Source organism: Pseudoalteromonas sp. SR41-1 (assembly GCF_014164015.1).
Lineage (GTDB): Bacteria > Pseudomonadota > Gammaproteobacteria > Enterobacterales > Alteromonadaceae > Pseudoalteromonas > Pseudoalteromonas distincta.
In genome coordinates this window covers 1-57,671 of record NZ_JACJEK010000005.1, presented here as the reverse complement: position 1 = coordinate 57,671, position 57,671 = coordinate 1, and the positions used below count along the sequence as shown (strand labels likewise).

The window sequence follows — 57,671 nt, the reverse complement described above, 5'->3', positions numbered from 1 at the left end:
GAATTTGGTATGGTCGGCGTAAATGAAGGTGTTATATCAAACCCAGTAGCGCCATTTGGTGGTGTTAAGCAATCTGGTTTAGGCCGAGAAGGCGGTCATCAAGGGCTTGATGAGTACTTAGAAGAAAAGTACGTGTGTATTAAAATATAACGCCCGTTAAGTTTATGAGCGCGAATTTACTTCGCGCTTTTTTATGACGTTAATATGGCAGATATATGAACTTTATCTTTTACTGTTGCTACACAAAGCACTAAATGCTACCTTTGGAGCCATATTTTTTGTTAATAAAACAACATAAAAAAACTAATAAAAGGTAAAAGGATTTCTATAAGTAGAAATAACCCCGTGTGTAAATGCCACCGTAAGGTGGCATTTTTTTGTTTGAATAGTTATAGACTGTCGTAACACCCAGCATAAACATTTAAACAATTTATCGAATTAAATCACTCTACAACGTTGTTAAAAATTATTATTTAGAACAACCAGATACAAAAATTTTGTCTGGTTTTAGCGCAATTTTCTTATCGTTAAATGTTAAATAGACCCATTTAAATAAAGGTATTACTTTATAGGTGTGTAACCGGGTAAGTTATCAAAATCTATCTCATCTAACTGCTCAGGATCTGCATACTCGTTGATATAATTTTTATAAACCTCTGACTCAATAAAAATAGCAAAAATATCACCATCAAGATGGTTTTTAGCAACCATTGACCCTAAAATAAATAAACACTCACTGACCGGTTTTGCTTTTTTGTAGGGCCTATCTACTGCAGATAGCGCTTCAAAAATATCCGTAATAGCCATTAACCTTGCAGGCACCGACATTTGCTCTTTGGTTAAACCTCTTGGGTAACCAGTACCATCAAGTTTTTCATGATGACCTAAAGCATATTCAGTAACATTGCTTAAGTGTTTAGGGAACGGCAGGGCATCTAAAATATTTTTAGTTACATCCATATGGCGCTTCATTACTTCACGTTCGGCTTCGGTTAGCGTGCCTCTTCGTATTGTTAAGTTTTCAACTTCATCAGCTGAGAGCAATGGTGTATTAATATCATTAATAACGAGTTGGTATTTGTTTGCAATGCGTTCAATGTGCTCAAGTTCTGCATCACCTAAAAACTCGCCCCCTACATTAACACGCTGTAATAATGCACGGTCTAATGCCAACTGTTTAAGCTCGGTATCAAGTAGGCGTTCAAATTGTTGAACTTCGATAGGTTTTTGCAGCTTCATCGCACAGATGATCTTTTGCTGATACGCTATTTTTAAATCTCGGCTAATTATTTCAAATTTAGCATCTACATATTTTATTCGATCAAAAATAGTTTCTAGTTTTGTCGACTTTTCCATGATGTGATCGGGGGTCGCTATTTTCCCACAGTCATGTAACCAGCCAGCTATATCAAGCTCATGTCGGTCAGCTTCAGTCATCGAAAATGAAGCCAAAGGACCTTTATTTATATCATTAACGGCATCAGCTAGCATTAACGTGAGTGCTGGCACTCGTTTACAATGGCCACCGGTATGAGGAGACTTTTCATCTATTGCCATCGCAATTGTTTCAGCAAAGGTCGAAAAGAGATCTTCCATTCCCTTAATTAGTGTTGAGTTAGTTAGCGAAATAGCGCCTAAAGAGGCAAAAGATCGAATTAGAGTGACGAGCTCTTCACTAAAAGGAATGTTTTTATTTTGCGCATCTTTTACATTTATAAGCTGGATTACGCCAATAATGTCATCTTCATGATCTTTTAAAGGAATTGTTAGCATGGACTCAGAGCGATAACCCGTGCGTGCATCCATTTTGCGTGCAGCGCTCATATCAAAAGGCAAGGCATCATACACGTCAGGAATGTTAATCACTTCCCCTGTATTAACAGAATGCGCAACAATAGCAGTGTCATTTGGTTTGCCATCAATAAAAAGATCTATATTAGGAAAATCAACAGGACCACCTAACGTGCCACCTAAATAAAGATTTAATGACTTGTTTATTACCGTTTCAAACTTGAGTTGTTTGTTTGGGGTAATAGAGTAAATGCTGCCAGCATCAGAATGTGCTATCGACATTACAACTTGCAGTATTTCATCAAGTAACTTAGACGAGTTTTTTTCGGTTGTTAGTCTAATGCTAATATCGATAAAGTGCTGAAGATTTGTTTTGTCTTTAATGTGCTGTCGCATATGTTTACTACTTTTGAGTATGTTTGAAGGCACCATTCCAATCCTTAGCTAGTGTTTGCAAATCAGTGCCCTTAATACGTTCAATAAAAATGGCATAAATGTTGGGGCTAAATACGGTTGTACTGCGTAGTTCTTTAAATAAGCTAAGTGCTTGTGGCCAGTTTTTATTATAAAAAAGCGTCATGGCCTGCTGCGACTTTTTAACTTCATTTAACTGCTCTTCATCGAGCTTATCTGTAAAGTTTATAGGTTCAAACAACTGTACAGCGGCTGTTTTACCAACAACTTGCACTTTATCTATTAAACGAAATGAAATATGAGGGCATTTTTTCATCGTCTCTTCTGTAACAAGAATAGCTACGCCATAAAATTTGGTCAAGCTTTCTACTCGAGCACCTAAATTAACAGTATCACCAAGAACTGTATAGGCTTTACGATAAACCGAACCCATATCACCTACATTCATGTCGCCAGTACTTAAACCGATACCTATTTTTATTGCAGGCTGGTTGTTTTCTGCAAATAACTGATTTATTTTCGTTAACCCGTTGATCATAGACATCGCGGCTTCAACACCATGGCGAGCGTGGTTTTCATCTTTCAGTGGGGCATTCCAAAATGCCATCACCATATCGCCTACGTACTTATCAATAGTTCCGTGATGATCAAATATGATTTTGGTAATAGCTGTAAGATATTCGTTTAAATATTCACTTAACTGATGAGGCGACATACTTTCTGATAGTGAAGTGAAACTACGAATGTCGGCAAACAACACCGTCATATTTTTTCGCTCACTTTTTTGAGATAAACTTTTACCTTGAAGTATCATTTGGTTTATTCGCTCAGGAGGAACATATTGGTCAAACATAGATTTTATTTTTCGGCTGTGTTTCATTTCAGCGATAGAGCCTACAATGATGTAATAACCGGCTAATATAATGATAAGTAAAAGAGGCATTAATAAAGGTAAACTAATTTTTTGTACTGACCATAAATAAACGTTTAAAAATATAACGACACTTGTGACTGTAAGAGACAAAACAATAATAAAACGTGCGCTCTTAGCGTGGCTAAAAAACGACAGTACGCAACCCGTCAATGCAATGATGAGTAAGCTTGCTCCCTGTGACCAATTAGGTTTAGATGGCAGTAGCTCTGGGTGCATTAACCCTTCAAATATATTGGCATGAACCTCCACACCCGGGTATTGCAAACCAACAGGTGTTGATCTTAAATCAGCAAGCCCTACGGCGGAAGTACCAATAAAGGCTACTGTGCCTTCTAATTCATCTAAACCAATTTTTTTGGTCAAAATATCGGTAGCCGAATAATAGGGGAAGCTATGCGCACGCCCTTTGTAAGGAATTAATATTTGCCCATACTCATCAGTTTGAATCCACTTATCTTGAAACTTTATACCTTCGAATAAGGTTATACCATCTAACCTATTGGAACGGGTTTCTATGTTTTCAGCAAGGGTATAAAGTCGAGCAACTTCAAGTGCTAAAGAAGGATAAAGCTTATCGCCAACTCGATTTATAAGAGCTGCTTTACGTATAAAGCCATCTTCGTCGATATGTGCATTAATAAAGCCGGTGCCCGTTGCAGCATTTTGTAACTGTGGAATATTTACAATAGCACCAGGAAACTGGTTTATTTGTGAATTAGTGTGCTCTTCGCTTGCCCATACAACACTGTTTTTAGCTGGCAAGTTTTGATTAGTCAGTTGTTCATCAATTAGTAAAAAACCAAGAACAGTATCATTTTTAGATAATGCGCTTGCTAGTTTTGTGTCTGCATCGACTTGTTTAGTAATTTCAGCAAAGGGGATGGTGTACTTTTTTGATAAATCAGGAATTTCAGACATAATTTTTGTAACAGGGTTTTCTTCCTGTTCAGAAAAAAATATATCGAATGCAATAACAATAACACCTGCATCACTAAGCTTTGTAACAAGGTCTGCTAATTTTGAGCGACTCCAAGGAAAGCGTCCTTGTTCTTGCATGCTCTTTTCATCGATATCAATTATTACAACGGTTTCATCGATGCGTCTAGGCGTCTCTGAAAGCGTCAGTAATAATCGAGAGTCGTATATTATACCTTCTACACGGTTAACTAACTTTGCAAGCGACCCAGTTGAAAATAACTCTATTGATGCAATTATTAACGTAATAACAGCGCCAATAAAAAAGTGCTTTGAGGTAATGGGTTTTAAGAAGCTAATGAGTAACGCTCCTTGATAGACTAAAAATCAAAAACTCGTCCTTCTCGGCCGCATTCTATTTTTACCTGTTGAGCGTACTGCGTGTGTAAATATTTTTCTATAGCCAACAACTGTTCATCGGTTCTTGATGGATCGTGGCTAATAATAATCACATTTTTAATACTCGCTTTTATAGCAAGCTCAGCAACCTGATCTATGGTGCTATGACCCCAACCATGCTTAAGAGGCAAGTCTGCATCTATAAATTGAGCATCGTGAATTAGTAAATCAGCGCCTTCAATAAAATTACTCCATTCGCAAATACTTGTGTTTAGCTTGTCTGGTGGGTTTAGCTCATTGTCGGTAACGTAAGCTATCTTTTTTTCATCTGCTTTAATGCAATAAGCAGTACCGCCACCAGGGTGATTCAGTGGAGCAGTCGAAACCAAAAAACCGTTAAGTGTAAATTGCTTTTGAGACGATAAATCAGTATTAAGCGTAATATTGGCAGGTAAATCCTGATAACACACAGGAAAGTACGAACCACTCATTTGCTTTAATATGGCATCTTGGCTTTTTTTATCATCAACGTTGCCAGCTACAATGGTTATATTGCGGTTGGGCTGGTAGATAGGTTTAAAAAAAGGAAACCCTTGAATATGATCCCAATGATTGTGCGTTAGCAAAATATTGATAGGACTTTGTGTTTCTAGTAAACGTGTACCAAGTTCTACAATACCGGTACCAGAGTCTAAAATAAGATCTTTACCGTTGTTTTGTTCAATGTACACACATGAGGTATTTCCCCCAAAAATGTGTGTATTACTTCCAGCTGAAGGCATCGAGCCTCTAACACCAAAAAATTCAACTTTCATAATTTAAGGCTAAGCTCCATCTGCTTCAAAATTGAATTTAGAAATACTAACATTGTTAGAGTTAGTGTCATTACAAGTGCTACTTACAACAACTTGGGTATCATTTTGCAGAATGATTGAAGTAAACACATGCGTACTGACACATTGGCTTGCTTCATAAAATCCTACACCACTGGCTCCAAACGTATTATCTAAAGTACCGTCAGTTAAAATGCGCGCTAACATTCCTTTATTGTTAGCCTTGCCTGCTAAAATAAGTTGATTGCTGCTATCTAGCGCTGCACCACTTAGCTCAGTGTTACCGGTTGAGGCCAAAGTATATTCGCCGACACCGTTTACGGCAAAGCTAGTATCAAGCGTACCCGTAACAAGCAACCTAATAACATTGGCTTTATTTGGCGAATCAATAAGGTTTGCTATTAAATATAACTTACCCGTTGTGTCAGTTAAAATCTGCACTATTTTATTGTCGGTATCTGTAGTTTCCTCACCTACATATTTAAAGATTTCAGTACCGTTTGAGCTCAACTTCAATGCGATTAGCTTTGAAGTGCCACTTAATACTGACTTACCACCAATGAAAATATCTGCATTGTCGGTATGTACGCGGTTATAGTACTCAAAAGCTGAGCCTATGATACTTCCGCCAGTGCCAAAGTTAGGCTCAAGGGTACCTTCTGGCGTCAACATTATAACGATTGGGCTAGGAGTGCCACTTATTACGATTGACCCAACAGTAATAATGTTACCGCTATTATCAAGTGCAATACCTGTCAGGTTTACCAATTCTGCGCCACTGACAGAAGTTGTATATACACCATCTGTTGCAAATGAAGTGTCTAAATTACCAGACTGATCAACTTTAGCTACAAAGCCCGCTTCACCATTTTCACTATTTTTAGAGCCTGTAATAACTAAATTGCCTTCGCTTTGCTCGGTTAAAGCAACACGCGACTTACTCAAATCTATGGCGATTTCTTTATGGCCACTTTCGCTAAAGCTAGTATCGATATCACCCGCACTCGTAAAACGTGTTAATACTAACTTAGTAACTGAGTCCGATTTAGCCGTTGATGCAAGAATGTACTTACCAACATTAGGGCCATTGCTAAGTTGTAAAACGTTCATTGATTCATCGTTAGTCGCATCTACTAAATTATTAAAGGTAGAGTAACCACTGGTTTCAAAGTTACTAAATAATGTGGCTTGACTATCTATTGCTGCAATAAACGGTTTTGTACTTGAATCATCATTAACACCAGCTACCCAAATAGTGTCATTAGGGTCGATAGCTAAAGTGTTGGCAAATTGCTTACCACTTATACCATCAATTATATTAATGCCGGAGGTGCCATAGGCACTATCTAAAGTACCTTGATTATTAATCCGTGCTGAAAATAATTTTTCTGAGGCTGATACGCCAGTCGTCCCCGACAAACTAATGCCATTGTTACTAGGCTCGTGTTTAATACCTGTAATTTTAGCGCCGCCATTGCCATTTCCACCATTACCATCAATATCATAAATTGCTATACCAGCATTACCAAAGGTGGTGATCAGCTCCCCATCTTTATTAATAGCTAATACTACCGCTTCTTTTTCACCGCTGGTTCTTGTTACATATCCACCTGCGAAGGCAGTAAATTCAGAATCAATAACTCCGCCTACAGCAAAAAGTTCGTCGTCTTTATTATTATCTGATATATCAATTATTAGTGCTGCGCCACCATTAAAGTTATTGTCATTATCGCCATCAGATTTTAAATAACGAATTAGAGAGTCTTTTGTTCCCTCTGCACTGGTAACAGTCCCTACAACTAAGTAGTCGGATTTATCAAAGTTCTTAATTGCAAAGCCTTCATCATCTCGATTAGCGCCGCTAACATCGACAATAGCTGGAGTAGAATTCTCAAAATCTAGATCTGATTTTTTGTAATGTATCCATAGGCTATCGTTTTGAGTCCCATCAAAGTGTTTACCTACAGCCAGTATTTTATCGTCATCAATTTCAAGGTCATTAATAACGGTAGTACTATTAAGCGTTGTACACTGAATACCTGCGCCACTTTCACCGTCGTCATCATCATCGTCATCATCCGAACCAGTGCTAAACGTTCCAGCGAGATCCATTTTAAGTATACAAGCTTCATTATGGGTGCCATCAAAACTCGAATAGGCAATGAAAAGATCTGTACCGTCAGAAATAATAGCTGTGGCTTCCTCATCTTGATCTAAATCGAGTATTTTAGTGCCGGTGTTATTAAAGGCAGTATTTATATCACCATTATTTGAGTAAGAGACAATAAGAAGGTCTTTATCAGCATTGTTGGTAAAACCAACAAAATATAGGTTGCCATTAAGCTCAATACTGTCTTTAAACTCACCACCAGAAAAAATGTTCGAAAGATCAAGCTCTCCTGTAATTGGGCGGCCAAATGTCACATCTTCAGTTGGAATAAGAAGTTCAACTTCATCAGTAATATTAACGGTTATGTTAACGTTTGAACTTTCATTAGGTGTGCCATCATCAGTTATAGTCACATTTAAGATATATTGATTAGTTGTTTCAAAATCAAATGGGCTTTCACCTACGGTTGATAAAACACCAGAGCTACTATTAATTTCAAATGAAGCAGTGTCACCGCCAGTTAAACTATAAGTTAAGGTCTGGTTCTCAATATCTGACGCGCTAACAGTCCCAATGATGTCGCCATCTGTAGCATTTTCACTAATACTAAAACTTTGAACCGATGCTACAGGTGCATCGTTAACCTCAGTTATGGTAATAGCGACTGTGGCTGTATTGGTTCCACCATTATTATCACTTACAGTATAAGTTACCGTGGCGAGTCCATTGGTATTCGCAGCTGGGGTATATTGAATTTGATCGCCAACTACTGAGGCTGAGCCAATATCAGCTGAGGCTGAAGAGATCACCAAGCTGTCTCCATCAGAGTCAGTATCATTTGCTAATACGTTTATCAGTATTGGTGCTGCATCTTCAGCCATAGTTGCAGTATCGTTATTAGCAACAGGTGCATCATTCACGGCAGTTATCGTAACGGCGACTGTGGCTGTATTGGTTCCACCATTATTATCACTTACAGTATAAGTTACCGTGGCGAGTCCATTGGTATTCGCAGCTGGGGTATATTGAATTTGATTGCCAACTACTGAGGCTGAGCCAATATCAGCTGAGACTGCGCTTATGGTAAGGCTGTCGCCATCTTCATCTGAGTCATTGGCTAATACGTTTATCAGTATTGGCGCTGCATTTTCAGCCATAGTAGCGGTATCGTTATTGGCAACAGGTACATCATTCACGGCAGTTATCGTAATAGCGACCGTGGCAGTATTTGTTCCACCATTATTATCACTAACGGTATAACTAACTGTTGCTAAGCCGTTGTTGTCTGCTGCCGGTGTGTATTGAATTTGATTGCCAACTACTGAGACTGAGCCAATATCAGCCGATGCTGCGCTTATGACAAGGCTGTCGCCGTCTTCATCTGAGTCATTGGCTAATACGTTTATCAGTATTGGTGCTGCATCTTCAGCCATAGTAGCAGTATCGTTGTTGGCAACAGGTGTATCGTTCACTGCCGTTATAGTAATAGTGACCGTGGTATTATCTGTTCCACCATTATTATCACTAACAGTATAAGTTATCGTGGCGAGTCCATTAGTATTCGCAGCTGGGGTGTATTGAATTTGATTGCCAACGACCAAGGCTGAGCCAATATCAGCTGATGCTGCGCTTATGGCAAGGCTGTCGCCATCTTCATCTGAGTCATTGGCTAATGCGTTTATCAGTATTGGCGCTGCATCTTCATCCATCGTTGCTGTGTCAGTATTTGCTATTGGAGCATCGTTTACAGGTGTAATAGTGATAGTTAACGTTGTTGTACTGGCACCACCGCTGCTATCGCTTACAGTATAAGTAACTGTTGCTACGCCGTTGTCGTCGGCTGCCGGTGTATATTGAATTTGATTGCCAACCACTGATACAGAGCCAATATCAGCTGATGCTGCGCTTATGGCAAGGCTGTCGCCATCCACGTCTGAGTCATTTGCTAATACATTTATTAGTATTGGCGCTGCATCTTCATCTATTGTAGCTGAGTCTGTGTTTGCTATTGGAGCATCGTTTACGGGAGTAATAGTAATTGTTAAGTTAGTAGTTGCAGTACCGCCGTTCCCATCATTTATTGTGTAGTTAATAATTGCTGTTCCATTTGTATTAGCAGTAGGCGTATATTGGATTTTATTATCAACAACAGATGCAGAACCTATATCTGCAGTAGCAGCTGTTATCACAAGAGTATCGCCATCAATGTCGGAGTCGTTAGCTAATACGTTAACTAATAACGCAGGAGCATCTTCGTTCATCGTTACTGAATCAGCATTTGCAGTAGGGGCATCATTAACAGGTGTAATGGTAATCGTCACACTTGCTGTTCTGTCGTTTATACCTTCATTACCAGTGCTATAACCATCAGTAATGGTGTAAGTTAGTACTATCTCACCTGAAAAATTTGCTGGTGGAGTAAACTGTATTTTTCCGGCGACAATAGTCGCTTCACCAGCAGTATTTTCTATATTAGAAATAGTAATTGTATCGCCATCTGCATCAGTGTCGTTAGCTAGCACATCTAATAAAGATGCAGAGCTGTCTTCGTCTAACGTATATTGATCGTCATTGGCTTCTGGAAAAGTATTAACGCCGCTTTCACTTAAGGTTACTTGAGCTGTTGCAGTTAAGCCTTGCTCATTTGAAATTGAATAGGTAAAGCTATCTACACCAATAAAACCTAAGTCTGGCTGATAGGTAAACGAGCCATCAGCATTTAATGTAAGTTCGCCATTTTGAGTTGCATTAATTGCCGTGGTATTAACCGATAAATCACCAGCCTCAATATTAAAGTCGTTAATTAACAAGCCATTTTGTACTGTTACTTCAAATAGTTTATTTTTGCTAAATTGATAGGCATCATTTTGTGCAACAGGGTTATCGGGTTCGCTGTTTATTACTAAAGTTACTGTGGCTGTAGAGGTTGCACCTAATGAGTCTATAGCTTGATATTGAAATTGATCAACACCATTAAAGTTAGCATCCGGCACATAACTAAAGCTGCCATCAGTTGCTAATAATAGTTGGCCATGTGTGGGTGCCACCATAAACGTTTCATCAACTGAAAAACTGTCATTATTTGGGTCAGTATCGTTACTAAGCACACCATTGGCTGCTGTAACCACAAGTGTTTCATCTTCGCTTAAACTATAGCTATCATTTTTTGTTACAGGGGCTACGTTAGTGTTTGAGCTTACAATAGTTACATTTGCAATAGCCAGAGCACCTTGTGCATCAACAACTCTGTACTGAAAGCTGTCTTGGCCTTGCATATTTTGCTCGCCTTGGTATTCAAAGCCACCATTATCAAAAAGGGTTAATTGTCCTCTTGTTGGTTCGCTAACCGGCGTTGTATCAACAGTTAAGTCATCTAAGTCTATATCGCTATCGTTTATAAGTAAGCCTGGCGATAGGACAACTAAGGTTCCATTGTTTGTAATGCTGTAAGTATTATCAAGCGCAATAGGAGCGTCGTTAATAGCTAAAATGGTTATCTCTACAACTGCGGTATCTGTCATACCTAGCTCGTTAGCAACTTGATAGCTAAAGGCATCTTCACCATTAAAGTTTGCAATAGGGATATAAGTAAAATCCCCATTTTCATTTATATTAAGAGTGCCATGCTGCGGTAGAATTAATGCATCTGTATTTACACGTAAATCGCCACTGTATTGATTCGTATCATTTGTTAGCACGTTACCTTGCAGAGTTTGATCTTCATTTATCTGAAACTGATCGGCATTAGCCTCTGGTGCAAATGCAAGCTCTCCACCCACTGGCGCTATATTTATTATATTAGCAAAACCACTTTCACCACTGCCATCAACACCGGTAATAAGTACTTGATAACTTTTATCTGTAAGTGACTCGGTAATGCTTAATGCAGTATCTTGAATACTTAAAAATTGTTGCCCATTCTCTAATTCATTAATGTTAGTAGATGTGACTCCAGCTTGAGTTGCAATATAAACGTTGTAACGATTAAGTTCGGGGTTAGCTTGCCACGAAAGATTAATATTATCTTCGTCTCGTTGTGCTGTAACACCTTCAATTTGATATGGTTGCCAGTTAAAAGTGATTGCATCAGCAAGTACCTGATTATTTAAAGTGTCAGTTATCCATATTTCGAGACGTATTTCCCCTGGAGTTACGCCATAAAGCGCAGGGCTGAGGCCTATAATTGACTTTCCGTAGCCAACACCACAATCAGAAGAACACAGTGATATGCTTTTATTAACACTAGGGAGCACTAAATTAACTTCAGCAATGCCATCAGTATCCGAAGCTTCAAGTAAAAAAGAAACATTACCTTGTACGGTGTCGTTTGTTTGTGGAAAAACAATATTAGCGCGAGTATTTGCTAAACTTGCTCCAACAACTCCTCTACTTGAAGTGACAGCACCTAAAACTTTTGTACTCTTGGTTTGATTACTCGCTATAACACCAGCCAAATTTATATAGCTAGTCACCGTTGGCGGTACTACTTCAGCCGTAGGTGATTGTATTGTCTCTTGAGTGCGGCTTTCTTCTGAGCCTCCACAGGCACTTAACAAAAACACCATAGAACCAAGCAAAAATAAATTTTTTGCTGTCATTTTAAATACTCCATAATAAAAGCTTTGTATCCAATGTGTTTATGGTTCTAATTTAAAAGAACCGCTAGCATTTACATCAGGATTATTTATTTCGTTAAGATTAAAGTTGCCAGTAATATTGTCTAGGTCATTCAAAAATATTGCATCAACATCGCCCTCGGCTTTATTGTTACCATGGGATGCAAATGTAACGGCCAGCTCAAGTTCGCTTAAATTTATTAAGCCGCTGTAAGCTGCATACCAATTTCCACCGGCGTCATTAAAACTAATTTCGCCATCAGGTACGGTGCCATTATCAAAATCAACTGCCATAGTCATAGCAAAGTCAGTAACAGCACCCACACTCGAATTTACATTAAAGCTTGATACTTCATAGTTAAATACACCTTGGCGCTGAGCTATTTGATCGACTAAAGATGCGCTGCTAACAGTTTGAAATTGCTGTTCAGAATATATATCCATAACACCTGTATCTGCTTCAAAAGCATTTACTTCAACTTCAGTTACCGATGCTTGCTCAGTTTCTTCTTCGTTGTCGTCTTTAGAGTCAATTGCTACTATATTTTGATCAAACACACGTGCCGCACGTGTTGTTTTAAAGACTTCACCAGTGGCTGTAATTTGTGCAAACGAAAATGCCTCGTTATCACCCAAAGAAACCACGTTATTATTTTCTAACGTTAAATCTATTGCGCCATCCCATACCGCTAAAAATACATCGCCTTTAACCAGCTGAACTTCAAAATGCGTTCCGCGTATACCAATAGAGCCTACGGGAGTTTTTACACTATAAGAGCCGCCATTTTTTTTAATTACGCCGGAAATAGAGCGCAAACCGCCTTTAAGTAACTCAATAGAAGCAGAGCCCTGTTGGGTATTGTCATTAAATTCGTAGTTAGCAATATTTAATTCTGAGTTTTCTTTTAAGGCTATTAAACCACCATCCAACATCGAAAATTGCGCTTTGCTTTTCTCTCCGGTCGTAATGCGATCTACGCCAAAAACAGTATCTCTGCGCTGCAATTGTCGTTGTTGTTCATTGCTTCCATCAACCGCGAGTACAGAGCCTCGTGCTAAAATAGTTTTACCAGCAGGGTCGTTTGCTTGTGTATAAAAACTTACACAAAGTAAAGTGGTAATTACAGGGAGTAAATGTTTCATAAATACCTTAAATTAAAATGAGTAAGAAGCGCTTAAATTGATATCTAAACGGTCATATTCGAATAAAGAAATATTACTGGATTTATCTTGATAGTTGGCAGCCAACTGTATGGCTAAATCGCGATTAACTAAGTAGCGAACAGAAGTTGAGAACATAAAGAGGTTATCGGCACGTTCTTGTAAAAATAAAGGGTGATCATCTTTATAATTAATCCATTGGTATCCAGCAAGAGATAACAACTGCCAATGTTGAGCCAACTGAGTGTTCACTTGGTAGTACAAGCTCGTAATATTACGGCTATTAAATTCACCTTCAGTAATGTCCGCTTCCTCGCTTTTAGCGTTAATGCTTAAGCTTTGAAACCAATTTTTAGCTGCATAGCTAGCACCTGCATTCATCGCATAAAATGAGTTATCGAGCTTTTCATCAAATCTATTGTTTAAAACACCCGCAGTCAAAGAGCTAAATAAATTAACTTGTTTATTTAGCGTAAAATTAGCTCCGGCCGTTAAAGCTGATTCAGTACGATAAAGTTCGCCATCAAGCATCAACGGAGTGGTAGCAACTCGTGCAAACCAACTTATGTCATTTTGTTTATATTGATAGGCGGCATTAATGTGCGCATTTATACGATCGTATTGACTGAGTTCTTCAAACTTGTACCACCCGGTATCAATACTTAAAATGATTAAGCTTTTTTGATCAATAGGGTGAGAGTACTTTCCTCTGTAATTAAGTCGTGCATAGTTGTCCTGCGTACTTTTACTTTCTGGCGATAACAAAAACTCACCAATATTAGGAATTATAATCGTATTTTCTGCAGTACCTGCGTTTACGTTGCCATCTACGCCAAGGGCAAGCTCAATATTTTGTTTATAAGAGCGTCCAGCTTCTTGTTGCTTAAGTGCAGCAGTTTCTAGCAATGACTGTGCTGAAGACTTTATATTATTAGGTGTGTCAGGTGAGTTGATTAGTATTAAAGCTTGAGTATCGGCAGCAGGTAAATTATTAACTGTTAAATAAGCGCGAACTAAGTACAAGCGAGCTTCATACCATCTAGGATTATTTTCAACCACGCGTTCAAAGGCAAATACAGCTGGCGCCGCATGCCCTGTTTTAAGTGCACTGACCCCTAATAAAAAGTCGTATACGGGTTCGCCCAGGTACTGGTATTCGCTATTACTTTTTTGATAAGCCTGAGTGTATTTTTTTTCAGAAACTAATTTTTGAAGCTCAATCAATAGCTTATTGAATTCATCATTGCTTTGAGCCAATGAGTTAAAGCTCATTACAGCTAAACAACTACACAGTAAATTTCCTAAAACCTGTTTAATCATGCTTAATTTTATATCCCAGTAGAAGTTTGATGTTTTGTAAAAAGTGATGCCAACATTAGAAACCTACCACTTTTTGTAGCTAAGTATAGTTAATACAGTCACATTAGTTAATTAATTGTAGATAAGTAACGAGTTATACCAATCCGCGATAATACTTAATCATTTTGCGGGGCTAAACGTGTCGCTACCTGTGTTAGAAAATTCTCATTTACGACTGCATGGATGCAGAAGGTAGAGCAATGCAGGAGCAATTGCCGAGAACAACTAAATAGCGAATTTTTTGCCAAGCTATCAACATGTTTTTCCATCCTCAAAATAGATCACTTAATTAAGCGAATTGGTATAAATACTTGTTTATTAAATATTATTACTAATTAGGGCGTGTTGATCTTTGTGGATTGAAATTTTTTAATCTAGGGATGATTTAATCGCAGCGCGAGATTTGTAAATTAGTGGGTTTAACTAGAGTATTAATAATTGTGTTGTAAGGCTAATATATTGAGGTATTTTAGAGTTTATATTACAGAGTAAAGATAGGGTATAAATATGAAGGCTTACTAGGAAAAAAGTGGGGCGATTGACGGGGCTTGAACCCGCGACAACCGGAATCACAATCCGGGGCTCTACCAACTGAGCTACAACCGCCACTACACACACCTTGTTTGGTGTGGCGCGCATAATACATAAAATAATAATTGTTGTGAAGCCCAAAAGTGAAATAAATTAAAATAATTTAAATCAGGCAAATATAATTAGTATTTAGTCGTTAATATTTTTTCAAAGTAGGCTATGTTTTATCGCATAAATGCCTCTAAAAAATAGAATATACTTGCATTTAATAGTATTAATTCATTATTTCATGAGAATAAATTGTAAATTAATGTATAATAATGCCCGAAAACGTTTAATAAAAAACATTTGGAGTAAATATGGATTCAGTACTTAATTGGCTTAACGATAACTCAGGCCTAATTTTACACTACGGTATACAAGCTGTTGTTGCGCTTGTTATCTTTTTACTTGGTAGTCGTGTTGCTAAGTTTTGTTCTAACTTAACTGAAAAAGGTTTTGCTAAAAAGAAAGTAGATAAAGCTGTCGGTTCATTTGTTTCAAGTATTGTGTACACACTTGTATTTGCTGTAACTATTTTAATGGCACTTTCGCAAATTGGCATTGAAACAACTTCGTTCATTGCTATTTTAGGTGCTGCCGGTTTAGCTGTTGGTTTAGCATTGCAAGGTTCATTATCTAACTTCGCATCAGGCGTACTAATTATTTTACTTCGTCCATTTAAGTCTGGTGACTTTGTTGAAGCAGGTAATAAAATGGGTACGGTTAAAAAAATCGAAATATTCTCAACTGAACTACGTACTCCAGATAATAAAGTAATTATCGTACCAAACTCTCAAATAATGTCTGGTGCTATTACTAACTTCTCACGAGAGTCTACTCGTCGTATCGATTTAGTTATTGGTGTTGGCTACGATGCAGATTTACGTCACGCAAAAGAAGTATTAAAATCTGTATTAGATGCAGAAACACGCATACTTAAAGATCCAGCTTACAATGTATCTGTAAATGAGTTAGGCGATTCAAGTGTTAACTTTATTGTTCGCCCTTGGGTTAACGCTGCTGATTATTGGCCTACTTACTGGTCATTAATGGAAAATATTAAAATCGCATTAGATGATGCAGATATTACTATCCCATTTCCACAAATGGATGTTCACTTTCACAAGCAAGACTAATTTTAAATAGTTATTTAATTAAAGTTATCTTTAATTGTTATAGTGCTAAAGAGCTATTAAACATAAAATTTTCATGCGGTATTTGCTGCATGAAAATTTTTTACATTATTACTTAGCTGTTTAGCTTGCTCTAACAAGTAATGCTTTAATAAAATAGATGTACATTTATACAAAGGTTATTTTTTAATGAAATTAAAGCTTTTATCAGTTTTAGTTGCGGCTTCTGCTGCAACAAACGCATTTGCTGCAGACGCAGAACAAAGAACATGGGAAGTTACCAGTGAATTAGGTGCTATTGTCACAAGTGGTAATACAGAAACGACCACTCTTAAAGGTGGCATTAAAGTTCAGCACAACCTAGAACACTGGAACAACGAATACAAGCTAGACGGCATCTACAAAGAAGATGAAGTTGAAGATGCTAATGGTGACAAAAACAAGCAGCGCACTAACGAGAAGTATTCAATTTCTGCACAAGGTAATTACAAATTAAATGAAGATCATTCTCATTTATTCATTTATGGTTCACACGTTTCAGATTATTTTGGAGCGTATAGAAGTGAGTCAGTAATTTCTGCAGGTTACGGTTTACGTTTATTAAACGAAAAAACTATGTGGCTAAGTGCTGAAATTGGTCCTGGTTATAAATACTTTGAATACCCAGATGACAGCACTGAAGTTGATGACAACGGTAACTCTCTTGCTGGTGAATTTGAAGGCGAAGTAATTGCCTTGGGTAAGTTAGATTACAACTGGCAAATTTCTGAGAATGCACGTTTTACTCAATTAGTTGCTGTTGAGTACGGTGATACAAACACTAAAACTCGTTCTGAAACTGCATTACTTGCAAAAATAAACGGCTCGTTACAAATGAAAGTCGCTTTTAATGTCACTAACAACTCAGATGTTGCTGACGATAAAGAAAGCACTGACACTGAAACGTCATTCACGTTGGTTTACAGTTTTTAACCAATGTAGTTAAGTTAATTACACTAAAGTGACAAAAGGGACGAAAGTCCCTTTTTTATTTGCTTAAAATTAAGGTATTATAGCGGCCAATTTTGGTTGTAGACCTAGGGATATACCTACTCGTGAAAGTTTTTACACAATTTATTAGTGCTTTTATTCTACTTTGTAGCTTTAGTACTTTGGCTTTTACGCCAACAGCGTCTCAAATTGAGCAATTTAAAAAGTTACCTAAAGCTCAACAAGAAGCCCTCGCAAAACAATACGGTGTCGATGTATCAACGATCACTGGTACAAACCAATCTAATAATCAAAATAATACACAGCAGCAAAATAGTATTGGTGAGCGCGCAGAACCCGAAAAAGAAAAGCTTACAGATGAAGAGCGCTTTAAACCAAAAACAGACGAATTAAAGCCGTACGGTTACGAATTGTTTGCAGGTGAACCAACTACATTTATGCCAAGCGAAAATGCCGCAGTACCAGATACATATATTGTGGGCCCTGGCGATCAATTAAAAATAAACTTTTATGGTAAAGAAAGTGACAGTTTTGAAGTTATAGTTGACCGTGACGGACGTATTAGTATTCCAGATTTAAGCCCTGTAGAAGTGGCCGGTTTAACTTTTGCTGAAATTAAAGAATTAGTAAAAGTAAAAGTAGAGCAAGAGGTAATAGGTGTAAAAGCGTTTGTATCGCTTGGTCAGCTTCGTAGCATGCGTATTTTAGTGCTAGGAGAGGCCTACAAGCCTGGTAGCTACAGTGTTTCTTCATTAACAACCGTTTCGCACGCATTATTCGTAAGCGGTGGCGTGTCTGACATTGCTTCTCTTCGTAATATTCAAGTTAAACGCGCAGGCAACGTAGTTGCAAACTTTGACCTTTACGACTTACTTATTAATGGCGATAGCAGCAACGACATCGTATTAAAACCGGGCGATGCAGTATTTATACCTTCAGTTGGCGCTCAAGTAACAGTTGAAGGTGCAGTTAAACGTCCCGCTATTTTTGAACTTAAAAAAGGCGAGTCTGCTAAGCAGTTATTAGCGATGGCCGGAGGCCTTAAACCAAATGCATACGCTAAAAGCGCAATTGTAGAGCGCTTTAATTTCGATCGTAAAGAAGTACTCTCGGTCGATTTTTCAAAACCACAAATTAACTATATCCCACAAGATGGCGACCGCATTCGCTTTAATTCAGTTAGCTCGCAATATCAAAATTCAATTAGCTTAATTGGTGCAGTAGCACGCCCTGGTAATTATCAATGGCACCAAGGCAAGCGTATTTCAGATGTACTTAAATCTATACGCGGTGACCTACTACCGCAAGCCGATTTAAGCTACGGCCTCGTAATCCGCGAAATAAACGTAAACGGCGATATAGAAGCGCATCAGTTCGACGTTGCTCAAGCGATTATTAAAAATACTGAAAACAATTTACAACTTAAAGCTAATGACAAGATAGTTGTATTTAGTCGTTTTGAAGAAAAAGAAGCAGAGCAATCAGCTCTAGCAAATATGGCCCTTAGCCAAGAGCAACAAGAGCAGCAACAAAAAGCAGAGCAATGGCACAAGTTTGAGCAAAAAGAGTTCGAAAAATATATTGGTGTTAATCAAGAAGACGAAGAGCTTGTTCTTGAAGACAATAAAATACTAACAATTGCTGAAATTTCTAAACGCAAAGCAAAAGAAGCAGAAGACCAAGAACTCAAACCTGAAGATTACGCATTATTTAGCCGCCATAACTTATTAGCGCCGATTATTGCTAAATTTAAACAGCAAGCATCAGTGCAACAAGCAATGCAATTAGTTGAAATCAGCGGGAATGTAACTTTCCCTGGTATTTATCCACTAATGATTGGTGGTGAGGTAAGTGATTTAATAACAGCAGCCGGTGGCCTGTTAGAGTCTGCCTACGTAAAACAAGCTGAAATTACACGTATTGTAGCCAGCGATGGTTCTAAAATAGAACACTTACGATTTGACCTTGAAAGCGCCATGAAAGGCGACCTTCAAAGTAATATTACATTACAAAGTAAAGACAGCATCAACGTTTTTGCAATTCCAAATTGGCAAGAAAATGTAAAAGTAGAATTAAAAGGTGAGCTTAAATTTCCAGGCACTTACACTATACGCCGCGGTGAAACGCTAACTGAATTACTTGAACGCGCGGGTGGTTTTTCACAATTTGCAGAACAAAAAGCAGCTGTATTTACCCGTACATCAATTAAAGAACAAGAGGAAAAGCAGTTAGCGCGTTTATCTACAGAGCTTCGCCGCGACATCGCCTCTAAGAGCTTCCAAAACTCTGTAAGCAGTAACACACTTTCTTATGAAGAAATGAACAAGCTGTTAAACGACCTCGCGAGTGTTGAAGCCGTAGGGCGTTTAGTAATTGATTTACCTTTAATTGTAAATAATCAACAAAACTTAGTACTTCAAGATGGTGATACACTTTATGTACCAAGCAAGCGTGATTCAATTAGCGTAATTGGTGAAGTTAACTACTCCACATCACACCTATATAAAACAGGGGTGAGTGTTGATGATTATATTGCTCTAAGTGGTGGCCTTAAAGAGCGTGCCGCTGAAGATCGAATTTACATTATTAAAGCCAATGGTTCAGTGAAAATACCAAGTACAGGTGGTTGGTTTGCAGCAAATAATGCTGACCAGTTAGAACCAGGTGACACAATAGTAATACCAATGGATGCAGGACATATGGACAAGCTAACGCTTTGGAGCACAGCAACGCAGATCCTTTATCAGTTAGGTGTGGCTGTCGCTGCTATTGGTAGCTTGTAATATCTAAAATAAAGTGTCCTCACAGTTTGTTTGGGCATTTTATTTGTAAGAATTAAATGATGATTAAATTATTTTAAGTTAACTAGTGGGAATTTATTCGTAGCACTATCTTAAATTAATAATTCATAACAGATATCAAATAGCTAACGGCCTTAATATGCTCTAGAGGGTTAGTAAATAATTAAAAGTAAGTAAAAATATGAAAAAAAATGAAACTTCAAATATTCCTGATGATGAAATAGATTTAACAACGTTACTTTCTGTAATTTGGAAAGGGAAGTGGGCTGTTATTTTTTCTACAGTAGTTTTATGTACTTTTTCTGTGATATATGCGGTTAATCAACCTAACATATATAAATCTGAGGCTCTATTGTCACCTGCAGAAGAGCAGAAAAGTGGTGGCCTGGGCGCATTAGCTGGTCAATTTGGTGGTTTAGCAAGTCTAGCTGGAGTCAATTTAGGCTCGGACTCGAATAATAAAACCCAATTAGCCATCGAGGTTTTAAAATCACGCCAATTTATTAGTAACTTCATTCAAAAGCATAAGTTATTACCAAATTTAATGGCCGCAGAGTATTGGAATGCACAAGATAATAAAATTAGATATGACCCTGAGCTTTATGATGTAGCTGCTCACCAGTGGGTTAGAGAAGTATCTTCTCCATATAAATCAAAACCTTCGCTACAGGAAGCTTATAAAGAGTTCCGTAAAGTTACTTCAATATCTACAGATAAAGAAACTGGGATGATAATTTTATCAGTAGAATCTATTTCACCTTACGTAGCCCAACAGTGGGTAAGTTGGTTGATTGAAGACATTAACCAAGAAATGAAATATAGGGATGTTTCTGAAGCAAATAAAAGTACGGCTTTCTTAACAAAGCAATTAAAGGAAACTAAAGTAGCTGATATACGCTCAGTGCTTTATAAGTTAGTTGAAGAGCAAGCTAAAACTATTATGTTTGCAAACGTGCGAGACGAATATGTATTCAAAACAATTGATCCAGCTTTAGTACCAGAAGAAAAATCAGGCCCTAAACGTGCACTGATATGTATATTAGGTACTTTTTTTGGGGGAATATTAGGCATTCTATTTGTAACAATAAGATACTTTACGAAAGAAAACGCTCAGTAGTAAAAATATTTAACAGAGTAAAATTTAAGGGATATTAAAGTGAAAATTTTAGTAACAGGCGGTGCTGGATTTATTGGCTCAGCGGTTGTGCGTCATATTATTGTAAATACGCAAGACACAATAATTAATTTAGATAAACTTACCTATGCAGGTAATTTAGAGTCGCTTAAATCGATTGAAGGGAGTGAGCGATACTTTTTTGAACAGGTTGATATTTGTGACCGTGCAGAACTAGATCGTGTATTTAACACCCATAAACCTGATGCTGTAATGCACTTAGCCGCAGAGAGCCATGTAGACCGCTCAATTACAGGGCCAAGTGACTTTATTCAAACTAATATTGTTGGCACTTATAACTTATTAGAAGCTGCGCGTAATTACTGGAATAATTTAGATATTAGTGCGAAAGAAGCATTTAGGTTCCACCATATTTCAACGGATGAAGTTTATGGCGATTTACCACATCCAGATGAGCAAGAAGGTGTGCTGCCCTTATTTACTGAGCAAACATCTTATGCGCCAAGTAGTCCTTATTCGGCAAGCAAGGCATCGAGTGACCACTTAGTTCGTGCTTGGCTACGTACTTATGGTTTTCCAACAATAGTCACCAATTGTTCAAACAATTATGGTCCTTACCACTTTCCTGAGAAGTTAATTCCTTTAGTTATACTTAATGCGCTAGAAGGTAAAGATTTACCTATTTATGGTAAGGGTGACCAAATTCGCGACTGGCTTTATGTTGAAGATCACGCTCGTGCACTTTATAAAGTAGTTACCGAAGGCGCTATTGGTGAAACTTATAATATTGGTGGTCATAATGAAAAGCAAAATATTGAAGTAGTACAAACTATTTGTAATATTTTAGATACTCTAGTACCTAAAGACACAAGATATGCTGAGCAAATCACGTATGTAACAGATCGTCCAGGCCACGATAGGCGCTACGCTATTGACTCATCTAAAATGAGTTCAGAGCTAAACTGGACCCCTGTGGAAACATTTGAGACCGGTCTACGCAAAACAATTGAATGGTATTTAGCAAATCAGTCATGGTGTAAAAATGTGCAAGATGGTTCATACCAACGTGAACGCCTTGGCGAAATTAATTCATAATTAAAGGAGCATTTTATGAAAGGAATTATATTAGCAGGTGGTTCAGGTACTCGCCTTTATCCACTTACTCGTGGAGTATCAAAACAGTTATTACCAGTATACGATAAGCCAATGGTGTATTACCCAATATCTACACTAATGTTAGCGGGAATTCGCGATATATTAATAATCACCACACCAGAAGATAACGACAGCTTTAAACGTTTGTTAGGCGATGGTAGTGATTACGGCATAAATCTGAGTTATGCAATACAACCTTCACCGGATGGATTGGCACAGGCATTTATAATAGGTGAAGAGTTTATTGGCAACGATAATGTATGCCTAGTACTTGGGGATAATATTTACTACGGTCAATCGTTTAGTAAAACTCTAAAAAGTGCTGCTAGCAGAGAGACAGGCGCTACGGTATTTGGCTACCAAGTTAAAGACCCAGAGCGTTTTGGTGTGGTTGAATTTGACGAAAATATGAAAGCTATTTCTATAGAAGAAAAACCTGAAAAGCCAAAGTCTAACTATGCCGTCACAGGGTTATACTTTTACGATAACCGTGTAGTTAAACTAGCAAAGCAAGTGAAACCTTCTCACCGTGGTGAGCTTGAAATAACAACACTAAACGAAATGTATTTAAATGATGGGACACTCAATGTCGAATTATTAGGGCGTGGTTTTGCATGGCTAGATACAGGTACTCATGAAAGTCTTCACGAGGCTTCATCATTTGTCCAAACCATTGAAAATGTTCAAGGTTTAAAAGTAGCGTGTCTTGAAGAAATCGCATGGCGTAACGGGTGGTTAAGCACAGAGCAATTGCTTGAAATAGCCAAGCCAATGATGAAAAACGAATACGGCCAATATCTGACTCGCTTAGCGACAGAGGCAAAATAATGAAAGTACTTATTACCGGTAAAAACGGTCAAGTTGGTAGCTGTTTAGTATCACAGTTAAGCAATATGACGGAAATTAACTTTTTGGCATTAAGTCGTGAAGAACTTGATATTACTAATGCTGAACAAGTTAGTAAAATAGTGAATGAATATAAGCCGAGCATTATTATCAATGCTGCGGCATATACTGCGGTTGATAAAGCTGAATCAGAGGTTGAGTTAGCAAATGCTATCAACAGCTTTGGGCCTAAAAACTTAGCTAAAGCAGCGGCACATGTAAACGCAGCGATTATTCATATATCAACTGACTATGTTTTTGCCGGCAATAAAGACGGTTTATATACTGAGACTGATGAAGTAAATCCACAAGGCGTTTACGGTCAAACAAAGCTAGCAGGTGAGCAAAGCGTTGCACAAGAGTGCGATGCCCATATTATTTTGCGCACAGCATGGGTGTTTAGCGAGTTTGGGAACAACTTTGTTAAAACTATGCTACGTTTAGCGCAAACACGCGACACACTCGGTGTCGTCGGTGATCAATTTGGCGGCCCCACATACGCAGGTGATATAGCTAAAGCTATAGTTAGCATAGCGCAACAGCTACAGCAGGGTAGTACTAAATTTGGTGTTTATAACTATTCAGGTTATCCACATGTTAGTTGGCAAGAGTTTGCATCAGAAATTTTTGAAAAAGCATTCGCTAAGAATCTTGTTCAATCACCTGTAACGGTTAACTCAATCTTGACTGCAGACTACCCAACTCCAGCTAAACGTCCAGCTAACTCAAAATTAGATTGTAGTAAAATAACAACAGATTTTTTTATACAGCCGAGTGACTGGAAAGCCGCATTAAATAATATTCAACAGTATAAATAAGTAGGTTGAAAACATGAAAGTAATCGATACCAACATCCCTGATGTTAAAATTATAGAGCCCGCGGTATTTGGTGATGAACGCGGCTTTTTTATGGAAACATGGAGCCAGCAAAAATTTGAAGAGCTAGTTACTAAAAAGCCCACCTCTTTTGTGCAAGACAACCACTCTAAATCTAAGCAAGGTATTTTACGCGGCTTACATTACCAAACTGAAAATACACAAGGTAAGTTAGTACGCGTAACATCAGGTGAGGTATTTGATGTTGCTGTTGATATACGTAAAAGCTCTGCTACATTTGGGCAATGGGTAGGGGTTTATCTATCTGCCGAGAATAAACGACAGCTATGGGTACCAGAAGGCTTTGCACACGGATTTTATGTAACTAGTGAAGAGGCTGAGTTTGTATATAAATGTACAGATTATTATAATCCTCAATCCGAGCAATCAATATTATGGAACGATGAAACTTTAAATATACAATGGCCTGTTAAAATAGATAATGTTTTACTTTCGGATAAAGATAAAAATGCAATGACATTCCTCAAAAGTACTTGTCTTTAAAAGAGTGATAAATAATATCCAATGAAAACTTTTGTAAACGCATTTAAAGACAGAGATACTTTAGTTCTATTTTTAGATCGCTTCATAATGGCTCTGAAAGGGCCATTAGTGATTATGGCTGTATTATTTAGTTTAAATGTGCAAGAGCAAGGTATCTGGTATACATTTATTAGTCTATCAGCTTTAAGCGGCATTGTTGAGTTGGGGTTTACTAGTATCATTACCCAATTTGTGAGTCATGAATACGCTTATTTAAAGAAAAAAAATGGTTTTTTAATTGGAAAGCGTAATTCGATCGACCGCGCGTTTGGTTTAGTCCGCTATGCTTTGAAGTTTTATTTGTATATTGTGCCTTTAGCTGTCGTACTTTTGGTATTTGTTGGTATTTACTTTTTTGAAAACGAAAGTGACTCGATAAAATTGGCTTGGATAATCTACTGTATTTTCAATGGTGTGAACTTATTCGTTAGTCTATTACAGGCAATTTATAAAGGTTTTGATAACATTTATGAGATTCATTTAACAATAGCGTACAGTAATTTAGTTTCTCTAACCGTAATTGTTGTTGGTTTGCTTTTAGGTGGTGGGGTTTTTACTTTACCTCTTTCAATCGCTTTTTACGTACTTACATCAGTAATACTATTAAAAAGATATGCGGGAAAGCTATGTGTACAAATATATAAGCATAACATTATAAATATCCATTCATGGAAAGAGGAAATAATAACCTTACAGTCTAAGTATGCTGTTAGCTTTCTATGTGGATATTTTATTTTTAATTTATATGTGCCAATAGCATATAAGTACCAAGGTGATGTGGTAGCAGGTCAATTAGGACTATCCATAACAATTGTTAAAGCTATTTCCACATTTTGTTATGTGTGGCTATTTTCAAAACTCCCAAAAATGAATATGTTAGCTGCTAAAGGTGAGCGTGTGGCTCTTTATAAATTATTCAAAGAGCGTTCATTGTTTACCTTAGGAACTTATATTGTGGGGGTATTTGCGATTATGCTGCTTGTTTATCTCGCTTCTTATTTTGAATTTTATAATAGCCGTATCTTAAGTTTTAGTAATATATTATTGCTCTGCTTCTCTGAGCTAAGTGTAGTATTGATGAGTATTTATGCTATTTATGTAAGAGCTCATAAATTAGAACCATTTAATATCCCTTCAATAATTACAGCACTGTCAACCGGTGCTATTGTTTTTATCTCGATGCAAGAGAAATCTATTTATCATATGTATATTTACGTGAACCTATTTCAGTGGTTAATAATGCTTCCTTTGTTTTTTTATTTTGGTAAAGAAGAGATGAATAAGTACTATTTAAAAAAGAGTAAGGGATTATAGTGAAAAATATCTTAATAATAGGTGCTTTGGGGTTTATTGGAAAAAATCTTATCGAAGAGCTTCAGTCTAAAAATGTTAATTTAGTTTTGTTGACTAGAAATCTAACTAATGCGCAGCAAAAAGTTAGAAATATGAATAATGTTGCTATTTTAAAATGCGATCTACAAGATATTGAAAATATAAAGAGTATTATTACTAACTACGAAATTGATACTGTAATTCACCTAGCAAGTGGATTAATACCTTCAAGCGACTTTAGTGATTTTAATCAAGAATTAAAAGAGGTTATAGAGCCTACGTATAAACTAATTCACTTACTAGCGTCTAAGAATATTAAGTTTGTTTACTTTTCGTCTGGGGGCACTATCTATGGAAATACTGACTCAGAAAGAGTATGTGAGACTAACGCCTTAAATCCAATAAATTACTATGGGTATAGCAAACTACTAATCGAAAATTTCATACGTTTTGTCGCTAGAAATAGTGATTTAAACTATTTAATATTACGACCATCTAATGTTTATGGAAGATACCAACCAAAAGATAGAAATCAAGGATTTATTGCTGTTGCAATCAATAAACTATCTACTAGCTCCCCTTTAACACTTTATGGAAAAGGGGAAATAATTAGAGATTATATAAATGTTATTGATCTTATTAATATCACTGTACAGCTATTAGACAAAGGTACTTCTAGAGAAGTAATTAATATTGGTTCTGGGACTGGAATGTCTCTTAATCAAATAATAGAAATAATCGAAAATATAACTAAGAATAAATTAATCATATTATCTGAAGAGAAGCGATTGGTTGATACAAAAAAGATAGTGCTGAATATTGATAAGTTAAATGGATATGTTAATTATACTCCTAAGAGCCTAAAGCAAGGAATTGAGGAGTTATTATATTGCAAGCAAATTTAATTTCTGAACAATTATCTATAGCAATACCTACTTATAATAGAGCTGATATTTTAAAAGAAAATATACTAAAAATGTTGCCAGAATTACGAGCATACAATATATGTATCTATATTTCTGATGATAGCTCAAACGATGATACATTAAGCATGGTTGAGTTACTGAAAAATACATACAATAATATTGTATATTGTAGAAATGTACCCTCTTTAGGCCATGATAGAAACTGCATAAGAACGCTGTCTATGCCAACGCAAGAATATATTTGGTATCTAGGTGATAGTATGTATATTGAAAATGGTGGTATAGCTCAGCTTTTACAAAAAATTAACGCTGTTAAATCGGATTTTTATGTAACAAATGTTCGAGAACGAAATTTCACACACCCAAGTCAAATATATACAGATACTAGACGATTGTTTTCTGAGTTAGCATGGCATTTAACTTTAACTGGCTGCTGTATATATAGGCGACAAGTTATAGAGCAGATTGATACAGTTGCTCTTGCTAAAAATTTCCCACAATCACAAATTATATTTAATAGAGTTGTAGAGTCTTGTAATTTAACTTTTATCGATGAAGTAAAAGTAGCTACAAATATTAATAAAGCTAAAAGTTACTGGGAAGCAGAAATATTCAATGTCTTTGCTAATGATTGGATTAGTCTGATTGATGGTGTTTATAAAGTAAATCCTGCTGCCTTTGAGCGTATTAAAGTTATAAAAAGTCATTCTAAGTATACAGGGATATTTGGGCTAAAAAATATGATCAAACTCAGGTTTTTAGGTATTTTAACGTTAAGTAGTTATTTGAAAAATAAGGATAATATAAAATTAGCATCGCACATTAATAAGTTTGCTATATGGGGGGTGTTATTCACTCCTCGCTTTATATTTATATTAATTAAATTTTTCCATGATCAAAAAATAATTTTGAAAAATAAATAGAAGCAGATCTCAGTGTAAGCTATATAATTTATTGTTTACATGCAGTTTTTATCTGATACCTAAGGTGTATATATCAAGATGGCCACAAATCTTTTAAGTTTGGTTGTTATATTTTACAAACCAGAGCGAGACCACATAAATAATGTTGTTAATTTATCAAAGGATTACAATGTTATTGTAGTTGATAACACTCCTGAACCTACGGAGTACAATTTTTGCAATTCAATCACTTTAATTACATTAAATGACAATGTAGGGATTGCTAAAGCTCTTAATATTGGAATAGATAGTGCTCAGCAACAAGGAAATAAATATTGTTTATTATTGGATCAAGATAGCGTACCTAAATCAGATTTGGTTAATGGCTTGGTTACATTTTATGAGGAACATGAAGCACCTAATGAAATTGCCTTGGTAGCGCCTTGCTATCATGATAAGGCATTAGGGCTTGACGCTGCGTTCATACAGAAACGAAAGTTTCTGATGGGAAGAGTCCCAGCAGATGGTGACAGCCCAATTGATGTTTCGTACGTAATAAGTTCAGGAACTTTAATTAATTTAGCCTGCTACAGTGAAATTGGCTCTATGAATGAAGAGCTGTTTATCGACTTTGTTGATATTGAGTGGTGTTTGCGTGCACACCAAAAAGGCTATAAAGTACTTGGCCTGCCTTGGCTAAAAATGGAACATGAAATAGGCGAAAAGCCAGTGATTTTTTTAGGGAAAAAATATGTGAATCACTCACCTATAAGACATTACTATTACTTCAGAAATATTTTTATGCTACTAAGGATGTCACACATCCCATTTCAGTGGAAAATTTCTGAATTACTTAAAATAGCCCCACGATTTTTTGTTTATGCTGTTTCTACTACAGATAAACCAGCACACATTAAACATATGTTAAAAGGTATTTATCATGGCGTGTTAGGTCGTTTTGGTAAGTTTAATGGTTAATTCTGTGTTGGAATATAATAAAAAAAACACCTTTTCGTTGAAAAAGTGTTTTGTACTCTTATTATATATTTCACTGTCTTTCTTATTATTTTTTTTTGTAAGAGACGTTGAAAATTCACAAGATTATGATAACTATTTAAGTTGGTACTTTAGCTCTATAAAGGAATCGAGTACAGGTAGCGTACTTTCAATTAAAGATCCCGCATTTTATTTTTTTTCTAACTTTTCTGCTTTATTTGATGGTGGTGTATATTTTGTAATTATTGTATTTGTTAGTATTTCAATATTTTCTAAAGTTTTTTTAATAGCAAAGTTCGATACAGCTATAATAGCCACATTCTCGCTATTATATTTCTGTAAGTTTTTTTTTACTTTAGAGTTAACTCAATTTAGAGCAGCGGCTGCAATTGGACTTTCCTTAGTTTCTTTATCTTTTTATATGGACAGGAAATTTTTCAGTAGTTTTTTTATACTGTTAATTTCATTGTGTTTTCATCTATCAGCTTTCCTAATTGTACTTACTATACCAATTTTATTTTTGGTTAAAAAAGATAAATACGAAAAAACTATCGTTTTACTTTTTATTTTTCTTATGCTCTTAGGTATTATGTTTCCTATGGACTTGAGTTTTTTCGTTTTCCTACCTGTTATTGGTGAACGATTGGTGCCATATTTCGATGCTTCATATGAAGTTGTTGCCTTGAGTCTACTTAACTCTTATTTACTAATTAAAATAACATTATATACTTTATATGTTTTGTGGTTTTATGTTTGGAGAGATGAAAAAGTAAAAAGCATGAATCGATATTATTTAAAGCTTTTCTTTTGTTTTTCCTGCTTAGGAACTTTTTTCTTTATATTTTTCCGATTAAACGATTCAATCGCTCTTAGGCTATCAGAATTTTTTTCTGTGTTCGATCTGCTTTTTTTTGCTTTCTTATCCAAAGTATTTTCTAAAGAATCTAAGGTTTATTTTCGGTTTTTTTTGCTTTTTTTAAGTTGCGCCTTTTTATATTCATCTATGAATTTAATTACTTAAATTCGTTGCTCTGTAAAAATAAAATTACTTTTAATTTAGTCTGAGTTATATGTTGTGTTAATCAGGGGGGATCTTTTTTGAGCAGTGAGGTTTTGTATTTTTATTAAAACTATTTTATGGAAGGAAAATGTCTAAAATAATTATCGGAATAGTCTCTCATGGCCATTACGAGTATATTTCAAAAAATGAAGAACTGTTAAAAATAGCTGAGCTCAATAATGTATATGTTGTTATAAAAGACAATATCAAAGAAGGTAAGCTTGAAAACTATGTTAAAACTCATGAGCTTGAATATGTGACCACTAATGAAATTTTAGGTTTTGGTGAAAATAATAACTTTATCTTTAATCATGCAAAACAAAAATTAAATGCAAATAATGAAGATTGGTTTATTATATTTAATCCAGATGTAGTTATTACACTCGATGAATTTAAAAAGCTTATAGTTAGTTTAACTGCTCAAAATGGAGCCTTTTTTGCCCCTAACCTTTTTAAAAGTGAAGAGTTAGTTGAAAGTGAAAATTCAGTACGTTATTTTCCAAAACTAACTAACTTGTTCAATCCATTTTTAATGAAGCCAATAAATTCACCTTACAATAAAGATATGTTAAATGAGGGCGATATTGTTGAGTGGGCATCAGGTGCTTTTTTATGTATAAAATGCTCTGCATTTGAGTTAGTAAGTGGCTTTAATGAAAAGTACTTTATGTATTATGAAGATGTAGATCTTTGTTATCGGTTAAATAAAGCAAATATTTCGCTTAGGTTTTTAAAGAATATAAGTGCTGTACATAAAGGCGAATACAAAAATAGAAGTATATTTTCAAAGCATTTTTTATGGTATCTGAATAGTTTAACTCGTTTTTTGTTTACGAAAAGGTAAGTATCGCTAGTGTATAATGTATTATTAACCGGTAGCACAGGTTTTGTTGGCCAGCACTTAATCCCTGAGTTAAAAGATGATTATGTGCTGAGCTATATTAATCGCTCAGATAATGGGTATCCTAATCAGCATATTGCTAATATTGACGCTGATTCTGATTACACTAGAGCGCTAAAAGAAATTAATGTAGTTATTCATTGCGCCGCACGCGTTCATATAATGGCCGAAAAATCTGAAAGCCCTCTAGATGAATTCAGGGCAGTAAATACTCAGGGGACATTAAATTTGGCTACTCAGGCTGCTCGTGCTGGTGTTAAACGTTTTATATTCGTAAGTACAATCAAAGTAAATGGGGAAAGTACAACAGGCAGATCCCCTTTTAACGAACAAGAAAACGCTCCAGAAGATCCATACGGCATTTCTAAAGCAGAGGCAGAGCAACAATTGCTAGTTTTAGGGAAACAAACAGGTATGGAAATAGTAATTATAAGGCCTCCTTTAGTATATGGTAAAGGGGTAAAAGCTAACTTTGCATCTCTAATGAGTTTAGTGAATAAAGGATTTCCTTTACCATTTAGGGCGATAAATAAAAATAAACGTAGCTTGGTGTCTGTTTATAATTTAGTTGACCTTATCAAGCTCTGTATAAAGCACCCTAATGCCATAAATCAAGTGTTTTTAGTAAGTGATGATCATGACCTGTCCACCGCTGAAATGATACAATTAATGGCCAAAGTTCAGGGTAAGTCAAACTTAGCGCTGCCAGTACCGCCGACGTTATTTTCCCTGGCTGGTTCATTACTAGGTAAAAAACAAGTAGTAGATCGTTTAATAGGGTCTCTACAAGTGGATATAACTTACACAAAAAATACACTTAATTGGGCACCACCATATTCAGTTGAAGATGGTTTTAAGTTCTCAGCAATAAATTAATAGGTTAATTAATGATTCGTATACTCGACATTTTGTTTTCATTAGCGGGTTTAGTGCTTGCTATGCCATTTTTAATAATTCTATACATTATTGGCCTCTTCGATACAGGCTCGCCTATATTTAAACAAGAGCGTGTTGGTAAGAATAAAAAACCTTTCACGTTAGTAAAGTTTAGAACAATGTCAGTAGATACTGCATCTGTAGCAAGTCATTTAGCAAGTACATCATCTATTACGCCATTTGGTAGCTTTTTACGTAGAACAAAGTTAGATGAGTTGCCCCAATTATGGAACGTATTAAAAGGTGAAATGAGTTTAGTGGGTCCTCGCCCAGGGCTGTTTAATCAAGACGAGCTAACAAAAGCTCGTGATGCTAAAAATATATATAATGTTCGCCCTGGTATTACAGGTTTAGCTCAAGTTAACGAGATTGATATGTCTACACCAGAGCTATTAGCTGAGACTGATTATAAAATGATTAGCACATTAAATTTAAAAAACTACTTTAGCTATATATTCCAAACTGTTGCAGGTAAGGGAAGCGGTGACAGAGTAAAATAGTAAGCTGCAGTAGTACAAAAAATTACAAAAAATAACCAAATACATAAAGACTATATAAATATTTACATATAGTCTTTATTTATTAAGTGCAATAGTTGTTCATCTTGTAGTAAAATTGTAATCAATAGAATAGTAGTCTTATCTGCTAGCTTCAGGGAAATGTATTGTGTCTTTAAAATTTTTAGTTAATTTACCTCGTCCTCAAAAAAGAATTATTTCTCTCCTCATCGACAGCGTATTTATAATTGTAGCTTTTTGGCTGGCTTTTTTATTAAGGCTAGACAGCACCGCCGTTTTAAAAAATACACATACTTGGATTTTATTATCAGCATTATTGCCGCTTAGTTTATTAAGCTTTGTAAAGCTTGGGCTCTACAGGGCTGTGCTGCGCTATATGAACACACAAGCCATGTGGGCTATTATTGCCGGTGTAGTACTTTCGACCGTTTATTTAACTATTTTATCTTTTTTTCTTAGTGCGCCAGTACCACGCACCGTTCCTTTTATTTATGCCAGCTTTTGTATTTTATTTGTTGGTGGTGCAAGGCTAACCGTGCGAGCTGTAGTTGGCCAAATAACTATGCGCCGCAAAGAAGGCGTAATTATTTATGGAGCAGGTTCTGCTGGCCGCCAATTAGCAACTGCCTTAGCAAATGGCCCTGAATACTCACCAGTCGCTTTTATAGACGACGATCCTAAAAAGCATTTATCGTTAATTCAAGGTATTTGTGTGCATGCACCGTCGCAAATTGCTGAAATTGCAAAGCAAAAGTGTGCAAATAAAATATTATTGGCACTACCAAGTACATCTCGCAGTCGTCGAAAAGAAGTACTTAACGCAATAGAAAAATTTAAATTACAAGTTATGACTGTTCCCGGCATGGCAGATATTGTTGCAGGGACAACGAATCTTGACGAAATCAAAGATGTTGAAATAGAAGACCTGTTAGGCCGTGATTCAGTTCAACCACGACAAGATTTAATGTCGGCAAATATAGCTAACAAAGCTGTGATGGTAACCGGTGCTGGCGGCTCTATAGGTTCAGAACTTTGTAGACAAATAATTAAGAACAGCCCGACTAAAATAGTGTTATTTGAGCTTTCTGAGTTTGCTTTATATGCTATAGAAAAAGAGTTGTCGGAGTACTGTGATACCAATAATTTAAATATAGAAGTACTACCAATACTGGGCTCTATTCAAAATAAAAAATTAGTTGAGTCAACATTTTCTACTTTTAGTGTTCAAACTGTCTATCATGCTGCTGCATATAAACATGTACCTTTAGTTGAGCATAATGTAGTTGAAGGCGTACGTAACAATGTTTATGGCACCTACAATGTAGCAACCGCTGCAATTTACACAAATGTAGAAACGTTTGTTTTGGTTTCCACAGATAAAGCAGTACGTCCAACTAATATAATGGGTACTACTAAGCGCATGGCAGAATTAGTACTGCAAGGGCTATCTGAAATCCAAGACACAACACGCTTTACCATGGTTCGATTTGGTAATGTTTTAGGTTCGTCTGGTTCTGTTGTACCGTTGTTTAGAAAACAAATTAAAGCAGGCGGCCCAATAACACTTACTCACCAAGATATAACCCGTTACTTTATGACAATACCAGAGGCTGCCCAGTTGGTTATTCAAGCGGGAGCAATGGGAGTTGGTAGTGACGTGTTTGTACTTGATATGGGAGAGCCTGTTAAAATTAAAGATTTAGCTGTTAAAATGGTTCATTTATCAGGGCTTGAAGTTAAACATGAAAAACGCCCAAATGGTGATATAGAAATAAAGTGCACAGGATTACGCCCAGGTGAAAAACTCTTTGAAGAGCTGCTCATCGGAGATAACGTTATTGGAACTGACCACCCAAGAATCCTAAGTGCACAAGAAGTTAAAATGCCTTGGTCTGAGCTCGACCCATTTTTAGATAAACTTAAAATTGCATGTGACGAGTCTGATCATCAAGAAATACGTAGACTACTTTTAACTGCACCTACAGCTTTTTCACCAACTGACGGTATTTGTGACTTAAACTGGAAACAAAAATTTAATAATCAAACGAATGTTACAGTTTTACCAAACGTAAGTGGCTCCTAAAGCGAATAGATTGCAATAGTTTGATGTTTTTAGGGAATGAAATGCCTACGTGGATTACCCCTCGGTGTATGGTGACCATGTAAGCGTCTTGCTTGCTGGCGCACTAAAAGCGCAGCTTTACGTATTTATTAAATTGCGCGAGCAAGCTTCACGCCTACGTGTATTTTTATCTTCGGCGTATGTAACCATGTAGGCGTCTTGCTTGCAGGCGCATTAAAAGCGCAGCTTTTATATATTTATTAAATTGCTACGTGGATTTCCCCCCTCGGTATAGTGATAATGTAGGCCCCTTGCTTGCTGGCGCACTAAAAGCGCAGCTTTACGTATTTATTAAATTGCGCGAGCAAGCTTCACGCCTACGTGTATTTTTATCTTCGGCGTATGTAACCATGTAGGCGCCTTGCTTGCTGGCGCATTAAAGCTACCGCTTTTATGTATTCATCAAATTGCGAGAGCAAGCTTAACCCCTACGCGAATTTTTCATCCTCGGTGTAGTGACCATGTAGGCGTCTTGCTTGCTGGCGCATTAAAAGCGCAGCTTTTACATATTCATCAAATTGCGATAACAAGCTTCTCGCCTACGCGAATTTTTCATCCTCGATGTAATGACCATGTAGGCGTCTTGCTTGCTGGCGCATTAAAAGCGCAGCTTTTACGTATTCATCAAATAGCGTGAGCAAGCTTCACGTTTACGCGAATTTTTCATCCTCGGTGTAGTGACCATGTAGGCGCCTTGCTTGCTGGCGCACTAAAAGCGCAGCTTTACGTATTTATCAAATTGCGTGAGCAAGCTTCACGCCTACGTGGATTATTATCCTAGGTGTTTGGTGACTATGTAGGCGCCTTGCTTGCTGGCGCTTTAAAGCCACCGCTTTACAAGTAAACACAATCCCAATATGGGTATTTCTTTATGTTGTCCACTAAGCCAGCACGTAAAGGGTTTGCGACTATATACCTCGCTTGACCTATTAAATCTTCATTATTTCTTATTTTGTGGTCATAGTAATTTGATTGCCATATCCTTCCATGCGTACCGCTATGTTTATTAAGTCTATAAGTTGTAATGTTTTTAAAATTCCTAACTAGGTTTGAAAGGTTAAGGCTACTATTTAACTGTAAAATCCAATGTATATGATCAGGCATGATTACGTAGCAGATAGTATTAAGTGAATTGTTTTTTGAAAATTTAATGAGTTCACTCGCAATTAACCGTGCACATAAAAAGTTAGCAAATAATGGCTTACGAAAATCACAACAAATTGTAATAGAGTAATAAGCGTTTACCGAAGTGCAGCGTCCTTTTAAACGTTTATGTGTGTTAGCCATATAATTAATTTCCATTTGAATAAATTAAATTGCGCGAGCAAGCTTCACGCCTACGTGGATTTTTCATCCTCGGTGTAGTGACCATATAGGCGCCTTATTTGCTGGCGCACTAAAAGCGCAGCTTTTACGTATTTATTAAATTGCGTGAGCAAGCTTCACGCCTACAATTTACCAATCTCTATTTTAACTTCACTACTTAATACCTCTTTGTACCTTGCTGCTAAGGCGTTTTTTGCATCATCATCGCCATGTACAATTTTTATATGGCTTGGCTTTTTATACATACCCGTTACAAACTTAATTAATCCGTTTTGATCGGCATGGGCACTGTACCCGCTAATTGTATGTACTTTTGCGTTTATAGTAATGCGAGCATCATTTATAAAAACATACCCATTACGCGGGCCATATTTTTGAATTTCGCGGCCTAACGTTTTGTTTCCTTGGTAACCTACAAACAATACATCGGTGGTTTTGTCATTTAAAAATCGCTCAAGATAATTAACTATACGCCCACCAGTGCACATACCGCTTGCTGCTAATATTATGGCTGGTGTTGGCCGCGAACTTAAATAGTTGATAATAGCCAAATGCTCTTTGTGTGAATCAACCGTAGTTAGTTTTTTAAAATCGAGCGGGTGCCTACCGTTTGCAACTTTGCGTTTGGCCTCGCTATCCCATAGGTATTTAAACTTTTTGTATTGCTCAGTAAAATTGGCTGCCATAGGGGAGTCGAGTATTACGTGAATGTCTCGCCACTTAGACTTTTTAGATGAGCTATGTATGAGTTGCTCCAGCTCATATAGCAGCTCTTGTGTACGCCCAATACTAAAAGCTGGCACTAACACCACGCCATTATCGCTAACAGCGCGTTCGATAATGTTTTTTAGCGTTTGAGTGCGCTCTTTACGGCCTTGATGGTTTTTATCGCCGTAGGTTGATTCAATAACTAGAGTGTCGGCTTTGTAGGGCGGCTTAGGCGAAGGGAGTAGCGGGGTATATGGCGCGCCTAAGTCTCCCGAAAATACAACGCAATGTTTGTTGTTATCGCTATTTGTAACATCAATTTCAACGTAGGCAGAACCTAATATATGGCCTGCACGCTGAAACCTTGCTTTAGCTTTACTGGGCCCTTTGCAAGGTAGTTCAAACCACGTTTTATAGTCAACAGCTACTATGCGTTTATTCAATAAGCTTAAGCAGGCAGCTATAATTTTAGGGTCGCGGGTTACACCCACTTTTAAAGCATCTTCTATTACTAAAGGTAATAAGCTGGCCGATGCAATACTTGTAAAAATAGAGCCCTTAAAACCGGCTGCTAATAAGTAAGGAATTCGGCCAACATGGTCAATATGGCAATGGGTAACAATAAGGGCAGTAACATGGGTAATATTAAACTCAATTGAAAGGTCGGCTTTTGAGTCTTCGCCTTGAAATAATCCGCAATCAACAAGCACACTTGTTTGCTTGTTAACTACCAGCTCGTGGCACGAACCAGTAACCCCATTAACCGCTCCGTGGTGAAGTATTTGCATTGTGCTTCCTTGTCATCAATTTGTTACATTGAATTTTAAGGTAGAAGTAAAGCCATAATTATTCAAGGTATAACGCTTGGGCTAAATTAATAACCTTACCTAGAAGCATTTACCCACCTCGTAGGTGCGAATTTATTTCGCGCTCATGCTTAATATTTTTTTAAAAATATTAATTAAAGTTTTTAATAAATTTTCGCGGCTAAACTTTTGTTTAGCCCAATCTAAACATGGCTTTATAGGTACTAAACTAGCGTCAAGGCCTTTACTCCCTTTAAACTCAATAACAATATTTGTTAAAGTGAGTGGCTATTAACCGCTAAGGCTTATTTACATAAGTACTCTATGTTGGCTATAATGCCGGCGTTGTTTAGTTTGTAATTGTATTTTTTGCAATTTAGTTGTGTATTAAGGGCTACTATGGAATGTTGGTATTTAGTCGTATGCAAACCTAAGCAAGAAGAGCGAGCTAAAACTAACTTGCAAAATCAAGGGATTGAAGCGTTTTACCCCCAATTAACTACCGAAAGGTTGGTTAAAGGTCGTCGGACCGTCAAACACACCGCTTTATTCCCTAATTATTTATTTGTATGCCTTGAATCAAAAAATGGTAACTTTTCTGCTGTAAAAAACACCCGTGGAATAGGTGGTTTTGTTTCTTATGGGGCAAGTTATCAGTTGGTTTCTAAGCACATAATTGACCATTTAAAAAATGAACGTGCACACACTACTGAATCACAAATACCAAAAACAGGTGATGTAGTAAATGTTAACAACGATTCATTCAGTAATATACAAGCAATATACAAAGAGCCCGATGGCGACTTGCGCAGTATTTTACTAATTAACTTACTTAATCAAAAAATTGAAGTAAGTGTAGATAATAAAGATATTAAGCAATAATAACTAAAAACGTAGCAGCGGCTTTATGCCGCGAAAAAATAGTTTTTATATCAGTAACTAGGAACTGTAACCTAAGGGCGGAAGCGTGCCTAAAGCACTTAAAACACCGTGGTTAAATTAACTTGTAGACGCGCAGCTTGCTGGCGTGACGAGCAAAGCTCGTAATAAGGTCTATTCACAAAGAGGTTAAGAGCGCACTGCGCTTTAGAGAAGTAAGCAGCCATAGAGTACTTATTTAAATGGCTCCTCATTCATTTCTCTTTGTACAATTGGTGATGAATGCGTTAAGTGTTTTACTAAAAACGGCTTTCAATTAAATTTTTTCATAAATAACTTGTGAAAACACTGATATAATTTTAGTGCTAATTAAAAACTTAGTTACAAAGCTTTTACAAAGCAAAGGCTATTGCTTCACAATAGTGCGCATGCTTTAATTAGTCGGCTAAAATACAAGTGCTCACCAAGGTTGGTGAGTAAGTGCAATATTTAAAATAATTTTGGGATTCTACAATGGCGTTAAGCTGTAAATCACTCGCATCAATACTCGCAATACTAAGCATGACCGGCTGTACAATAGTACCAGGCAGCCACTTTGAAGGTATAGACCCAGGCGAGCAAACACAAAACCTCGAACAAGATCTCGAAAAAGTAAACATTCAAATAATTGACTCGCAACTAATAAATAAACAAAATCAAGCGCGTATAGCAGCTAAACCAATTTCAAGCACCGCTGGTTTAAACGTAAGTAACTACGAATACAAAATAGGCGTTGGCGACGTACTAACAATAGGCGTATGGGATCACCCAGAGCTCACAATACCGGCAGCAGTACAACGTACCGCAGAGTTTGACGGTTTTCGTGTTCAACGAGATGGCACCATTACTTATGCCTATGCACCAAATATACCGGCTGCAGGCAAAACAATAAACCAAGTACGTAACGAACTTGTTAAGCGCCTAAGCCGAGTAATAGAAGACCCACAAGTAGATGTAAAAGTAGTTGGCTTTAGAAGCCAAAAAACCTACGTTACCGGTGAAGTAAACAAGCCGGGTGTATACCCAGTAACCGAAATTCCACTTACATTAATAGATGCTCTAAACCAAGCTGGCGGCTTAACAGCAGCAGCAGATTGGCGCACAGTAACATTTACCCGTGGCGACAAAACAGAAGTTATAAAACTTGATGACTTTTATGCCCATGGTGACATTTCGCAAAACCGTTTATTACAAAATGGCGACATAGTGCATGTAAACCGTAACGATGCACAAAAAATATTTGTATTAGGTGATGTGAAAAAAGCAGGTTCAGTAACGCTTAACCGTTATGGTTTAAACTTGGCCGAAGCGCTAAGCGACTCGGGCGGCTTAAACGAAGCAACAGCAGACGCTAATGGTGTGTTTGTACTGCGTAAAAGTAACGTAGAGCAAACTGGTATTATTGCAAACGTATACCAATTACATGCTAAAAATATAGCTGCAATGGTATTAGCTGAGCAGTTTGAGCTACAACCACGCGATATTGTATATGTAACATCGGCACCACTTGCCCGTTGGAACCGTGTAATTAGCTTACTATTACCGTCAATCGCTACTGTAGATAGTGTTGACGATATAACTGCAAACTAAGGGTTTTTAAAAATGTTTGATTCAGTTTTAGTTGTGTGTGCAGGCAACATTTGCCGCAGCCCAACAGGTGAGTATGTTTTAAAGCAAAAGCTTGAAGGCAAAAATATTCAAGTATCGTCTGCGGGGCTAACAGCACTTGAAGGCAAACCAGCAGATGCTAAAGCAAAGCAAATAGCACTTGCACATGGCGTTAATATGGATGCTCACCAAGGCCAGCAGCTTACATCAAGCTTAGTAGCGCAAAACAGCGTAATACTCGTAATGGAAGAACGCCATTTAAACGACGTACATACTCGTTATCCAGAGGCGCGAGGTAAAACGTTTTTACTCGGTAAGTGGATTAATAACGCTGAAATACCCGACCCATATCGTCAAAGCCAAGAGGCTTTTGAACACGTTTACACATTAATCGACAGCGCGTGTAGCGCTTGGCAAAAGTATTTATAAGGAATGGCTAATTTAATGAATACCCAGCCGAATAACAGCGCTAGTAACGCTAATAATAAAAGCACTAATAACACACAACCAACGCAAGAAATTGATTTAATGGCGCTATTAGGCGCATTGCTCGATCGCAAATACTTTATAGTAGTGGTAACTGCGTTGTTTATGTTTGTAGGTGTTATTTATGCAGTATTAAGTACCCCTGTTTACCAAGCAACAGCCATGATACAAGTTGAAGACGGCGGCGCATCAGTCCCTGGTTTTGACGATATGGCAGGCATGTTTGAAAGTACATCGGCTGCAGTAACCGAAATAGAGCTACTAAAGTCGCGCAGTATAATAGGTGAGGCAGTAGACACTTTAAAGCTTGATGTACTAACAGAGCCTAAACTATTCCCGTTTATAGGTAGTCGCGCTTATCGTAAATTTACCCCAGTGGAAGATGGCGACTTAGCAGAACCAAGCTTTGGTGCTAATAGCTACGCATGGGGCGGTGAGAGCATAAATGTATTTAGGTTTGATGTACCACGTACAGCAGTAAATCAAACATTTACATTGGTAGCGCAAGCTAACAACAGCCTTGCGCTTTTAAATGAAGACGGTGAGCAAATATTATCGGGCAAAGTTGGCGAAGAACTTACAAATGGTAAATTTAACTTAACCATTCGTACTTTAAATGCACGCCCTGGTACAGAGTTTACAATTACCCGTAAAGATCGCCTTAATACTATTTTAGATTTGCAGGCTGCTATTGGCGCAAGCGAAAAAGGTAAAGATTCAGGTATAATTAATTTAAGTCTAGAAAGTACAAAACCTAGCTATGCTGAAAAAGTGCTTGATAAAGTGGCAGCTATTTATGTACGCCGAAATGTTGAACGTAATAGCGCTGAGGCGCAAAAGTCGCTGGAGTTTTTAGAAGTACAATTACCTGAAATTAAAAAACAGCTTGAATACGCAGAGCAACGCTTTAACGACTACCAAATAAAGCGCCAATCAATAAACATAACACTTGAGACCCAAGGCGTGCTTGAACAAGTTGTCAAGCTTGAAACTAAATTGCAAGAGCTAAACCTGAAACGCTTAGATATTGGCCGTAAATTTAAAAAAGATCACCCGTCGTACCAAGGTATATTAGAGCAAATAGAAGCGGTTGAAAGCCAAAAACAAGAACTTGTTGGTGAGGTAGGTAACCTACCAGAAACTCAACAAGAGCTACTCCGTTTAAAGCGCGATGTTGAGGTAAGTAACCAAATTTACACATTATTGCTTAGTAAAACACAAGAGCTTGATATAGTACGTGCAGGCACCGTAGGTAATGTGCGTATTATTGACTACGCAGAGGTAAACACCAGTAAGCCTGTTAAGCCTAAAAAAGCATTAATAGTGGTAATGGCAACTATGCTAGGTGGCATGTTAGCGGTTGCAATTGTACTTATACAAAAAGCAATGCATAAAGGCGTTGAAGACCCAGCTGAAATTGAGGCGCTAGGCATACCTGTTTACGCGAGTGTACCGCACTCAGACTACCAAGATAAACTAACAGGCTTTGCCGAGCGAGCCCGCAAAAATAAAGTTAATAAACCTAAAAGTATACTAGCACTCGATAACCCCGCCGATTTAGCGGTAGAGGCATTGCGCAGCCTGCGTACCAGCTTACACTTTGCGATGATGGAAGCTAAAAACAATATTATTGCTATATCGGGCCCAAGCCCAAGCGTAGGTAAATCGTTTATATCAGTTAACTTAGCATCAGTACTTGCACAAAGCGGTAAAAAAGTACTCATTATTGATGCAGATATGCGTAAAGGTTATTTGCAAACACAGTTTGGCTTAAAGTGGGACGATGGCTTAAGTGATTACTTATCGGGCCGTTTAAACTTAGAGCAAGTTGTTAAACCTACAAAGGTTGATGGCCTAAGCGTAATTACCCGTGGGCAAATACCACCAAATCCTTCAGAGCTACTAATGCACTCAAACTTTAGCAAGCTAGTTGAAGAAGTAAGCGCCGCTTACGACATAGTAATTATTGATACCCCACCAATACTTGCAGTAACCGACCCAGCAATAGTAAGTGCGCATACAGGCACTACGTTGTTAGTGGCAAGGTTTGGGCAAAACCACTTACGTGAAATAGACCTAACCCGTAACCGCTTTGAACAAAATGGTATTGATGTAAAAGGCGTAGTATTTAATGGTGTAATTAAAAAAGCCAGTAATGCATATGGGTATTACGGATACTATAACTACGAATACAAAAGTGATAAATAATTTATAAAAAGAAGGCATATTGGGCACTTTTGAATAAAAGTATAAAAACACGGTATTACAACGAGCTGGTCAGTACTGATAGCCTCAAAATAGAAGAAAGTCTCACTGTTCATCAATCAATTGAAGAAGATACTTTGCTAAATTATAATTAGCTATTCGTTATTCATTTAATTCAGATATAAAGTGAGTCTTTTTCTAGTGAGTAATTGCATTGTCATAAAGCTTTTGATAACTCCGCTTTACTAATTTAAAAAATTAAATTTTTTGTCAAGTTGAACGTAGTAAAAATATTAGAGATTAAACTACTTTAACTAAAACTTATACATTTAAATTAATTCTTGGTTGGTAAATCAATATGTCAGTAATTAAGAAATTAGGTGAGCTAATTTGAAGTTTATTTTCTATTCCATTTCAAATGATTTTGAAAAATTTCATAGGCGTAACGAGATTGAAGCATTAGTAAATTTAAATATTGATACTGAAGCAATTTATTTTACATCGCCTAAATTAATTACTAAGGGCTTAAAAAAGCTTTTAAAAAAAGTAGAGAAGCAGACCGAATATTATCCAAAAATTATGGTGTGTAGTTTATATGTATTAATGCCGTTAAGATGGGCATTACGTTCTAGTATTTTAACATCTCTTTTTATAACAACTCCTATTAAGGTTCAAGTTTGGTACGCTAAAAAACGTGGCTTTTCTGGAACAAATAATAAAAATATTATTAGTTGGTTTTATAAGCCTGATCAGTATCTTTATTTAAAAGTATCTAACCCTTATATTTACCTCCATTATGATAATTATAAAGGTGACGCTACATATAAATTTAGTTCGGATAATCGCTTTGATAAGACGTTAGCTAATTGTGTGAAGAACAGTTCCATCACATTGATTTCTAGCTACAATTTATTTAATAATTATAAATACCTTAAAAGTAATGGGATACACTATTATTCAAATGCAATATCGAGAGCATTAATCTCTAGTCGTAGTACTGAAGTATCAAAAGAACCTCAGGTTGTGATTGGTTTTATTGGTCAGTTAGATAAAACTTTTGATACAACATTAGTTGATAAAATAGCGAGTAATTACCCAAGCTATTTGATTAAATTAATAGGTAATGTAAGCAATGATGATGTAATAAAATTAACTCGTAAGTATATCAATGTAGAATCACTAGGTTATATGAAATACGAGAAACTACGTGAGCAAATTGAAACTTTTTCAATCGGTATTTGCCCATACATTCAAAGTGGTTTTAATAAGCACAGGAATCCGCTTAAAATCACAGAGTACTTCTCTTATGGTATACCTGTAGTTACTGTTGAATGTGATTTTGATAGGCAAGCTGAACATTTACTAAGTGTGGCTACATCAGAACAAGATTTTATAGAGCTTATAGAAAGAGAGCTGCAATCAAATAACGCCACTAAGATTGAAGAAAGAAAACTACTCGCAAAAAATAACTGCTGGGATAATCGTGCTGAGTTCGTGTTAAAACTATTAGATAATAAATAATACACCACCTGTTGATATATAATTTTTGATGCTTTAGTTGAGAAAAATTGAAAATGATAAGTAAAAAGATATTTAAAAATACAATGATGCTTTACTTTAGACAAATTCTTCTAATGCTAGTGAGTCTTTATACTGTAAGAGTTGTATTAAATACTCTTGGAGTCGAAGATTATGGTACCTATTCAGTTGTAGGTGGGATCGTTGGTTTATGTTCATTTTTAAGTACTAGTATGGCTTCAGCAACGCAACGTTTTTTTTCGTTTGCTCTGGGTAAAAATAATGAAAAATTATTAAACTCTACATTTTCAGTTAATTTAGTAATTTATGTTGGTATCGGTATAATTGCGTTAGCTTTACTAGAGATCGGTGGATATTGGTTTGTTACAACGCATTTAAATATTCCCGAAGCTAGGCTGGATGCGGCGATTATTCTTTTTCACTATTCGGTAATGACATTTTTTTTCACTGTTATGACTGCCCCTTTTATTTCTATAATAATTGCTCATGAAGATATGCATTACTTTGCATTTATTTCAATACTGGAAGGAATATTAAAATTAGCGGCTGTTTTTCTATTGACTCGGTTATCGTGGGATAAACTCGAGCTTTATGGCCTGCTAACTTTAATTGTAGCAGTTTTAATAGCCATTATGTATGGCAGTGTTTGCATAAGGAAATATAGAGAATGCCAATTTAAAAAGTTTTTTTGGGATCTTGATTTAATGAAAGAAATTTTTTCATTTACTGGATGGAGCTTATTAGGCCAATTAACTACAGTGGCAAGGTACCAAGCTGTGACCATTCTGTTGAATCAGTTCTTTAACCCGACAGTAGCTGCTGCTAGGGCAATTGCTATTATTATTTCATCGAAAGTAAATATATTTTCTAATAACTTTAATGTCGGATTATCCCCTTCGATAATTAAAAATTATGCGAGTAAGAATGAAAATGAACTATTTCTATTACTTTTTAATGGTTCAAAATTGACCTTTTTCCTAATGTGGATTTTCGTATTACCACTTCTAGTCGAAATGGAAACGATATTAACTATATGGTTAGAGGTACTTCCAGATAGTGTTGTATTATTCTCAAAGCTCGCATTGATAGAGTCATTAATTTTCTCACTGAGTATGCCAATTGCGACAGCCGCAAGAGCTACTGGTCGAGTTAAAGGATATGAGTTGATCCTTGGAACTATGCAGCTTTTAATTTTCGTCTTAGCTTTTATCGCCTTAAAGTTAGGACAACCTGCCTATAGTGTTTTTGTTATTGCGATAACAGTAAATATATTAATGTTCATAGCACGATTAATCATAGTTTCAGACTTAATAGGATTACCTAAAGGTAGATTCTTAATGGAAGTATGTGCTCCAATGGCATGTATTGTTGCTATGAGCTCAGGCTTTGCTTTTTATATTAAACAGGCTCAACACGAAAGTTTATTATATTCAGTTTTTAATGTCCTTATTTGTATATCTGTATCATTGATCTGTATGTATTACATAGGATTAGATAAGAAGTTTAGAAAAAGCGTACTTGATTATTTATCTAATAAATTTTTGTCTACAAAAAGGGGGTAAAATTGGTTTCTTTTTCAAAAAAGGCCTTTAGGTTCTTAAGAAAAGCTATAAAAAATATATCACGTTTTTTTTGTGTTTTTATTGATTATTATAAATATGGTGGGGTAACTTATGCCCAAATATCTCAAATTAACTATGGTAATACATTAGCAGGTAGGCGTGTATTAATAACCGGCGGCTCAAGTGGTATCGGTTTTGCAATTGCTCAAAAAGCGATTTCAGAGGGAGCTAAAGTAGTAATCACTGGTCGAAACATGGGTAAGTTAGAAGCAGCTAAACTTAAGATAAGCAATGATTTATTGTCAATTATTCAGTGGGATGTAAGTGAGATATCCCTTATCCACTCAAAATTAAAAGATGTGAGCAAACTACTAGGCGGTAAGCCAAATGTTTTGGTAAATAACGCTGGAATATTATTAGACCAAAACTTTTTTACTACTACAGAAGATATTTGGGATAAAACTTACCAAGTAAACTCTAAATCAATATACTTTTTAAGCCAAGCAATAGCGAATGATCTAATTAAATGCAGAGAGAAAGGGAAAATCATCAATATATCATCTACAAGTGGTTTTTATGGTACAGCCATTCCTTACGGTATGACGAAATGGGATGTCGCTGGTCTTACTGAGGGCTTGGGTAAAAAACTAGCACCGCATGGAATAATTGTAAACGGAATTGCCCCAGGAAGAACTGCTACCTCGATGTTAAATAAAGATAGTAATGACAATATTTATGATTCATTAACATCAGCCAAAAGGTATGTTATGCCAGAAGAGATTGCTGAATTGGCAATATTTTTGATGAGTGGTTCTACAAACTTTATTGTGGGACAAACTATAGTTTGCGATGGTGGTTATATATTAAAAGTACATTAAGCAACACTTAATTAGAATCAACCCCTAATAATGTTGCCGTAAACGAATTTGAATGTACAAGTTAGTAATTTTGTAACAAATATGTATTACCACCGCTTTATTTAATTGTGAATACAGTATGAAATATTTAAAGGTAAAGGCCCTATGAGTCAGCAATATACAAAAGAGATCAATGCGCAAATTGTAATTTCGTTACTAAAAGCCCATGGGGTTAAAAAAGTAATTACATCCCCAGGAGCAACAAATGTTGCTTTAGTAGGAAGCATTCAAAATGATCCTTTTTTCACCGTATATTCTTCAGTAGATGAACGATCAGCTGCATACATGGCATGCGGTTTAGCGGAAGAAAGTGGTGAGCCTGTAGCTATTAGCTGCACTGGTGCAACTGCATCTCGTAACTACATACCTGGGTTAACTGAAGCTTATTATAGAAAACTTCCAGTACTTGCAATAACATCAACTCAAGCAACAGCGAGAATCGGTCACCATATTGCCCAGGTTATTGATAGGAGTTCTATACAAAATGATATTGTTAACCTAAGTGTTGACTTACCGATAGTTAAAGATGATGAAGATAAATGGGAATGTGAGATTAAAGTTAACAAGGCAATGCTTGAGTTAACAAGGTTTGGTGGTGGGCCAGTACACATAAATTTACCAACCACGTATAAATTACCTTTTGAAAGTAAAGCGCTACCCGCATACCGAGTGATAAAGCGTTTTACTATGGGGGATGAACTCCCTGTTCTAAAAGGAAAAGTTGCTGTCTTTGTCGGTTCTCATAAAAAATGGACGGAAGCCGAGACACTAGCAGTTGATAATTTTTGCGCAATAAATAATGCCGTTGTTTTTTGTGATCATACTAGTAATTATAAGGGTAAGTACCGTGTCCTACTTGCCTTACTCGCAACACAAGAATCTATAAATAAAACGAACTATATTCCAGATACATTAATACATATAGGTGAAGTAAGTGGAGATTATTTTACTTTGAGTGTTGCTGGTAGAGAGGTATGGCGTGTTAGTGAAGATGGTGAATTAAGGGACACCTTCAGAAAGTTAACTAACGTTTTCCAAATGAAAGAGTCTTGTTTTTTTCGTGCCTATAGTAATGGTGATCTAGGGAATGATAGCTATTACTTAATGTGCAGAGATGGCCTTGATGAGATTAGAAGTAAAATCCCTGAGCTACCCTTCTCAAATATATGGGTGGCCTCACAATTAGCTCAAAGGCTACCTGAAAATTCAATTATTCATTTAGGTATCTTAAATAGTCTGCGTTCGTGGAACTTTTATGAAATACCAAAAACAGTTACTTCTGCATCAAATGTAGGTGGCTTTGGGATTGATGGGTCATTATCGTCAATTCTTGGTGCATCATTAAGTGAACCTGAAAAACCATATTTTTGTGTATTAGGTGATCTAGCTTTCTTTTATGATATGAATGCTATTGGCAACCGCCATGTAGGTAATAACTTAAGAATCATGCTAATTAATAATGGTAAAGGTACAGAGTTTAGGCAGTATAATAGTGGAGCAGCATATTTTGGTGAAAAGGCAGATGACTTTATTGCAGCAGCAGAACATTATGGTAATAAATCTCCAACGTTAGTTAAGCAATATGTTGAAAATTTAGGTTTTGAATATATGACGGCATCCACCAAAACTAGCTTCTCATCAATGAGCGAAAAATTTCTTACTTCTGAAACTACTAAACGTCCACTTGTTTTTGAGGTTTTCACTGATAGCGATTTAGAAAGTAAAGCTTTAGAAATTATCAGAAATATTACTGACGATAAAACTCAAACAATCAAAAGTACAGCCAAAAAAATGCTAGGCACTAAGGGGATTGGTGCATTAAAAAAAGTACTAAAAAAATAATTATTTTTGTAATTAAAAAGGTTTAAAACTATTTATGTCGAATAAAGTAGGGATTGTCACTTTTCATAATGCTCACAACTACGGTGCTGTATTGCAGGCTTATGCTTTACACCGTAAACTAAGTTTGATGGGATTTGATCCTGTATTTATCCAGGATCAAGAAGATTTTGTTGGCGAAAAATATAGCTTATACCCAACATTAAATGGTAAACAATACCTTAGATATGCTAAAGCGTGGGTAAAGCTGCTCCTTGATTACAGCAGAAGAAAAAAAAGGCATGTAGCTTTTATGGATTTTATCGCAAATTACTTGCCGATATGTAAGTTAGGTAATAAATCAATTCAATTTGACAGCGTAGCTCTGGGCAGTGATCAAATATGGAACCCAAACATCACAAAAAATATCAAAGATATTTACTTTGGGATAAATGAGCAGATTATAACGGATAATATTTTTTCTTATGCAGCAAGTATGGGAAATGGTATGACAGAAGTAAATTTTACAGAAAACTTTAAAGAAAAGCTCTCTACTTTACAAAATTTAGGAGTAAGAGAATCATCTTTAGGGGACATGATTTATGATAAGTTCTCGCTAAACCATTCAATTAACCTTGATCCGACCCTATTATTAGAGAAGGCCGAGTGGGACAAGTTAGTAGGCCATTCAGATATTACAGAACGCTATTTATTGGTTTATGAAGTAGAAAAGAATGAGAATACACAAGCTGTAGTTGATCTGATAGCAAAGCGAATGGATCTGAAAGTAAAGGTCATTTCTTCAAAGCTAAATGGTGAAAGTTTTAGTAATGAGATAACGACAGCTTCACCTATTGAATTTTTATCATTATTTAAAAATGCAAATTTTGTAGTAACTACAAGCTTCCACGGTACAGTTTTTTCTATTATTAATGAGATTCCCTTTTTTACTATCAAGTTTAATAATGGGGTTGATCTGCGGTCATCGGGATTACTTACTTCAGTAGAGTTGCAAGAACGTCATATCAATAGTATTGATGATATTGATGATATTAGTGAATTAGAAATAGATTTTACACGTGCTAATAATCAGCTTTCTAAACTAAGAAGCATATCTGAAAAGTATTTAGAAAATTCCTTAACAAAATAAATAGTAATTTAAATTCAAACTAGGAAGAGTAGTGTTGGGTAAGATATTAAATTTTTTAAAAAAATTCAAAAGTGTAATCGAAAAGTTTGAGTTGAAACTTGAACAAAGCAATCGCAGAAATTATTTATTGAATGAAGCTTTGACATCAAATAAGTCTATTACTTCTGTTGGTAATGACTACAAAAGAGAGTTGATTGTAAGCTTAACCACCTATAGTAAAAGAATTCATGAAGTACATCTAGTTGTAGAGTCTATAGCGCAACAGACACTTAAACCGAACCGTTTAATCCTATGGTTAGATGAAACTGAGTTCACTTTAGACACAATTCCACTTATTTTAAAAAAACAAATGGAAAGAGGGTTAGAGATTTATTTTTGTCCAAACTATCGCTCCTATAAAAAATTAATACCTACATTACAGAATTATCCAAAAGCAAACATCATCACCATTGATGACGATATCTTATACCCTCATGATATGGTTGAGCTACTTTATAAGGAACATATCCAGTTTCCTGATTGTGTAATTGGACATAGGGTTCATCAAATTAAATCTAATTCTGACGGGAATCCTTTGCCTTATAAAAGATGGAATTTGGAGATATCATGTAATGTAGCTGGTGACGACATTATTGCAATTGGTGTTGGTGGAATTTTTTACCCTTATGGATCACTGAACGAAGAATGTCTAAAGATAAATAGCTTTAATGACTTAGCTCCAAATGCTGATGATATTTGGTTTAAAGCTATGTCGTTACTAAACGGTAAAACACATAAAAAAGTAAGTGACAATCGTAAATTTTGGAATCGATTTTTGTTGTTAGAAGAATCTCAGGATATAGCTCTTTATTATGATAATAAAGAAAACGATGGTAACGATAACCAAGTAAAAGCTGTTTTTGAAAAATATAAACTTAAAATTTGATATTAAATTTTTCTTTAAAATACTACATTCATTTTTATCTTTAAAATATAAAGATAAGCTTGAGCCCTTTATACAATATCAGAAGATAGATTTTAATGGATAAAATTTCAGTAATTATTACTAGCTTTAATCGAGGTGAAATGCTTAGAAGAGCTATAGATTCTGTTTTAAACCAAGATTACAAAAACTTCGAGTTAATAATTGTCGATGATTGCTCTGATTCCCCTACACAAAAAGTATTAGATGCATATGAAGGTATTCAGATTGTGAAAATAATTAGAATGCAAGAGAATTCTGGTGCGAACATTTGCAGGAATGTAGGAATTAATTCTGCAACCGGCGTGTTTTACACTGGGTTGGACGATGATGACTATTTTTTGCCCAGTCGATTGAATATACTATATAAAAACTTTGATAAAAAGTTTTCTTTTATATGTGATAATTACCAGATTAATAATGGTAATAAACTATATAAGAGATTTCTAGGTGGGGAGCGAGTATTTAATCCTGATAAATTAACAAAAACTAATCAAGCTGGTAATCAAATATTTACTTATCTTGAAAGAGTAAAGGACATTGCTGGATTTGATGAAAATCTTAAACGCTTACAAGACCAAGATACTTGGTATAGATTGGCTTTAAAGTTTGGAAAGTTTAAACGTATTGATAAGTGCTCTTATGTCATGGACGTTAGTCATGAAGCCACTCGTATTACTAAGAGTATTAAAGAACGTGATTCTTACTATGCATTTTATAATAAACATAAAGATAGTATGTCTAGATCCTCCATATCATATAATAGGCTTAGATTAGCTTTTCTGAATAATGAGAAGTTAACTCTCATTAAATATGATAAAGACAATATCATTTTATTTTTAAAGCTTTGTTTTAAAAGGTTACTTTTTCGTTCAAATTAGGATTACTAATGAACCGAACAATTATATTTGATGTCTGTGGAACTCTTTTTTTCTCAAATACTACATTTGATTTTGTAAAATATTACCATATGCATAAAAAAAATAAGTTAAAAAGTTTTTTTATTAAACGGTTAACTGGTAATTTAGGTAAAGTTATGCATCGATTTTTAAATATATCGATAAGAAAGTTAATCATCAGTACACTTAAGGGAGAATTAGTATCAGATGTTGAATATCTTGCAGCTGAGTTTGTTAGATCGAATTTGGAAAATAAAAAAATAGAATCTATATTTAACGAATTTACTCAATTAAAGAAAAATAATAATGTCGTGCTCGTTTCCGCATCGATAGAGCCAGTAATAAAAAGTATAGCTGAGCTATATGGTGTTTATTTCCAATGCAGCGAGTTAGAAATTAAAAATGAAAAGTACACTGGTATTATTTCGAAAGATCTCAAAGGAAATAAACATCTTTATATAGATAGTGCTTCAGCTTTTTATTCTGATAACTTAGATGATCTCGCTTGCTCATTTATGGTAGAAAATTTTTATTTTATTCGCCACAAAATGAGTAATAGATATAAAGCTTTTGACTACAGTGAAAATGTTGAGGTGATTAATGTATAGTTATCTTCCTTTTGAGTATACATTTAAGACTAGAATCAAGACAAAGGCTGAACGATTAAGTTGGTTTATTATATTTCCTTTTGCATTAGCTTTAATATCAGTGCTTCAATTAGGGTGGGCTAATTTATTTCAAATTTTATTAACTTTTCTTGTCTGTATGAGTAGCTACGAGATTGGCTATATCTATAACGATAACATTACTACTGAAAATGAAGTAAATCCTACAGAAAGAGTTAATAAGCTTCCTACTAATTTTTCTTATAAAAAAGCTATATTACTATGTTTCTTATGGTTCATAGCACTATTTTTTAGTAGTTACTTACTATGGGGTGGAGATTTTTCTTTATATCTAATAATTGCCTTTAGTATAATTCAAGTTATATTTTATATGCATAATGTGATACGGAATCGTTTTAATATTTTTACTTATTTTGGTTTGGTGTCTAGCCGATACTTGTTACCAGTTGCTTATTTTATAGAGTTGAATACCGCGCTATTCATTTTATTCATTTTCCCAGTTTGTAGAACTATAGAACATGCATGCAAGGTTAAGTACGGTCTTTCATATTTAAATAAAGTAATTACTAACTTTGATCTATATAGAGTTTTTTATTATTTAATAGTATTTATAACGGTATTTATTTTTTCTGGTAACGAAGGTTTTTTAATTATCTCGTCTTATTTTTTAGTTTATAGAGTTTTAGCTGCGTTTATAGCCAAAAAGAACTTTGTAAAAAGAAATAAACATCCATCTTATAAATAACACCAGAAGAGTTAGTTAATGATATTAATATTTTTATTTTTCTTTTTTATAGCCTTGGGTTTAGATCGGAGTAATAGAAAAATAATTTCTTTATCGCTAGCTCCATTAATATTTTTAATGTCAATATCATTTATTACTATTGGTAGTGCCGATACTGAACTGTTTTTATATCAAGCAAAACCATCGTTGACAGAAAGTTACTATTATTTATTTATTTTAAGCTGCATGTTTTTTGTTACATCAATTATTTTATCAAACTTTATTATTGGTAAAGACTCTAAAAGTTTAAAGCAAGGATTAGTAGGGGGGGGGAGTAGCGAACTAAAAATTATTACTAGGCTATTTTTTATTACTTCTTTTATTTCTTTTATAGCCTTCGTTTATAATCTGAACTCTTTAATTTCTCATGCTATGTCTTCTTCCGCATTTAATGCTAGAGGTTACGAGAAAGCATTTGGCAGTGAAAGTATTGTTAATTATTTTTATTTTTTTCATATGATTTCAATCTTTTGTTATTCATTAATTAAATTTAAATATAAAGAAAATATAAGGTACGGTAAAATTATAGTTCTAGTTATGATATTTTCAGCAATATGCCATGGTATCAAATTCACAGTTTATGATGTCATCGTTCCATCCCTTATTTTATATTATTTATACGCAGATAAAATTAGGATACGCTTTCTTCTTTCCGTGATAGGCCTATTTATAGTTTTTTTATGGCTATTTTTTACTTATGTTCGAGGTGCATCTGAAGAGGTTACTTGGTACCAAGCCCTATTTAATTATGTAATACCAAATTATTATAATCTAATGTTTGTTATTGAGTCCCATGGTATAAACTCTGACTATGGTTTTAGTTTATGGTATCCGCCTAAACTACCGAAACCAGAAGGGATCTCTGAAGTCATAATGGTAACAGAAGGTTTTCAGCTCAATTTCAGGTATAACATGTACACGGCTCTTAATGCTGGTTATCGAGTTTTTGGAGTTTTTGCAGGTGTAATATTGTTAGTGGCTGCATTCTTTACTGCTTGGTCATATAAAGGTTTATCTCGTTTTGGTGGGGTTATCTATACTTTTATATTTTCTATTTGCATCTTGTCAAATAGCTTAATGTTCTACTATTGGACTTATAATAAATTGAAATATTGGTGGTTAATTACAGCCGTAATTGGGATTGTATTTATCCTCAGATTGAGATTAAAAAAACAATAGCGCCCTCGTTTAAAATATAAAGAGAGAATAATGTATTCAATTGCAATTACTGCTAATACTAGCTGGTACCTTTATAACTTTAGAAAAAACACAATTTTAGCAATGCTTGATAAAGGACATAAAGTGTATGCCATTGCGCCTAGAGATACTTACTCTAAAAAACTAGAGGCACTGGGTTGTATGTTTATAAATATAAACATTGACAGTGGAGGAACCAACCCAATTAATGATCTATGTACTTTATATGATTTTTATAGAGTATATAAAGAGTATAGATTTGACGTGTCTTTAAACTTTACACCTAAGAACAATATCTACAGCACACTTGCAGCGAAAGTAGTTGGAGTTAAAGCTATAAATAATATTGCAGGCCTTGGCACATTATTTATTAATGAAAGTGTTCCTTCTAAAATAGCTAGAGCTTTGTATAAATACAGCCAAAGCAAAGCTGACTTTATTTTTTTTCAAAATGAAGATGATAGAGCATTATTTAAATCTCACCGAATTGCCCAGAATGTCAAGTCTGATAGATTGCCTGGTTCTGGCGCTGATTTATCCCGCTTTATTGTATCACCCGCTCCTGACGATGGTGTTACCCGCTTTTTACTTATTGCTCGTATGCTTTTCGATAAAGGTATAGGGCAATATGTAGAAGCGGCAAGAGCACTCAAAAGTAAATACGGCAATAGTGTTGAGTTTAGGCTATTAGGTTTTTTAGATGTTGATAATCCTTCAGCGGTTTCAAAAGCACAAATGAATGCTTGGGTAGATGAAGGCGTAGTCAATTATTTAGGTACCTCTGATAATGTTGAAGCGGAGATAGCGCAGGTAGATTGTATGGTACTTCCATCATATTACCGCGAAGGCGTACCAAAATCTTTGCTTGAAGCTGGCGCTATGGGTAAACCTATAGTTACAACCGACAATGTAGGTTGTAGAGAAACTATTGATAATGGCGTTAATGGTTTTATTTGCGAACCCCGAAGCACTAAAAGCCTAACTGATGCTCTAGATAAAATAATAACCATGTCACATTCTGAACGCCTTAAACTTGGTATTAACAGTCGCCGTAAAATTGAAAATGAATTTGATGAAAAAATAGTGATAAAAAAATACCTACTTGCTTTAAAAAGCCTTTAAAACCTAGTTATTAATTTTTGTAAGTAATTACCTACCTCAGTATCGGAATACTATATGTTTTTAGATCTCTCGTTTACCTTTTTTATTGCTTTTGCCAGTTTGTTTTTAATGAGAAAAACAGCTCGAAAAATAGGGTTAGTCGACAAGCCATCTGGCCGTAAAATGCATACAGGTAATATACCTCTTGTTGGTGGTGTAGCTATATGTATCACCATAGTGCAATACATATATTCTCACCCAGGTATGATTAACCATGCTAACTTGTATATGTGCTGTATTGTAGGTTTAACAGCTGTTGGTGCATTAGATGATAGGTATGACTTAAGTGTAAAAATACGTATGCTGGTACAAACTCTTATATCTATCGCAATGATTTACTTTGCTAAAGCAGAGTTGGTTACACTTGGAGATATATTAGGGTTTGGCGACATTAGCTTGGGCTATGGTTATGTAGGTGGCTTAATTACTATATTAGCCGTTATAGGCTGTATCAATGCCTTTAATATGGTTGATGGAATCGATGGTCTTTTAGGTGGGCTGTCTGTAGTTACATTTGGTGCAATTGGTATTTTACTTAATATGGCTAATGAGCAAAGCTTAAGTTATTTATGTTTATTATTGGTCGTGTGTATGATCCCTTATATTATTATGAACTTGGGCCTTATAGGCCGTGAGCGTAAAGTGTTTATGGGCGATGCTGGTAGTATGATGATTGGTTTTACGGTTATTTGGCTATTAATTGGCGCAAGCCAAACCCCAGGGAACCCTATGATACGACCTGTAACCGCATTGTGGCTAATTGCACTACCATTAATGGATATGGTTGCGATAATGGTGCGCCGTGTTAAACAAGGTAAATCTCCGTTTAAGCCCGATCGTGAACATTTACACCATATTTGCCAGCGCTTGGGCTGCTCGCCTACACAAACACTTATTTTAATATGCTCAATTGCATCTGTATTTGCAGGTATAGGCATAATTGGTGAGGTTTTTGTAATACCCGAATTTTTAATGTTTTATAGTTTTTTAGTTGTGTTTGCAGGTTACTTACTTGTACTAATTAATTACTGTAAAATTATAAACTTTTTTAGACGTAAGTTAGACCTGCCAGAAAAACAATATTCTGCGAGTAAGTAAAACTATTAGAGTGCGAAGAGAATTTGTGCCTACTTGATGAATATATTGTAGGTGAGGTTTTACGCTCCGCTTTTGGTAAAGTTAGTTTACATGAGCGCGAAGTAAATTCGCACCTACAGCTGACATATATCGTAGGTGAGGTTTTATACCTCGCTTTTTATAATGTTAAATTACATAGCCGTGCAGTAAATTAGAGAGTATTGATTGGTGTATATTTCAATATTTTCATTTCTTTCTCATTTTTATTATTCTGTAAAAACCTTTAGTAATATCATTTGATATTACATTTTGGCTAAAGTCTTTTAGCTAGAGCCTAATTTATAACTCTGATAGAATCATTTTATTAATTATTAACTAATCTTAAAGGATTAATATGAAAATTGCCGTAGTAGGTACAGGCTATGTAGGCCTCTCTAACGCTATGTTGCTAGCACAGCACAATGAAGTGGTTGCATTAGATATAGATGAACAAAAAATAGCACTTTTAAATAATAAAAAGTCACCAATTGTCGATACCGAAATTAGTGACTTTTTAACACGTAGTGACTTAAATTTTACAGCAACTACCGACAAAGTAGCTGCCTATAAAAATGCTGATTTTGTAATTATTGCGACTCCAACCGATTACGATGTTGAAAATAACTACTTTAATACAAACTCTGTAGAGGCTGTAATTAAAGATGCCACAGCACATAACCCAAGTGCAGTTATGGTCATTAAATCGACGGTACCAGTTGGTTTTACGCAAGGTATAAAAGAAAAGCTCGGCATTAGTAACTTAATATTTTCGCCAGAATTTTTACGTGAAGGTAAAGCACTACACGATAACTTATACCCCTCGCGTATTGTTGTAGGTGAGCAAAGTGAGCGCGCAAGTGTGTTTGCTAACTTACTTAAGCAAGGTGCTATCAAAGAAGATATTGAAGTACTTTTTACTGACTCAACAGAAGCCGAAGCTATTAAGTTGTTCTCAAACACTTATTTAGCTATGCGTGTGGCTTATTTTAATGAGCTTGATAGCTACGCTGAATCACATGGCTTAAACTCTAAACAAATTATACAGGGTGTTAGCTTAGACCCTCGTATAGGTAGCCATTACAATAATCCATCGTTTGGTTACGGTGGCTACTGCTTACCAAAAGATACTAAGCAGCTACGTGCAAACTATGCAAATGTACCGAACAATATTATTGGTGCCATTGTTGATGCTAATACTACGCGTAAGGACTTTATTGCAGACTCAATAATTAAGCGTAGCCCTAAAGTGGTTGGTGTATATCGTTTAGTAATGAAAACAGGGTCTGATAACTTCAGAGCTTCTGCTATTCAAGGCATTATGAAGCGTATTAAAGCTAAAGGTATTGAGGTAGTAGTTTACGAACCAGTACTAGAAGAAAGCGAATTTTATCACTCTCGCGTAATTAAAGACTTAAATGAATTTAAGCAAATATCTGACGTTGTTGTATCTAACCGTATGGTTGAAGAGCTCAGTGATATTGCTGACAAAGTTTATACTCGCGATTTGTTTGGTAGCGATTAATAAACAAAGTTTAAAGGCTAAAGGCTAAAGGCTAAAGGCTAAAGGC

Annotated in this window: 46 protein-coding genes and 1 tRNA gene (1 of these 47 running past the window's edge); 37 read left to right on the top strand and 10 right to left on the bottom strand. The window is 35.8% G+C overall.

Annotation, left to right across the window (positions count from 1 at the left end):
- Positions 1-150 carry the final stretch of an NAD-dependent succinate-semialdehyde dehydrogenase gene (locus H5118_RS05480; protein WP_182748091.1) on the top strand. 1,278 nt of this gene lie to the left of the window's left edge, so only the last 150 of its 1,428 coding nucleotides appear in the window; its start codon lies off the left edge, out of view; its stop codon occupies positions 148-150.
- A 411-nt stretch (positions 151-561) separates the two neighbouring features.
- Here the strand turns inward: H5118_RS05480 and H5118_RS05475 are convergent, their stop codons facing one another.
- The 7 genes from H5118_RS05475 to H5118_RS05445 form a co-directional block, all read right to left on the bottom strand.
- Positions 562-2,223 carry an HD family phosphohydrolase gene (locus H5118_RS05475; protein WP_182748090.1) on the bottom strand — a complete coding sequence of 554 codons (1,662 nt, stop codon included), beginning with the start codon at positions 2,221-2,223 and terminating at the stop codon, positions 562-564.
- Complete coding sequence (locus H5118_RS20805) at positions 2,195-4,414, bottom strand: adenylate/guanylate cyclase domain-containing protein (protein ID WP_310735806.1); 2,220 nt, start codon at positions 4,412-4,414, stop codon at positions 2,195-2,197. The genes H5118_RS05475 and H5118_RS20805 overlap by 29 nt, the downstream gene beginning before the upstream one ends.
- A gap of 20 nt (positions 4,415-4,434) precedes the next feature.
- Positions 4,435-5,268, bottom strand: a complete 834-nt coding sequence (locus H5118_RS05465) for an MBL fold metallo-hydrolase (RefSeq protein ID WP_182692622.1) — start codon at positions 5,266-5,268, stop codon at positions 4,435-4,437.
- A 9-nt stretch (positions 5,269-5,277) separates the two neighbouring features.
- On the bottom strand, positions 5,278-11,994 hold the full coding sequence (locus H5118_RS05460; RefSeq protein ID WP_182748089.1) for an Ig-like domain-containing protein: 6,717 nt from the start codon (positions 11,992-11,994) through the stop codon (positions 5,278-5,280).
- A 39-nt stretch (positions 11,995-12,033) separates the two neighbouring features.
- On the bottom strand, positions 12,034-13,155 hold the full coding sequence (locus H5118_RS05455) for a FecR domain-containing protein (RefSeq protein ID WP_182720563.1): 1,122 nt from the start codon (positions 13,153-13,155) through the stop codon (positions 12,034-12,036).
- Between the two features lie 12 nt (positions 13,156-13,167).
- Entirely contained in the window at positions 13,168-14,493 is a 1,326-nt protein-coding gene (locus tag H5118_RS05450; protein ID WP_182748087.1) for a surface lipoprotein assembly modifier, read from the bottom strand.
- A gap of 569 nt (positions 14,494-15,062) precedes the next feature.
- Positions 15,063-15,138, bottom strand: a tRNA-His gene (locus tag H5118_RS05445).
- 284 nt (positions 15,139-15,422) lie between these two features.
- Between H5118_RS05445 and H5118_RS05440 the strand changes: the two genes are divergently transcribed.
- The 19 genes from H5118_RS05440 (at position 15,423) to H5118_RS05350 (ending at position 34,953) form a co-directional block, all read left to right on the top strand.
- Positions 15,423-16,241 (top strand): mechanosensitive ion channel family protein, encoded by an 819-nt coding sequence (locus H5118_RS05440; RefSeq protein WP_002958438.1) that lies wholly within the window; start codon positions 15,423-15,425, stop codon positions 16,239-16,241.
- 186 nt (positions 16,242-16,427) lie between these two features.
- Positions 16,428-17,210: a YdiY family protein gene (locus tag H5118_RS05435; protein ID WP_024596589.1), complete on the top strand. Its 783-nt coding sequence runs from the start codon at positions 16,428-16,430 to the stop codon at positions 17,208-17,210.
- Between the two features lie 122 nt (positions 17,211-17,332).
- Complete coding sequence (locus H5118_RS05430; protein WP_182748085.1) at positions 17,333-20,011, top strand: SLBB domain-containing protein; 2,679 nt, start codon at positions 17,333-17,335, stop codon at positions 20,009-20,011.
- 199 nt (positions 20,012-20,210) lie between these two features.
- Positions 20,211-21,146 carry a Wzz/FepE/Etk N-terminal domain-containing protein gene (locus H5118_RS05425; RefSeq protein WP_182748083.1) on the top strand — a complete coding sequence of 312 codons (936 nt, stop codon included), beginning with the start codon at positions 20,211-20,213 and terminating at the stop codon, positions 21,144-21,146.
- A 39-nt stretch (positions 21,147-21,185) separates the two neighbouring features.
- Positions 21,186-22,259: a dTDP-glucose 4,6-dehydratase gene (gene rfbB / locus H5118_RS05420; protein WP_182748082.1), complete on the top strand. Its 1,074-nt coding sequence runs from the start codon at positions 21,186-21,188 to the stop codon at positions 22,257-22,259.
- 15 nt (positions 22,260-22,274) lie between these two features.
- A complete protein-coding gene (rfbA, locus tag H5118_RS05415; RefSeq protein WP_182748081.1) occupies positions 22,275-23,147 on the top strand; it encodes a glucose-1-phosphate thymidylyltransferase RfbA in 873 nt (290 codons plus the stop codon).
- Positions 23,147-24,022, top strand: coding sequence for a dTDP-4-dehydrorhamnose reductase (gene rfbD, locus H5118_RS05410; protein ID WP_182748080.1), 876 nt, complete (start codon positions 23,147-23,149; stop codon positions 24,020-24,022). The genes rfbA and rfbD overlap by 1 nt, the downstream gene beginning before the upstream one ends.
- A 13-nt stretch (positions 24,023-24,035) precedes the next feature.
- A complete protein-coding gene (gene rfbC / locus H5118_RS05405; protein ID WP_182748079.1) occupies positions 24,036-24,584 on the top strand; it encodes a dTDP-4-dehydrorhamnose 3,5-epimerase in 549 nt (182 codons plus the stop codon).
- A 21-nt stretch (positions 24,585-24,605) separates the two neighbouring features.
- Positions 24,606-25,937, top strand: a complete 1,332-nt coding sequence (locus tag H5118_RS05400; protein ID WP_182748078.1) for a hypothetical protein — start codon at positions 24,606-24,608, stop codon at positions 25,935-25,937.
- A complete protein-coding gene (locus H5118_RS05395; protein WP_182748077.1) occupies positions 25,937-26,860 on the top strand; it encodes an NAD-dependent epimerase/dehydratase family protein in 924 nt (307 codons plus the stop codon). Before H5118_RS05400 ends, H5118_RS05395 begins: the two co-directional genes overlap by 1 nt.
- Positions 26,845-27,804: a glycosyltransferase gene (locus H5118_RS05390; protein ID WP_182748076.1), complete on the top strand. Its 960-nt coding sequence runs from the start codon at positions 26,845-26,847 to the stop codon at positions 27,802-27,804. The genes H5118_RS05395 and H5118_RS05390 overlap by 16 nt, the downstream gene beginning before the upstream one ends.
- Positions 27,805-27,882: 78 nt before the next feature.
- Positions 27,883-28,761: a glycosyltransferase family 2 protein gene (locus tag H5118_RS05385; protein WP_182748074.1), complete on the top strand. Its 879-nt coding sequence runs from the start codon at positions 27,883-27,885 to the stop codon at positions 28,759-28,761.
- Positions 28,754-29,800, top strand: a complete 1,047-nt coding sequence (locus H5118_RS05380) for an EpsG family protein (RefSeq protein WP_182748072.1) — start codon at positions 28,754-28,756, stop codon at positions 29,798-29,800. Before H5118_RS05385 ends, H5118_RS05380 begins: the two co-directional genes overlap by 8 nt.
- A gap of 127 nt (positions 29,801-29,927) precedes the next feature.
- Complete coding sequence (locus tag H5118_RS05375; RefSeq protein WP_182748070.1) at positions 29,928-30,683, top strand: glycosyltransferase family 2 protein; 756 nt, start codon at positions 29,928-29,930, stop codon at positions 30,681-30,683.
- Positions 30,684-30,692: 9 nt separating this feature from the next.
- Positions 30,693-31,616, top strand: coding sequence for an SDR family oxidoreductase (locus H5118_RS05370; RefSeq protein WP_182748068.1), 924 nt, complete (start codon positions 30,693-30,695; stop codon positions 31,614-31,616).
- Positions 31,617-31,627: 11 nt separating this feature from the next.
- A complete protein-coding gene (locus tag H5118_RS05365; RefSeq protein WP_182748066.1) occupies positions 31,628-32,176 on the top strand; it encodes a sugar transferase in 549 nt (182 codons plus the stop codon).
- Between the two features lie 166 nt (positions 32,177-32,342).
- The gene (locus tag H5118_RS05360; RefSeq protein WP_182748064.1) at positions 32,343-34,277 is read left to right on the top strand and encodes a nucleoside-diphosphate sugar epimerase/dehydratase; all 1,935 of its coding nucleotides are present in this window, start codon (positions 32,343-32,345) and stop codon (positions 34,275-34,277) included.
- Positions 34,278-34,326: 49 nt separating this feature from the next.
- Positions 34,327-34,470 (top strand): hypothetical protein, encoded by a 144-nt coding sequence (locus H5118_RS05355; protein WP_182748063.1) that lies wholly within the window; start codon positions 34,327-34,329, stop codon positions 34,468-34,470.
- Between the two features lie 207 nt (positions 34,471-34,677).
- Entirely contained in the window at positions 34,678-34,953 is a 276-nt protein-coding gene (locus tag H5118_RS05350) for a hypothetical protein (protein WP_182736676.1), read from the top strand.
- Positions 34,954-35,150: 197 nt separating this feature from the next.
- Here H5118_RS05350 and H5118_RS05345 read toward each other — a convergent pair whose 3' ends face one another.
- Positions 35,151-35,603: an REP-associated tyrosine transposase gene (locus H5118_RS05345; RefSeq protein ID WP_182712107.1), complete on the bottom strand. Its 453-nt coding sequence runs from the start codon at positions 35,601-35,603 to the stop codon at positions 35,151-35,153.
- Positions 35,604-35,764: 161 nt separating this feature from the next.
- On the bottom strand, positions 35,765-37,138 hold the full coding sequence (locus H5118_RS05340) for an MBL fold metallo-hydrolase RNA specificity domain-containing protein (RefSeq protein ID WP_182748061.1): 1,374 nt from the start codon (positions 37,136-37,138) through the stop codon (positions 35,765-35,767).
- A gap of 417 nt (positions 37,139-37,555) precedes the next feature.
- On the opposite strand from H5118_RS05340, the gene rfaH reads away from it, so the two are divergent.
- Positions 37,556-38,038 (top strand): transcription/translation regulatory transformer protein RfaH, encoded by a 483-nt coding sequence (gene rfaH, locus H5118_RS05335; protein WP_182748059.1) that lies wholly within the window; start codon positions 37,556-37,558, stop codon positions 38,036-38,038.
- Positions 38,039-38,136: 98 nt separating this feature from the next.
- Here rfaH and H5118_RS05330 read toward each other — a convergent pair whose 3' ends face one another.
- On the bottom strand, positions 38,137-38,289 hold the full coding sequence (locus tag H5118_RS05330) for a hypothetical protein (protein WP_182748057.1): 153 nt from the start codon (positions 38,287-38,289) through the stop codon (positions 38,137-38,139).
- 259 nt (positions 38,290-38,548) lie between these two features.
- Between H5118_RS05330 and H5118_RS05325 the strand changes: the two genes are divergently transcribed.
- The 16 genes from H5118_RS05325 (at position 38,549) to H5118_RS05250 (ending at position 57,625) form a co-directional block, all read left to right on the top strand.
- A complete protein-coding gene (locus H5118_RS05325) occupies positions 38,549-39,664 on the top strand; it encodes a polysaccharide export protein (protein WP_182748055.1) in 1,116 nt (371 codons plus the stop codon).
- A 12-nt stretch (positions 39,665-39,676) separates the two neighbouring features.
- Positions 39,677-40,111 (top strand): low molecular weight protein-tyrosine-phosphatase, encoded by a 435-nt coding sequence (locus H5118_RS05320; RefSeq protein WP_182748053.1) that lies wholly within the window; start codon positions 39,677-39,679, stop codon positions 40,109-40,111.
- A gap of 15 nt (positions 40,112-40,126) precedes the next feature.
- Entirely contained in the window at positions 40,127-42,376 is a 2,250-nt protein-coding gene (locus tag H5118_RS05315) for a polysaccharide biosynthesis tyrosine autokinase (protein WP_182748051.1), read from the top strand.
- A 387-nt stretch (positions 42,377-42,763) separates the two neighbouring features.
- Positions 42,764-43,894, top strand: coding sequence for a hypothetical protein (locus H5118_RS05310; protein ID WP_182748050.1), 1,131 nt, complete (start codon positions 42,764-42,766; stop codon positions 43,892-43,894).
- Between the two features lie 53 nt (positions 43,895-43,947).
- Positions 43,948-45,474, top strand: a complete 1,527-nt coding sequence (locus H5118_RS05305) for an oligosaccharide flippase family protein (RefSeq protein WP_259397893.1) — start codon at positions 43,948-43,950, stop codon at positions 45,472-45,474.
- A gap of 2 nt (positions 45,475-45,476) precedes the next feature.
- On the top strand, positions 45,477-46,352 hold the full coding sequence (locus H5118_RS05300) for an SDR family NAD(P)-dependent oxidoreductase (RefSeq protein ID WP_182748048.1): 876 nt from the start codon (positions 45,477-45,479) through the stop codon (positions 46,350-46,352).
- Positions 46,353-46,496: 144 nt separating this feature from the next.
- Complete coding sequence (locus H5118_RS05295) at positions 46,497-48,233, top strand: thiamine pyrophosphate-binding protein (RefSeq protein ID WP_182748046.1); 1,737 nt, start codon at positions 46,497-46,499, stop codon at positions 48,231-48,233.
- A 34-nt stretch (positions 48,234-48,267) separates the two neighbouring features.
- Complete coding sequence (locus H5118_RS05290) at positions 48,268-49,359, top strand: polysaccharide pyruvyl transferase family protein (RefSeq protein ID WP_182748044.1); 1,092 nt, start codon at positions 48,268-48,270, stop codon at positions 49,357-49,359.
- 31 nt (positions 49,360-49,390) lie between these two features.
- Positions 49,391-50,284: a glycosyl transferase gene (locus tag H5118_RS05285; protein WP_182748042.1), complete on the top strand. Its 894-nt coding sequence runs from the start codon at positions 49,391-49,393 to the stop codon at positions 50,282-50,284.
- A 95-nt stretch (positions 50,285-50,379) separates the two neighbouring features.
- A complete protein-coding gene (locus H5118_RS05280) occupies positions 50,380-51,201 on the top strand; it encodes a glycosyltransferase (protein WP_182748040.1) in 822 nt (273 codons plus the stop codon).
- Positions 51,202-51,209: 8 nt separating this feature from the next.
- The gene (locus tag H5118_RS05275; protein ID WP_182748038.1) at positions 51,210-51,827 is read left to right on the top strand and encodes a haloacid dehalogenase-like hydrolase; all 618 of its coding nucleotides are present in this window, start codon (positions 51,210-51,212) and stop codon (positions 51,825-51,827) included.
- Entirely contained in the window at positions 51,820-52,590 is a 771-nt protein-coding gene (locus H5118_RS05270) for a hypothetical protein (RefSeq protein WP_182748036.1), read from the top strand. Before H5118_RS05275 ends, H5118_RS05270 begins: the two co-directional genes overlap by 8 nt.
- Positions 52,591-52,608: 18 nt before the next feature.
- Positions 52,609-53,808, top strand: a complete 1,200-nt coding sequence (locus H5118_RS05265) for an O-antigen polymerase (RefSeq protein ID WP_182748034.1) — start codon at positions 52,609-52,611, stop codon at positions 53,806-53,808.
- Positions 53,809-53,838: 30 nt separating this feature from the next.
- On the top strand, positions 53,839-54,948 hold the full coding sequence (locus tag H5118_RS05260) for a glycosyltransferase family 4 protein (protein WP_182748032.1): 1,110 nt from the start codon (positions 53,839-53,841) through the stop codon (positions 54,946-54,948).
- A gap of 54 nt (positions 54,949-55,002) precedes the next feature.
- Positions 55,003-56,085: a UDP-N-acetylglucosamine--undecaprenyl-phosphate N-acetylglucosaminephosphotransferase gene (gene wecA, locus H5118_RS05255; protein WP_182748030.1), complete on the top strand. Its 1,083-nt coding sequence runs from the start codon at positions 55,003-55,005 to the stop codon at positions 56,083-56,085.
- 373 nt (positions 56,086-56,458) lie between these two features.
- Positions 56,459-57,625: a nucleotide sugar dehydrogenase gene (locus H5118_RS05250; protein ID WP_182748027.1), complete on the top strand. Its 1,167-nt coding sequence runs from the start codon at positions 56,459-56,461 to the stop codon at positions 57,623-57,625.
- Positions 57,626-57,671 lie beyond the last annotated feature (46 nt).

What these genes read in the sequence shown, in the direction of transcription:
- H5118_RS05475 (WP_182748090.1), bottom strand. Translation starts at nt 2,223, where the DNA reads ATGGTGCCTTCAAACATACTCAAAAGTAGTAAACATATGCGACAGCAC.
- H5118_RS05465 (WP_182692622.1), bottom strand. Translation starts at nt 5,268, where the DNA reads ATGAAAGTTGAATTTTTTGGTGTTAGAGGCTCGATGCCTTCAGCTGGA.
- H5118_RS05460 (WP_182748089.1), bottom strand. Translation starts at nt 11,994, where the DNA reads ATGACAGCAAAAAATTTATTTTTGCTTGGTTCTATGGTGTTTTTGTTA.
- H5118_RS05455 (WP_182720563.1), bottom strand. Translation starts at nt 13,155, where the DNA reads ATGAAACATTTACTCCCTGTAATTACCACTTTACTTTGTGTAAGTTTT.
- H5118_RS05450 (WP_182748087.1), bottom strand. Translation starts at nt 14,493, where the DNA reads ATGATTAAACAGGTTTTAGGAAATTTACTGTGTAGTTGTTTAGCTGTA.
- H5118_RS05440 (WP_002958438.1), top strand. Translation starts at nt 15,423, where the DNA reads ATGGATTCAGTACTTAATTGGCTTAACGATAACTCAGGCCTAATTTTA.
- H5118_RS05435 (WP_024596589.1), top strand. Translation starts at nt 16,428, where the DNA reads ATGAAATTAAAGCTTTTATCAGTTTTAGTTGCGGCTTCTGCTGCAACA.
- H5118_RS05425 (WP_182748083.1), top strand. Translation starts at nt 20,211, where the DNA reads ATGAAAAAAAATGAAACTTCAAATATTCCTGATGATGAAATAGATTTA.
- rfbA (WP_182748081.1), top strand. Translation starts at nt 22,275, where the DNA reads ATGAAAGGAATTATATTAGCAGGTGGTTCAGGTACTCGCCTTTATCCA.
- rfbD (WP_182748080.1), top strand. Translation starts at nt 23,147, where the DNA reads ATGAAAGTACTTATTACCGGTAAAAACGGTCAAGTTGGTAGCTGTTTA.
- rfbC (WP_182748079.1), top strand. Translation starts at nt 24,036, where the DNA reads ATGAAAGTAATCGATACCAACATCCCTGATGTTAAAATTATAGAGCCC.
- H5118_RS05400 (WP_182748078.1), top strand. Translation starts at nt 24,606, where the DNA reads ATGAAAACTTTTGTAAACGCATTTAAAGACAGAGATACTTTAGTTCTA.
- H5118_RS05385 (WP_182748074.1), top strand. Translation starts at nt 27,883, where the DNA reads ATGGCCACAAATCTTTTAAGTTTGGTTGTTATATTTTACAAACCAGAG.
- H5118_RS05380 (WP_182748072.1), top strand. Translation starts at nt 28,754, where the DNA reads ATGGTTAATTCTGTGTTGGAATATAATAAAAAAAACACCTTTTCGTTG.
- H5118_RS05375 (WP_182748070.1), top strand. Translation starts at nt 29,928, where the DNA reads ATGTCTAAAATAATTATCGGAATAGTCTCTCATGGCCATTACGAGTAT.
- H5118_RS05365 (WP_182748066.1), top strand. Translation starts at nt 31,628, where the DNA reads ATGATTCGTATACTCGACATTTTGTTTTCATTAGCGGGTTTAGTGCTT.
- H5118_RS05345 (WP_182712107.1), bottom strand. Translation starts at nt 35,603, where the DNA reads ATGGCTAACACACATAAACGTTTAAAAGGACGCTGCACTTCGGTAAAC.
- H5118_RS05340 (WP_182748061.1), bottom strand. Translation starts at nt 37,138, where the DNA reads ATGCAAATACTTCACCACGGAGCGGTTAATGGGGTTACTGGTTCGTGC.
- rfaH (WP_182748059.1), top strand. Translation starts at nt 37,556, where the DNA reads ATGGAATGTTGGTATTTAGTCGTATGCAAACCTAAGCAAGAAGAGCGA.
- H5118_RS05330 (WP_182748057.1), bottom strand. Translation starts at nt 38,289, where the DNA reads ATGAGGAGCCATTTAAATAAGTACTCTATGGCTGCTTACTTCTCTAAA.
- H5118_RS05325 (WP_182748055.1), top strand. Translation starts at nt 38,549, where the DNA reads ATGGCGTTAAGCTGTAAATCACTCGCATCAATACTCGCAATACTAAGC.
- H5118_RS05320 (WP_182748053.1), top strand. Translation starts at nt 39,677, where the DNA reads ATGTTTGATTCAGTTTTAGTTGTGTGTGCAGGCAACATTTGCCGCAGC.
- H5118_RS05315 (WP_182748051.1), top strand. Translation starts at nt 40,127, where the DNA reads ATGAATACCCAGCCGAATAACAGCGCTAGTAACGCTAATAATAAAAGC.
- H5118_RS05305 (WP_259397893.1), top strand. Translation starts at nt 43,948, where the DNA reads ATGATAAGTAAAAAGATATTTAAAAATACAATGATGCTTTACTTTAGA.
- H5118_RS05295 (WP_182748046.1), top strand. Translation starts at nt 46,497, where the DNA reads ATGAGTCAGCAATATACAAAAGAGATCAATGCGCAAATTGTAATTTCG.
- H5118_RS05290 (WP_182748044.1), top strand. Translation starts at nt 48,268, where the DNA reads ATGTCGAATAAAGTAGGGATTGTCACTTTTCATAATGCTCACAACTAC.
- H5118_RS05280 (WP_182748040.1), top strand. Translation starts at nt 50,380, where the DNA reads ATGGATAAAATTTCAGTAATTATTACTAGCTTTAATCGAGGTGAAATG.
- H5118_RS05275 (WP_182748038.1), top strand. Translation starts at nt 51,210, where the DNA reads ATGAACCGAACAATTATATTTGATGTCTGTGGAACTCTTTTTTTCTCA.
- H5118_RS05270 (WP_182748036.1), top strand. Translation starts at nt 51,820, where the DNA reads ATGTATAGTTATCTTCCTTTTGAGTATACATTTAAGACTAGAATCAAG.
- H5118_RS05265 (WP_182748034.1), top strand. Translation starts at nt 52,609, where the DNA reads ATGATATTAATATTTTTATTTTTCTTTTTTATAGCCTTGGGTTTAGAT.
- H5118_RS05260 (WP_182748032.1), top strand. Translation starts at nt 53,839, where the DNA reads ATGTATTCAATTGCAATTACTGCTAATACTAGCTGGTACCTTTATAAC.
- wecA (WP_182748030.1), top strand. Translation starts at nt 55,003, where the DNA reads ATGTTTTTAGATCTCTCGTTTACCTTTTTTATTGCTTTTGCCAGTTTG.
- H5118_RS05250 (WP_182748027.1), top strand. Translation starts at nt 56,459, where the DNA reads ATGAAAATTGCCGTAGTAGGTACAGGCTATGTAGGCCTCTCTAACGCT.